The following is a 56,649-nucleotide window of genomic DNA, read 5'->3' as shown; positions in this document are numbered from 1 at the left end:
TCGCCACCTCGGGTGGTCACCGCGTCGGAGACCGCACCAGGGTGACGTTCGACGCCCTGGTCCACCACGCAGTGGAGCTGGCCGGCGTCCAGGGACGCCGGCCCCGCGTCCTGTACGTCGGGACGGCGATCGGCGACGCCGAGCACTTCACCACGCGGATGAGCGAGGCGGCCCGGGTGGCGGGATTCGATCTCACGCCGCTCCACCTCTTCCCGATGCCGAACCTCGAGGACATCGAGGGAACGGTGCTCGCGCAGGACGTCGTGTGGGTGATGGGCGGTTCGGCGGCCAACCTGCTCGCCGTGTGGCGGGTCCACGGGCTCGACGCGGTCTTCCGCCGGGCATGGGAGGCCGGGGTCGTGCTCAGCGGGGTGAGCGCCGGCTCGCTCTGCTGGTTCCGGGGCGGCACGACGGACTCCTTCGGGCCCGAACTCCGGCCGCTCACCGACGGACTCGGCTACCTTCCCTACGGCAACGGCGTCCACTACGACAGCGACCGGGGCCGCCGTCCTCTCGTGCACCGCCTGGTGGCCGACGGCACCCTGCCCGTCACCCACTGCACCGACGACGGCGTGGGCCTGGTCTACCGCGGCACCGAACTCGTCGAGGCCGTCACGGAGATACCGGGCAAGGGCGCGTACGTCGTCCGGCGCGAGGGGGACTCGGCGGTGGAGGAGCGGATCGAGCCCCGTCTGCTGCCGCCGCCGCGGGACTGACCGGGTTCGCCCTGGAGGGCACCCTGCGCGACGCGCTGCTGCACGAGGACGGCCGACACGACCTGCACCTGCACACGCCGGTCCGGGCCGACACGACCAGCACCTGCACCTGCTGGTCCGGGGGACCTGCCGGGCACCGGGTGAACGCGCCGCCCGCCTCCGGCCGTTCGCCTAGAAGTCCCCGGCAGCCCGCAGGTGCCGGACGGCGTACGAGCGCCACGGGCGCCAGCCGTCCGGGATGTCCGCCCCGGGCGGTGCCACGTCCGGGTCCCCGAGGGCCCGGGTGCGGATGACGGCGGCGACGCCCTCGTCCACACCGGGCAGCGCGAGCAGCGCCTCGTGGGCCTCGTCACGGTCGGCGCCCGGGTCGAGACGCAGGGCGCCGTCGGCGAGGGCGGCGGTCAGGGCGCCGAGAGGTCCGTCCGGCTCCGCCTCGGCGAGCACGGCGGCCTCGGGAAAGAGATGCGTGAGCGTGTCGCAGGGGGCGTCCAGCGCCTTCCCGTACCGCCGCACCAGCCGCTCGGCCTCCGCCTCCCCCACCAGCGCTCGCACCGCCAGCTCGTCCGGATCGGCGGTGCCCGGCGACCTGAGGCCCGGCCGCGCCGCGACCAGTGGACCCAGCCGCGCGTCGGCTCCCAGCCGCTCGTCGACGGCGTACGGATCCGCGTCGAGGTCGAACAGCCGCCGCAGTCGCTGTACGGCGGTGGTGAGGTCCCGGAGGTCGGTGAGATGCAGCCGGGCGTCGAGCCAGCCACCGGGGTGCGCGGCACCGGCCGGGGCCACTGCTCCCGCGGCGGAGTCCGGTGCTCCCGCGGCAGGGCTCGGCCCGCCGGAACCGGGGCCGGTGCGGCTCGGCCCGCCGGAACCGGGGCGGCCCACGCCCGTGCCCGGCCGTTCGTCGACGGCCACGATTCCCGTGCCGTACGGCAGCCGCAGGGTACGCCGGTACGTACGGCGGCCACGGCTGCCGCCGACGGCCTCGACGCCCGGGACGGCCTCGGCGGCCAGCAGGTCGAAGACGGCGGTGGTCTGGTAGGGCCCCCGGTGGGCGAGCCGGAGCGGGACACCCGCGGTGGGGGTGGCCGCGCGCCGGGCTGCGGGGCCGGTGCGCGGCGCGGCGGCACGCAGCTCGCTCGGCGTCGACGCGTAGACCGCGCGGATCGTGTCGTTGAACTGGCGCACGCTGGCGAACCCGGCCGCGAACGCGATCTGCGTGATGGGGAGTTCGGTCGTCTGGAGCAGTATCCGCGCGGTGTGCGCCCGCTGGGCCCTGGCCAGCGCGACCGGACCCGCGCCGACCTCTGCCGTGAGCTGTCGCTGGACCTGGCGGGCGCTGTACCCGAGACGCGTGGCGAGGCCTCCGACGCCCTCACGGTCCACGACGCCGTCACCGATCATGCGCATGGCCCGGCCGACGACGTCGGCCCGCACGTTCCAGGCCGCGGAGCCCGGCACGGCGTCCGGACGGCATCTGCGGCAGGCCCGGAAGCCCGAACGCTGCGCGGCTGCGGCCGTCGCGTAGAACCGCACGTTCTGCCGCTTCGGTGTCACCGCGGGGCAGCTCGGCCTGCAGTAGATCCCCGTCGTCCGCACGGCGAAGAAGAACTCTCCGTCGAACCGGGCGTCCCGGCTCCGCACGGCCTCGTACCTGGTCTCCTCGTCGATCACCCTTCCAGTGTGGCGCGCACCGCACCACGGGTCTGGCGGAAATCGGACATGACGCTGCGATCCGGCGAACCCTTTCCTCGCGCCCCCGCCCCGGCGGAGGCGGAGCGGAAGGTCCGGTCCGGGACTGACCGGACGAGGCGGAGCAGACGGGGACGGGGCGCAGACCGGACGAGCCCTCGCGGCACGGACGCGCGCAGGCGCGACAGGTCCGGACGGCCGGACGAGTCCGAGCGACCGGCGTGGAGCCGATCGGCCGGCGTGGAGCCGATCGGCCGGCGTGGAGCCGATCGGCCGGCGTGGAGCCGATCGGCCGGCGTGGAGCCGATCGGCCCGAACCGAGCCAGTCGGCCGGAGCCGAGTCAGGCGCCGGGACGGAGGGCGCCGGAGAAGGAAGGTGCGGGAGAGAAGGAAGGTGCGGGGCACCCGTGCCCTCCCCCTCCCCTGCCCCCCTCCCGGCTACCAGCGTCCGCGCTTGGCCTCCATCGCGGCGCGCCCCTCCGCTCCCTTGCGCTTCCAGTCCCGGCGGATCTCGGCGCGCACGCGGGCGTCCGTCTTCGCGACGATCCGCTGGTTCTCGCGGAGCAGCTTGCGGTAGCTCTCGAGACGTCGCTCCGGCAGGTCACCGGAGTCGACGGCCGCCAGAACCGCGCAGCCGGGCTCGGCGACATGGGCGCAGTCCTGGAAACGGCAGTCGGCGGCGAATTCCTCGATCTCGGCGAACACCTGCCCGACGCCGCTCTCGGCGTCCCAGAGCCCGACCCCGCGCAGCCCCGGGGTGTCGATGAGGACACCGCCGCCCGGCAGCGCGAGGAGGTTGCGGGTCGTCGTGGTGTGCCGCCCCTTGCCGTCCATGTCGCGGGTGGCCCGAACGTCCATGACGTCCTCGCCCAGCAACGCGTTGGCCAGGGTCGACTTGCCCGCTCCGGACTGCCCGAGCAGGACCGCCGTACCTCCGGCCAGCACCGCTTCGAGGATGTCGAGCCCCGCCCCGGTCGAGGAGCTGACGGCCAGCACGGGAACCCCCGGCGCGGTGGTCTCCACGTCCTGGACGAGGTGCCCGAGGGTCGCCGCCTCCGGCACCAGATCGGCCTTGGTGAGAACGACCACGGGCTGGGCGCCGGACTCCCAGGCCAGCGCGAGGAAGCGTTCGACGCGTCCGAGGTCGAGTTCCACGGCGAGGGACACGGCGATGACCGCGTGGTCGACGTTGGCCGCGAGGATCTGCCCCTCGGACCGCTTGGAGGAGGTGGAGCGCACGAAGGCCGTACGGCGCGGCAGATACGCCCGTACGTAGCGCGGGTTGCCGGACGGTTCGACGGCGACCCAGTCGCCGGTGCACACGACCCGCATCGGATCGTGCGGTGTCACGAAGGCGGTGTCGGCGCGGACGAGCCCGTCGGCGGTGACCACGTCGCACTGGCCGCGGTCGACCCGGATCACCCGTCCGGCGACGAGCCCTTCGGAGTCGTAGGGAGCGAACTCGTCCGCCCAGGCGTCGTCCCAGCCGTACGGAGCGAGCGGGGAGAGACCCAGAGAAGCGGACGGAGTCGGGAAGGTGGAGCTGGAAGTCAAGGGAGACCCTTCACAAGGGCGGCCCCGGCGACGCGCACTGCGGCGCGAAGGAAGAGGAAGGTCAGCCGGCGGCCACGGAGGTGGACTTGATGAACTTCTGGATGCGGGCAGCGCCCTTCACAGAGACAGCCATCGGTCACACCTCCTGAACTCGCTCGAAGACAACACGTGAACTCTATCCGGGGCTCCCACGGGCCCGTCAATCGAATTAAGGGATCGACGGGCCGACGCGTCAGTGAGCGGTCGTGCAGCGTCCGCCGTTGACGGTGAAGGCTTCGGGGGCCGCGTTTCCGTCCTGCCAGGTGCCGTTGAAACCGACGGCGAAGGAACCCCCCGCGGCGACCGACTTGTTGTAGTCGGCGGCGGTCACGGTCACCCGGGAGCCGTGCTGGGCGTAGGTGCCGTCCCACATCTGCGTGACCCGCTGGCCGTCGTCGAAGGTCCAGGCGATCTGCCAGGAGTCGAGGGCTTCGGCGGACGTGACCGTGACGGTGGCCTGGAAGCCGTCCGGCCACTCGCTGACGATGTCGTACGTCACCTCACAGGACGCGGCGCTCTTCGTGGGGTCGGCGGACTTCGTGGAATCCGGGGTCCTGTCGGCGGCGCGGGCCGAGGACGAGGACGTGCCCTGGGGCTCGGGATCGGATTTCGAGCCCACCTCGGCGCTCGGGGCCCCGGGCTCGGGCGAGACGAGCGAGCCCGCGCCGCGCTTGGTCGCCGACGGGGACGCCACAGCCGGATCGGCCACCGGCTGACGGTCGGCCGAGCCACCTCGCGCGGAGGCGCCACCGTCGTCTCCGGCGCCGAAGGGCATCAGGGAGACGGTGAGCGCGAGGCCGGAGACGATGACGGCGGCGACCAGCAGTCCGGTGCGGCCGATCCGGGGCGCGGCGGCCTTGGCCTCGGCCATACCGGTGTCCACGGCCGCGTCCGTGCGCCCGCCCGCCAGCCCCGCTTCGGCGGCGCGGCGCCTGCGTTCCAGGTAGGCGAGGCCGCCCCAGCCGATCACCCCGCCCGCGAGCGCCGCGGGGAGCCCGCCGCCGTGCAGCCGCAGGCAGCCGGCCGCCTCCGCGCACTCCACACAGCGGGCGAGGTGCTGCGACAGGTCCTCGGGCGTCTCGGCGCCGGACGAGCGGGTGACCGCGTCGAGGAGCCGGGCGTAGCTGCGGCAGTTGGTGTCCATCGGGGTGTCGAGATGGTTGCGATGGCACCGGTCCCTGAACAGCGCCCGCACCTGGCCGAGTTCCTCCGCGGCCGCCACCGGGTCGAGACCGAGCCGCCGGGCCACCGCGGGCAGCGGGAGCGCCTCCACCTCGACCAGCCACAGCAGGGCCGCGTCGGCTTCCTGGAGATCCCTCAGCCCGCGCAGCGCGATCGGGCGGTGCAGGGGAGGTCCGGTGTAGCGGGTGGCCTTCTCGGAGTTGAGCCACAGCCTGAGGTCGGGGTCCAGCCGGTGGCCCTGGCCGTGGGCCTCCCAGGCGGCGGCGGTGGTCCGAACCGAGTTCAGCAGCAAGGGGATCCGGGGCAGCCGGGGGGTTCTGCGGCCGGTATTCTTCGAGCGGACTCCGACCGCGCGCGCCTCATGGATGCCATGGGTGAACGCCTCGGTGGCCAGCTGGGTGGCCGCGGCGGAGCCGGATGTGCACAGATCGGCGTACGACAGGACCGCGTCCCAGCATTCCGAGAACAACGCGGCCTCGGCGGCATCCTGGGGGGTCGGCAGGTCTGGCATGGGGGGCTCCTGCATCCACTGCTTCCATGTGCAACGTCACACAACGCCCAACTCGCCTTGTTTCACTGGGGAGTTGGAGACCGTCTCAACAACGGGCCAGAGCCTTTCACGGTTTCGACACAACTGACAAGCGGCGTATTCACATCGGGTGGTCGTGCGATCACGCGGCGAACCTGTCCGGCTTCCGGCGCCCCGAGTGTCGTACGGACCGCGGGCCGGGACGGATCGTTCGCTTCAACTTTCACAAGACCCACCACTCCCCCCGGCCGACACGGAACGGACGCGGTACGGAAGCAGTACGGAACGGGCACGGCGCAACGCGGCGCACGGCCCGGACGTACGGATGACGTCCGGGCCGTGCGGGTGGCCAGGGGCGCGGGTCACACCTGGGAGACCGGCTCCTGCGCGGGAAGGCTGTCCATGAAGGAGCTGACGGAGAAGACCGCGCGACCCGGACCCGGTTCTCCGTATCCGGGCGGCGACTTGAGCCCGAAGTCGTCCATCGTGGCGCGGTAGGCCTCGAGCAGGCGGATGTGATACTCCAGCGGCGCACCCTGCGGGTTGGCCTTGCCGAGCGGCGTCGTCGGTTCCGGGCACCAGGTGGTGAAGCGGGGTGTGATGCCGTGGGACATGAAGAAGCGCAGACCCTCGGTCGTCGACGCGATGGCCTCGTCGACGGTGGTGAAGCCGAAAGGCTCGGCCATCTCCACGCCCGCGACGAAGTTGGGGATCACATTGCGCGCACCGAAGATCTCGGCGGAGTCGAGGATGCGCCTGTGCCACTCGTCCCGGCCGACGTAACGCTCCTTGCCGGGGCAGTACAGCTCGAACAGACGGCGGTCCCACACCTCGTAGTTGGGGTGGTAGATCTGCACGCCGTAGTCCTTGAACCGCTGCACGTCGTCGCGCGGCAGTGCCTGGGCCACCACCTTGCCGATCCACCGCCCGGGGAACCGCTCCTCGATGGCCTTGGCGTAGTGCCCGTAGAAGTCGGCCTCGTCGCGCCCGGCGACCGTCTTGGTGATCGCGCCACCGGTGAGCGTGTAGGCCGTCGACGCCTTCGCGGTGTCGTAACGGTCGATGATCTCCAGCGCTTCGAGGACCTCCTCGACGTCCTTCACGCCGGTGTACGGACGGCCGGCGGCCTTGTGCTGGCGCCAGTTGTGGTTGATGTCGCAGTACTGGCACTCCTCCTTGGCGCCGAAGTACTGGCACACGCGGAAGACGGTGAGGTAGATGAGGTACCCCCACTGGATCGTCGGGGCCACCTCCATCACGGACTTCCCGTTCGAGAGGGTGTGCCGGTAGTACTCCGGCATCGGAGGCACCCCGACGTCGGCGATCCGCTTCCCGTCGAGGTACAGCCCGAGGACGCCCTCCTCGTCGGCGGCGACGCGGTACGGCGAGGCGGGATTGACGCGCACGGACACGACGGTGCGCCGCAGGTCGTACGGGCCGCCCGTGAGGATGATCTCCTCGGGCGGGCGCCGGAGCGCGGCCTCGCCCAGCTCGGGCAGGGTGCCGTGGTCGAAGGAGAAGATGAAGTACGACTTCGGTTTGACCTCACCGCCCTCGTTGTCGCTGAGGGCGGACGCGTCGAAGGCCATGCCCCCGCGGAGCAGGTCCTCCTTGAAGACGGCTTCCCGCGGCACGTGCGGGAACCGCTCCATCAGATCCTCGACCAGCGCGGTGCGGCTGCCCATCCCGTTCTCCTCGCTCCCGACCTGCTTCGTCTGTCGTGTTCGACTCCTCACGGTATGCCCCCGCCCGGACATCAGCCGTGCCGGGTCCCCTCGCGCCGCGCGATGTGCGCGGGAGCGGGCTGCCCGGGCGGCAGCAGCGGGTCCGGCTCGGGCGCCCCCCAGACCGAGGTCAGCGGCAGCGTGCCGGCCCACAGACCGAGTGCGGCGTCCGGCCCGTCCCCGTCGTCCGGGGCGCCGGTACGGATCTTCACGGAGGCCACTTCGAGGGAGAGCGCGAGCAGGGTCGTCGCGGCCAGTTCCCTGCGGCTGGGCCGGCGCGCGTAGTCCCACTGTCCGGGCGTGGCGTGCTCGGTGAGCCGCCGCAGCGCCTCGGTCTTCTCCTCGGGGTCGGTGACCTTGCGGGGCACCCCGTGGATCATCGCGCTCCGGTAGTTCACCCCATGCTCGAACACCGACCGCGCCAGGACGAGCCCGTCGACGTGCGTCACGGTCACACACACGGGGGTGTCGCCCGCCAGGCTCCTGCCGGCCACGGACCCGTGGACGTACAGATCCCGCTCGCTCCGGCCGTACACCGTCGGCACCACCATCGGCCGTCCCTCGACGATCACCCCGAGATGGCAGATGAAGCCCGCGTCGAGGATGGCGTCGAGGTCGGCGCGGTCGAGGCTGCCCTGCTCGCGCAGCCGGCGGTGGCGGGTGAGGTCGGTGTCGGGGAGAGGTCCATAGGCCATGGTCGCGAGAATACCGATATCGCAGGCGAATGGGCCATTGATTGACCAGATCGGCATATCAATGACAGCACAGCAACGAAATCCGTATCACCCGGGCCATTCGGGCCGTTCGGCGACCTCCGCGTCGAGCGCCCTTACGTCACCGCGCGCGGCCCTGGAGACACCAGGTGCCCCGATGTCCCCGAGACCCCCGTACCGACCATCCGCGCCGACCGTCCGTGCCGCCGATCCGCCCCGCCGGCCCGCGCCTCGAGTCGGCCCTCCCCGGTCAGCACACCCGATCCGCGAAGAACTCGTTTGCTCCGTCCGGGCGCCGCTGCGAGAGTCGTGACCATGCCTGCCTTCACCGCGTACGACGGGACCGAGCTGAACTTCGACACCTGCGGGGACGGCTCGCCGGTGGTGTGCCTGCCGGGCGGACCGATGCAGGACTGCGGGTATCTCGGGAATCTGGGCGGCCTGTCCGAGCACCGGCGGCTGATCATGGCGGACCCGCGCGGAACCGGTGGCTCCGCGACCCCCGAGGACCCCGCCTCGTACCGCTGCGACCGGCTGGTCGACGACGTGGAGGCCCTGCGCGAGCACCTCGGCCTGGACCGGATGGACCTGCTCGCGCACTCCGCCGGGACGAATCTGGCGATGCTCTACGCGCAGCGCCATCCGGACCGCGTGGCGCGGCTCGCGCTGATCACACCGAGCGTCTACGCCGCCGGGATCGAGATCGCCCCTGAGGTCAGGAGGGCGACGGCGCTGCTGCGTCACCACGAGCCGTGGTTCCCGGGGGCGTTCGCGGCTCTGGAGGCGATCGTCGCCGGGAACGGGGACGCCGACGCGTTCCGGGCCATCGCCCCTTTCTGGTACGGGCGTTGGGACGAGGCCGCGCGGGCGCACCGGGCCGCGGAGGACGCGCACAAGAACCACGAGGCCGCGGCTCTTCACATCGACGGCGCGTTCGCCCCGGACGCCACCCGGGCGGCGCTCGGCCGCCTGGCGTCCCCCGTGCTGGTGCTCGCCGGGGAGGTCGACCTGAACTCCCCGCCTCCCGCGATGGCCGAACTCGCCGGCCTGTTCCCGCACGCCGAGCTGGTCGTTCAGCCCGGGGCCGGGCACTTCCCGTGGCTCGACGACGCGGAACGGTTCGTGACGACCACGGCGGCGTTCCTCGCCCGGCCTGCCGTCCAGGGGTCTCTCGCCGACACCGGGCGCCCCACCGTGTGAGGCGCCCTCCGAACACCCCGCTCAGGCGGCCCGCGCCAGTCCCTCCAGGTCGATCCGGTGCGCCGGTTCCCTTCCCGACAGCAGGCGTTCGACCTCGTCCAGCACGGTCAGTCCGAGCCGGGCGACCTCGTTGCCCTGGGAACCGGCCAGATGGGGTGTGATGAACGCGTTCGGGAGGTCGTACAGCGGGGAGTCGACGGGGAGCGGCTCGGGGTCCGTGACGTCGAGGATCGCGCTGATCCGCTCGGCGCGCAGCTCCTCGACGAGGGCGTCGTGGTCGACCAGTGTGCCGCGTGCGGTGTTGATGAGGACCGATCCGGCGGGCATCAGGGCGAGTTCGCGGCGGCCGATCAGATGCCGGGTCTCGGGGGTCTGCGGGGCGTGGACGGTGACGATGTCGCTGCCGCCGAGCAGGGCGTCGAGCGGCAGCAGGGGGACTCCGAGGGCGGCGGCCCCGGCCTCGTCGACGTAGGGGTCGGCGAGGCTCACCCTCAGGTCGAAGGGCCGGAGCAGTTCGATGACGCGCCTGCCGATGCGGGAGGCGCCCACGACACCGACGCGGCGGCCGAGGTTGCCGATGCCGGGCAGGATGTCGCCGCGGGGAAAGCTCCGTTCGGTGCGCAGGCGGTCCCGGTACGCGAAGACGTCCTTGCCGGCGAGCAGGATCATGGCGAGCGTGTACTCGGCGACGGGCAGCGCGTTCGCGGCGGCGGCCGACGACACGACGATCCCGCGCTCCCACACCTCCGGGGTGGCGAAACCCTTCACGGAACCGGCGGCGTGCAGCACGGCTCGCAGTTGCGGGGCCGCTTCGAGCGTGTCGGCGTCGAGTGCGGGGCATCCCCAGCCGGTGATCAGGATCTCGGTGGCGGCGAGGCGGGCGCGTACCCGTGGATCGGTGAAGTCACGTGCCACCACGGAGAGATCGATGTCCACGAGCTCGCGCAGCCGGGCGAGTGCGTCCGGAGGGAAGATCCGCGTCACGTTCTCGGCGGTCATGGCGAACATCGCCACAGGACGCTCGGGCAAGGAGGTGGCCTTCCGGTTCGGCGACGCCAACGACAGCAACCGCTCTCTACGGTAGATCGCGGCACGTGAGAGGGTCAACGGACAGGTCTGCCCGCCGGGCGGACCGGCAAGGTACGTTCCACGGGTGGTCATCGCACCGGCCACGGACGGCGACTTCCCGGGAGGGACGACAGGGATGACTCGGACCCTCACCAACTGGGCCGGCAACATCACGTACGCGGCCAAGGAGCTGCACCGGCCCTCCTCGCTCGCCGCGCTCCGGGCGCTGGTCGCGGAGAGCTCCCGCGTGCGCGTGCTGGGCAGCGGGCACTCGTTCAACGAGATCGCCGAACCGGGCGCGGACGGTGTCCTGCTGTCGCTGACCGCGCTGCCGCCCGCGGTGGACGTCGACACCGCGGCCCGTACGGTACGGGTCTCGGGCGGCGTCCGTTACGCCGAACTCGCCCGCCGGGTGCACGAGCACGGGTTCGCGCTGCACAACATGGCCTCGCTCCCGCACATCTCCGTGGCGGGCTCGGTGGCCACCGGCACCCACGGGTCCGGCGTCACCAACGGGTCGCTAGCCGCCGCAGTGCGCGAGGTCGAGCTGACCACCGCGGACGGTTCGTCCGTGACGATCGGCCGGGGAGACGAACGCTTCGACGGCGCCGTGACCTCGCTGGGCGCGCTCGGCGTGGTCACCGCGCTCACCCTCGACCTGGAACCGGACTTCGAGGTGAGCCAGCACGTGTTCACCGAACTTCCGCTGGAGGGGCTGGACTTCGAGGCGGTCGCGGCGTCGGCGTACAGCGTGAGCCTGTTCACCGACTGGGGCCGCCCCGGCTTCCGGCAGGTGTGGGTCAAGCGGCGCACCGACCGGCCGCGGACCGACTTCCCATGGGCGGCCCCCGCGACCGAGGCCATGCACCCGGTGCCGGGGATGCCCGCGCGCAACTGCACCGAACAGCTGGGCGTCCCGGGCCCCTGGCACGAGCGACTGCCGCATTTCCGGGCCGAGTTCACCCCCAGCAGCGGAGCGGAGTTGCAGTCCGAGTACCTGCTGGCGCGCTCGGACGCCCTGGCCGCGCTGCACGCCCTGGACGCGATCCGTGAGACGATCGCGCCGCTGCTGCAGATCTGCGAGGTACGGACAGTGGCCGCCGACCGTCAGTGGCTGAGTCCGGCGTACGGACGGGACACCGTGGCTCTGCACTTCACCTGGGTGGAGGACACGGAGGCCGTCCTGCCGGTGGTGCGGCGGGTCGAGCGGGCGCTGGAGCCGTTCGAGCCACGGCCGCACTGGGGCAAGGTGTTCACCGTGCCGCCCGCGGTGTTGCGCGGACGCTCGCCGCGGCTGGCCGAGTTCAGGGCGCTGGTCGACGAGCTCGACCCGGCGGGGACGTTCACCAACGCCTTCGTGGGGGACTTTCTCCACCCCCTTTCCTAACCCCTTGTCGAAAGTCCCTCCCAGGCCATAGCCTTGCGCCGCGCCGGGGCCGACGGGCCTCGTCATGGCACGGAGGGACCGGGGGCGGCGATCGGTGCCGTGCCGCCCCGGGGCGCACCCCCGGACCCCGGCCGGAAGATCTGGTCGGCCGACGTGCCCGGTACCCGGTGCGCGGAAGCGAGGGGAGCCCCATGAAGCGCGGCACATCACGCGACATCCGCACCGCGAACCGTTACGAGGTGCTGCGGCAGATCATCGCGGAATCGCCCACCTCGCGGCAGGAGCTGGCAACGGCGACCGGGCTCAGTCTGGCCACGGTCGCCACGCTCGTCGGTGAGCTGCTCGATCTGCGGATGCTGACCGAGGTCGGGTTCGAGGACTCCGCGGGTGGCCGCCCGCGGGGGCTGGTGGCCGTCAACGCGACGGGTGGCGCCCTCATCGGCGTCGACATCGCGGAGACGTACGTCCGCGTCGAGCTGTTCGACCTCGCCCTGAACGTGCTCGCCCGCGCCGACGAGGACATGCGCCCCGGCGAGAGCCGTCCGGAACAGGTCGTCGGGCATGTCGCGGCCGCCGTCGGCTCGGTGGTCGCGCAGGCCGGGGTGGAGGGCGCGCGCGTCCTGGGCGTGGGCGTCAGCGTCCCCGGGCAGGTCGACCGCGACAGGGGGGTCTCGGAGTACGCGCCCAACTGGGACTGGCACGACGTGCCGTTGCTCGATCTGCTCGCGGAGCACATCGCCTACCCCCTCTACCTCGACAACCCGCTGCGCGCCTGCGCCGTCGCCGAGCTGTGGTTCGGCGCGGCCCGCGGACGCGGTGACGCCGTCGTGGTCAATCTGGGCACGGGCGTGGGCGCCGGTCTCGCGCTCGGCGGCGGACTGCACCGCGGTGTCAGCAACAGCGCCGGCGAGTGGGGTCACACCACCCTCGTCCTGGACGGCCGGCTGTGCCACTGCGGCAACCACGGCTGCGTGGAGACATACGTCGGCGCTCCCGGAATCATGCTGAATCTCCGGGAGTTGAGCCCCGGCAGCACCCTGCTGCACCCGGAGGACCAGACGGCCACCATCGACGCCCTCGCGGCGGGTGTCGCCGCGGGGGATCCGGTGGCCCTCAAGGTCGTACGCGACACCGCCCGTTACCTCGGCGCCGGGATCTCCGACCTGGTGAACCTGCTCAACCCCGAAGTGGTCGTCCTGAGCAGCTGGGTCGCGGCCACGCTCGGGGAGCCGCTGCTGCGCGAGGTGCGCGAGGCCGTCGCCCGGCACGCGCTGCGGCGCCCCCTCGCGGCCACCGAGATCGTCCTGTCCCCCATTCCGACCGACCCGGTCTGCCTCGGTGCCGCGACGTTCGCCCTCGAGGGGGCACTCCAGTCGGTCGGCCAGCGGCCGGCCGCCAAGCGGGCCGCGCCCGCACGGAGCCGTACGGCACCGCCCGCCTGACGACGGAATCGGCGCCATCGTCGCGGTCTGCTCCAAGTAGTGCCATGTTGACGTGAGTTGAGGCCTCGCGGTTCACCCGGAGGCGGACCGCGGCTCCGTCGCGTCCGGTATCCCGAACCCCCGACAACGCTTCGCACCGACTTCGTCCAACCCCTTGCCGAAGCCTTAGCAGAAGGTTAACGTCCCGCACCGCACCGCGAATTCGAGCCGCAGCCGCACTCAGGACAAGGACGTCAACATGTCGGCAATGAGCAGCAACTGGGACCGTCGCTCCGTACTGCGGGCCGCCGCCGGCCTCGCCGCCCTCGGGCCACTGGCCGCCTGCGGCAGCAACAACGGGCGTTCCGGGGGCGGGAGTTCGGGCGAGGAACTGGTCCAGTACTTCCACGCCTACGGGGAGGCGGGCACCGAGCAGGCCATCAAGAAGTACGCGAAGGCCTACGACAAGGCCCAGGTGACCACGCAGTGGATCACCGGCAGCGACTTCGAGAGCAAGCTGTTCGCCTCGCTGCTCACCAAGAACGCGCCCGACCTCTTCGAGTTCCACCCGCAGATCCAGCTCGTCAAGAGCGGCCAGGTGGCGGACCTCAGCGACATCATCGAGCCGGTCAAGGACGACTTCAATCCGGCCGACATCGCCTCGCACACGGTCGACGGGAAGACGTACGGCGTCCGGATGATCGACGACCCGCAGTTCTTCTTCTACCGGCCCTCGCTGCTGGAGAAGGCCGGCGTCAAGGTGCCGACCACTCTCGACGAACTCATCGAGGCCGCCGCGAAGTTGACCACCGGAAAGGTCAAGGGACTCTTCATCGGCAACGACCTGCACGCGGTGATCAACCCGATGATCTGGTCGGCGGGCGCCGACACCCTCGACGACAAGAACCAGATCGCCTACCACACCGAGGGGGTCAAGGAGGGCCTGAAGAAGATGCGCAAGCTCTTCACCAGCGGCCACCTGCTCCTGGACGCCCCGGCCGACTACTGGGACCCGTCGGCGCTCAACCAGGGCCTGTGCGCCATCCAGTTCTGCGGGATGTGGGCGATGCCGCAGATGCAGCAGGCGCTCGGCGACGACATCGGGGTCTTCGCCTTCCCCAAGGTCACCGACGACGGCAAGCCGTCCGTCTACAACGGCGGCTGGTCGATGTTCGTCAACGCCAAGGGCAAGAACGTCGACCTGGCCAAGGAGTACGTCAAGTGGCTCTGGATCGAGCAGAAGAAGTACCAGGAGGACTGGTCGCTCTCGTACGGCTTCCACATACCGCCGCGCTCCTCGCTCGCCGCGTCCGCCACCAAGCTCAAGTCGGGCCTGCCCGCCGAGGGCGTCAAGCTCTTCAGTGAGTACGGGCACTTCGACAACATCGGCTGGACCCAGTCCATGATCACCGCTCTTGAGGACGTCTTCGCCAACTCCGTCCGCAAGGACGAGGACCCGGAGGCCGCGCTCGACAAGGCCGACGTGACCGTCAACCGCGAGCTCAAGAAGCTCTTCGGATAGACCGACGGACGGGCTGCGACATGTCGATCACCACCCCACGCGGAGTCTCGCGCCCCGCCCCGGCCAAGGCCACGACGGCCCGGCCGCGGCGGGGGCTGCGGGGCGGCAGCACCCTCAACTTCTGGCTCTTCACCGGCCCCTTCCTCCTCGGCCTGCTGATCTTCGTCTACGTGCCGATCGGCTGGAGCCTGTGGCTGAGCTTCTTCGAGGCCCGCTTCACGGTCACCCCGGACAAGTTCGTCGGCTTCGACAACTACCGGCAGATGCTGGAGAACGGCAACTTCACCGGGGCGCTCGTCACCTTCACCGTCTTCGCCGCGTTCATCGTGCCGCTGACCTGGGCGCTCTCCCTCGGCCTCGCGCTGCTGGTGAACCGGCTACGGTTCATGCGGGCGTTCTTCCGGTCGGTGTTCTTCCTGCCGACCGCGTGCAGCTATGTCGCCGCCTCGCTGATCTGGAAGATGTCCATCTTCAGCGGCGTCCGCTTCGGTCTGATGAACACCGTCCTCGGCTGGTTCGGGATCGAGAACGTCGCCTGGCTGGCCAACCCCGATCCGCCCTGGTACTGGCTGGTCATCGTGACCGCCCGCCTGTGGCTCCAGGCCGGCTTCTACATGATCCTCTTCCTGGCCGCCCTGCAGAACATCCCGCCGGAGCTGTACGAGGCCGCCGCGATCGACGGTGCCAGGCCCGGCTGGCAGACCTTCCGCCACATCACCCTGCCGCAGCTGCGCGCCACCTCGACGGCCGTGATCCTGCTGCTCCTGGTGGCCGCCTACCAGGCCTTCGACGAGTTCTTCAACCTGCTGTCGAAGACCACTTGGGGCCGCCCGCCGCTCGTCGAGCTGTACTACACGGCGCTCGGCCAGGCCCAGGACTACGGCGCGGGCAGCGCGGGCGCGGTCATCCTCACCCTGCTGATCTGCATGGTGACACTGCTCCAGGGCACGTTCATGGGATTCGGACGCGGGGAGGAAGCCGAGTGACCGCCGTCATGGAAGGCCGGAAGGCCCACGCCGCGCCGCCGAGGAGACGCGGAGGGAACCGGCGCGGTGTCCTCGGCAGCACCGGCCTGTACATCGCCACAGGGGTCGCCGGACTGCTGTTCCTCGTCCCCTTCTACCTGCTCGTCCGCAACGCGCTGTCGACGGACGCCGAAATCACCGGCGAGAACTGGCAGTTCTTCCCCACCGACCTCAAGTGGGGCAACATCACGGAGCTGTTCGACGACCCCACCGTCCCCTTCGCCCGCTCCCTGTGGAACTCCGCCGTCGTCGGCGTGCTGCACACCCTCGGCACCCTGCTGGTCTGCTCGCTCGCCGGCTACGGGCTCGCGCGGATCCCGTACAAGCACGCCAACAAGGTCTTCTACGGGGTGCTGGTGACCCTGATGGTCCCCTCCGCCGTCACCTTCGTCCCGAGCTTCGTGCTGGTCTCGTCACTCGGCTGGGTGGACAGTCTTCGCGGTCTCATCATCCCGGGGCTTTTCAGCGGTTTCACGTGCTTCCTCTTCCGGCAGTACTTCTTGGGGTTCCCGAAGGAGCTGGAGGAGGCGGCGCGCATGGACGGGCTCGGCTACTGGGGCGCGTACTGGCGCATCGTCGTGCCCAACTCGCTGAACTTCTTCGCCGCGATCGCGACCATCACCTTCATCAGCGGCTGGAACGCCTTCCTCTGGCCGCTGGTCATCGGCCAGAACCCCGAGGCGTGGACGGTCCAGGTCGCGCTCTCCTCGTACATGACGAACCAGACCGTCAACTTCCATCTGATCTTCATGGCCACGGCCATTTCCATCCTGCCCCTGGTGTTCGTGTTCCTCTTCCTCCAGCGCTGGCTGGTCCAGGGCATCGCGCAGACCGGCATCAAGGGCTGACCTAGGAGACGCATGTCTTTCCGCACCTCCCCCGGAGCACCGGCCTCTCCCCCGTCCGCCACCGACTACGTCGAGGACGCCTCCCCCGGCAGCGGCGCCCTGCCGCCGCGCGCCTGGTACCCGGCCTCGGACGCCAGGTCCCTGTCGCTGAACGGCAGTTGGAGATTCCGGCTCTCGCCCACCGCCGACGCCCGGGACGACTCCTTCGCGGCCGAGGGGTACGAGGCCGGGGGCTGGGCCGAGGTCCGGGTCCCCGGCCACTGGGTGCTGCAGGGCCATGGCGCGCCGATCTACACCAATCACCTCTACCCGTTCCCGGTCGACCCGCCGCGCGTGCCCACCGAGAACCCGACCGGTGACCATCTGCGCCGCTTCGACCTCCCGCCGGACTGGCCGGCGGACGGCGGAACGGTCCTGCGCTTCGACGGTGTCGAGTCCTGTGCCCGGGTCTGGCTGAACGGCACCGACCTCGGCGAGTTCAAGGGCTCGCGGCTGCCGCACGAGTTCGCCGTGGGCCATCTGCTGAAGGCCGGCGGCAATGTGCTCGCGGTCCGGGTGCACCAGTGGTCGGCGGGCTCCTATCTGGAGGACCAGGACCAGTGGTGGCTGCCGGGCATCTTCCGTGACGTCACCCTGCTGCACCGCCCGGCGGGCAGCGCGCTCGACTTCTTCGCGCACGCCTCCTACGACCACCTCGAAGGCCTGGGAACCCTGCGCGTCGACTCCGACGTCGACGGGCGGGTCCTCGTCCCCGCCCTGGACATCGATGTCGAGACCGGTACGGCGGTCACGGTGCCGGTGCTGCCGTGGACGGCCGAGACGCCCCGGCTGTACGACGGCGAACTGGTCACGGAGGGCGAGCGCGTCCCGCTGCGCATCGGGTTCCGTACCGTCGCGCTCGAAGACGGTCTGATCAAGGTGAACGGCAGGGCGGTCCTCTTCAAGGGCGTCAACCGGCACGAGTGGCATCCGGAGAAGGGCCGCGCCCTCGACCCGGAAACCATGCTGGCCGACGTACTGCTGATGAAACGGCACAACATCAACGCCGTGCGCACCTCGCACTACCCGCCGCACCCCGCCTTCCTCGACCTGTGCGACGAGTACGGCCTGTGGGTCATCGACGAGTGCGACCTGGAGACCCACGGTTTCACCGAACAGGCCTGGCGCGACAACCCCGTCGACGACGCCCGCTGGACACCCGCGCTGCTCGACCGGGCGGCGCGCATGGTCGAGCGCGACAAGAACCACCCGTCCGTCGTCATCTGGTCCCTCGGCAACGAGGCCGGTACCGGGCGCGGTCTCACCGCCATGGCCGAGTGGATCCGGGACCGCGACGGCTCACGGCTCATCCACTACGAGGGCGACCTCGACTGCCGTGACACGGACGTCTATTCGCGCATGTACGCCCCGCACGCCGAGGTCGAGCGGATCGGCCGGCACCTGGACGGCGGTGGCCGCAAACGACGCCGACTCCCCTTCATCCTCTGCGAATACGGGCACGCCATGGGCAACGGCCCCGGCGGCATCGCGGACTACCAGCGCCTCTTCGCCTCCTACGACCGCGTCCAGGGCGGTTTCATCTGGGAGTGGATCGACCACGGCATCCGGGACGAGCGGTACGGGTTCGCGTACGGCGGTGACTTCGGCGAGGAACTGCACGACGGGAACTTCGTCTGCGACGGGCTTCTCTTCCCCGACCGGACACCGTCCCCCGGGCTCGTCGAGTACAAGAAGGTGATCGAGCCCGTCCGCATCGACGGCGGGGTCTCCCCCTCCGAGTCCCAAGGGGGCCGGGCACTGGGCTCGGACGGCACCGTGCGCGTCACCAACGGGTACGACTTCGCGGACCTCTCCGCCCTCGCCTTCGAGTGGTCGTACCAAGTGGATGGCGAGACCGTCGCGTCGGGCCCGCTCCCGGTGCCCGCACTGGCGGCGGGCGAGTCGGCCGACGTCAAGCTGCCGACGCCGCCGGCGGACCCACGGGGCTCCGAGACCTGGTGGACGGTCCGGGCGGTGCTGGCCGAGGAGACGGCGTGGGGGCCACCCGGCCATGTCGTCTCCTGGACCCAACTACCCGTCTCGGAGCCGGTGTCGCCACGCCTGACGCCGACCGGCGCTCCGGTGCCGGGCGAGCGGGTGATCACCCTCGGGCCGGGGACCTTCGACGCCCGCACCGGTGCGCTGCTGACGATCGGCGGGGTCGAGGTCACCGGCCCCCGGCTGGACGTGTGGCGCGCCCCGACCGACAACGACAACGGTGCGAGCTGGCAGCCGGACGCCCGGCACGGGACGCTCTGGCGCAAGCTGGGCCTGCACCGGATGCGGCATCGGCTGGACGGGGTGGAACCGGGCGACGATGCCCTGACCGTACGCACCCGGGTGGCACCGGCCGCCTGGGAGGTGGGCCTGCGCACCGTGTACCGGTGGACCTCCGACGGCACGCGGCTGCGGCTGACCGTGTCCGTGGCCCCGGAGGGCGACTGGACGCTGCCGTTGCCGCGGCTCGGCGTCCGGCTCGGGCTCGCGGGCTCCGCGGACCGGGTGACCTGGTTCGGCGGCGGCCCTGGCGAGGGCTATCCGGACACCAAGTCGGCTTCCCTGATCGGCCGTTGGGAGTCGACGGTCGACGAGCTGCAGACACCGTACGTGCGCCCGCAGGAGAACGGCGCCCGGGCCGACGTCCGCTGGGCGCGGATCGGGGGCCTGCGGATCGAGGGCGACCCGTCCTTCTGGTTCACCGCGCGCCGCTGGACGACCGAGCAGCTGGACGCCGCCGACCATCTGACCGATCTGCTCCCGGGTGACACGGTCTGGGTCAACCTCGACCACGGGCAGCAGGGCATCGGTTCGCAGTCGTGCGGTCCCGGCGCCCTTCCCCCGTACCAACTGAGGGCCGAACCGGCGGAGTTCTCGTTCGTCTTCTCGGAGATCCATGACTGACACCGTCATACCGACCGCTGCCGGACGGCTCTTCAGCCGCCCGGCAGCGGTCGCGTCCTGCGTCGCGTTCGTCCTCATCGGCATGATCCAGGCGCTGTACGGTCCCGCCGTGCCGGGCCTGCGCGCGGAGTTCGGCCTGTCCCCGTCCGCGGCCGGACTCGGCCTGAGCCTGCACTTCACCGGCGGGGTCGCGGGTGTCCTGGCCTTCAACGCCGTTCACGCCCGGATCAGCAACCGGGCGCTGCTGGGCGCCAGTTACGGACTGATGGCCGCGGGTTCCGCCGGGTTCGCGCTCGCTCCGAACTGGCCGCTCGCCCTCACCGCCGCCTTTCTCGGGGGCCTCGGCTTCGGCGGTGTCGACTACGGCCTCAACCAGTTGTTCTCCGTCGGCTTCGGCGACCGCTCGACGGCGATGCTGAACGTCCTGAACGCGCACTTCGGCATCGGCGCCGTTCTCGGGCCCGCGTTGATCGCGTGGGTGGGGCCCAAGGACTACGCGTACGCGTTCGGGGCGTGCGCGGTGCTCGCGGGCGGGCTGGTCCTGTGCACGGGCGGGGTCCGCGGCGGGGCGGCGGAGACCGCCTCTCCCTGCGACCGGGCGGCGCCCGCCTCCGGAGGCGGGCTGCTCTCCCGCGTCCTGATCGGCTTCCTCGTGCTCTACATCCTGAACGTCGCCGTCGAGGCCGGGGTCGGCGGCTGGGAGCCGACGCATCTCGAGACCGTCGGCTACAGCGCGACCGTCGCCGCGTCCGCCACCTCGGTGTACTGGCTGATGATGACGGCGGGCCGTTTCCTCGTCGTCCCGATCGCCCTGAGGTACGCGCCCGAGCGCATCCTCGCGGTCTGCGCGGCCGGCATGACGGCGTGCCTTCTGCTGGCGCTGATGCCGGGGGCGGCCCCGGTGGCGTACACCGGTGTCGGGCTGTTCATCGCGCCGGTGTTCCCGACGGGGCTGACCTGGCTCAACAGCGCGCTTCCGCAGGCGGGGAGAGCCGGCGCCTGGGTGATCGCGGCGTCGATGATCGGCGGCGTCGCCGCTCCCCCGCTGCTCGGCGTGGGGATCGAGGCGTCGGGCATTGACGCGGTGCCGTGGCTGTTGACGGTCCTGTCCGCCGGCTCGCTGGTGGCCACCGTCCAACTGATCCGGCTGACCCGGAGGTCCTCGCCGCGGATGCCGTGAACCACGTCGCCGGCCTCCGCGCCGCATGTCGGACTCAATGGTCCGCACAGCAGGGTGTCGGGTCAGGCACCTCGAAGGGAACCAGTGCTCCGCCCGCGGCGGGCATCGCCGCGAGGACCAGGCGACCGTCGCGCCACTCGGGACGTACGTGGTCACGCGTGATCAACTGCCGTCCCTGAGCGGCGCCTTCGGGCGAGCCGAGTACGGTGATCCGCTCCACCGCGGAGACTTCCAGAAGCCGCGCGACGGTCACGGTGCCGGTCAGGGCGTCGGCCCCCGGGTACAGGACGGCACGGCCACCCGTGCGCGCCGTGTGCTCGGCGACGGCGTGTGCGGCTCCGGCCGCGAGATCGTCGGGCCCGTGCCGCTCACCGCCGAAGGCAGCGCCCAGGACGACACCGCCACCGGCACCGGCACCAGCACCGGCACCGGCACCGGGGACGATGGCGGATTCGGTCCCCAGGAGCCGGCGCCAGGCCGCGCGGGCCGCACGTTCCGACGGCAGGGCGAAGGACAGCGCCGTGTGCGGACGCCGTCCGTCCCGTACGTGGTGCGTGCAGCCCGACACGTCTTCCTCCAGGTCGAGTTCGACAGCCAGCGCACGCAGCAGGTGGTCGGCCTCCCGCAGGGCTCCCGTGTGACCGGTGTCGACTCCGACGACGTACAGATCGCTCACGAGGGGAGAACCCACACCGGGTTGGAGTAGAACCACAGGTCCTTCCACGGGTCCGCGTCACCGACGACGTCCACGGCCGGACCCGCCGGGTCGACCGCCGCGCCCATCAGACCGACGGCTGAACGGTTGCCGTCGGTGCCCCGCAGACGGACGTACACCGGGCGGTCGACGGCACCGAGGTCGTAGGTGAGCCGGACCGTGCCGGCCGACTTGTTCACCTCGTAGGACCGGGTGACCCGCGCGGTGGGAGCCGTGATCGTGTCCCGGTCCGCGGCCGGGCCCGTCACATCGCCCTGGATGACGTCGACGCGCGCCAACTTCGGCAGGAAGCCCGCCCAGTTGGGGCCACCGGCCAGACCCAGGTCGACGGTGAGCGTGACCCGGGTGCCCTTGCGCACGTGCAGCGCGCCGCCGAGGGTGGCCCAGCGGCCGCCGCCCGCGACGCGCGCGTCGAGACCGCTGATGAGCTGCCCGTGGTCGACCCACACCCGACCGGCGCGGATGCCGTCCATCACGGCGGCGTACGAGAATCCGTCGGCGCCGACGTGCGTACGGCTGTACTGGCCGGGCCAGTAGTCGCCCTGCGTGAGGTCGATCCTGCCGCCGTAGACCGGGTCGGTGTGCCTGCCGTTGGCGGTGAAGTCGCTGTCCGGTCCGCCGCGTACGGCGGTGTCCGTGTAGACCTGGTGGGAGTCGGAGTTGGCGGTGATCCACCAGGGCTTGCCCTCGGCGAGCAGGCTGTCCCACAGTCCGCCGACGGTGGCGGTCATCCAGTCGAAGCCGCCCCAGGTGCGGTAGCTCTCCAGCGGGTACCCGGCGAAGGAGGCGGCGCTCGGGCTGTTGTCGTAGATGCCGCGGGCCCGGCCCATGCCGAGCGGTGTGGCCAGACCGGCGGCCTGGTGGCCCGGGGCACCTTCGAAGCCGACGGCGATCTGCCGGCCGGGCGCGGTGGCATCGCGCCAGCCGCGGATCTCGTGCGGCGAGTCCACACCGCGCCGCGCCGGGTGGTTGGCGAGCATCAGGGCGTCCTTCACCTTGCGCCGTTCCACCTGCTGCGCGAGGAAGTTGAGGCCCGCTACGGCCAGCGCCTCATTGGCGGGCGTCGAGTCGGACGCGCCCTTCACGCTGCCGTCGAGTCGGTCTCGAACTGCTTGAGGACCGCGACCTCGTTCCGGCCCGGATGGACGAAGACGGTGCCGTGCTCGGCGGCCGGGATGTTCCACTCGAGACCCTGGAACACGAGGGTGTCCTCGTAGGCGTCCCGGGCCTCCCGGATGTCCGGGTTGACCTTCTCCACACCGATCTTGGCGTGCGTCTCACTGCCGTGGTCGGTGATGACCATCCAGTCCAGGCCGTGTGCGGCGCCCTGCCGGACCTGGTCGCCGACGCGGTACTTGCCGTCGCTGCTGTACTGGGTGTGGATGTGGTGGTCGCCGGCCAGCCACAGGAAGCCGTTCTTTCTCCGGCCGCTCGTGGAGGCGTACGCGGGGGTGGCGGCCCCCTGCGCGAGGACGCCTCCGGCGGCGAGGCCCGCGCCGAGCAGCCCCGCGCGGCGCAGCAGCGAACGGCGCGACCGCTGCTCGGGAGTGAGCGCCTCGTCGGGCACGGAGGTGTCGAAGGCGGCGGGCAGCGGGGCGCCCGTGTCCTCGTGGCCGTGATGGTGGTGATGGTGATGCCCGTGCTCGTGTCCGTGCGTGTGCCCCATGACCGTCTCCTGAGTCCCGCCCCGCCCTCGCGGGCGCTTCATGAGGAGATTCGGCCCGGAGCATGAACGGCGTGCGGCGTGCTCGTGATCGCGGGGCGACCTGGATCGGTCAACTGACCTTGCCAGTAGGCATGTTGACCGCCCAGGTGTCCGTTGCGTCAGGACTTCCGTGGAGTTCGGGCTCTGTCGGGACTAGGGTTCCGCCTAGATTTCCTAGGAAACACTCCGTGGCGCAAAGGTGGTCCCCCATGGCTCGTGCCGGGCTCACGACCGAACGGGTCGTGCGGGCCGGGGCCGATCTCGCGGACGAGATCGGCTTCGAGAACGTCACCGTGTCGGCGCTGGCCCGGCAGTTCGGGGTGAAGGACGCGAGCATGTACGCGCACGTGAAGAATGTGCGGGAACTGCGCCAGCGCATCGCGCTGCTCGCGTCCGGCGAGATGATCGACCGGATCGCCGCCGCCGTTGCCGGGCGGGCCGGCAAGGACGCGCTCGTCGCGTTCGCCGACGCCTATCGCGCGTACGCGCTGGAGCGGCCCGGCCGCTACCGGGCCACCCACACGCAGCTCGACCCCGCCCTCGTCGCCGGGTCGCCGGCTTACCGCCGCACCGCCGAGGTCACGGGCGACGTCACCTATGGCATGCTCCGCGGCTATGGGCTGTCCGAGCCCGATCTCACCGACGCCGTACGTCTGTTGCGCAGCACCTTCCACGGCTACTGCAGCCTCGAGGCCATCGGCGGATTCGGCGCCCCCCGCGCCGTGGAGACGTCATGGCGGCACGCGCTGGACGCCCTGCACGTGGCCCTGGAGAACTGGCCCCGCGCCCAGGACGGGGACGACGAGTGACCGGGCCGGTCCCGTCGCGCTTCCCGGCGGCCGGCTCGGAGGCCGGGAGCACCCGGTTGACCACGCGGGCCTGCTCGCCCTGACGCTCACGGGAAGCCGGTCGGCCGACCCGCCTGCCGTCACGGTGCGTCGGACGGTCTCAGTGGTCTCGTCACCGGTTTGCTCAGATGCTGATAGATCACCGAGCTGCGGAAGTTGACGATCTCGCGCCGCTTGCTGAAGCGGTCCAGCAGGAAGGAGTGCAGCTGGTCGACGTCCGGGACGGCGACATGGACGAGGAAGTCCTCGCTGCCCGCGACGACGAAGACCGACAGGACCTCGGGGAGACCGGCCGCGTACTGTTTGAAGCCCTCGACGACCTCGCGGCTCAGCGGCCGTACCTGCACGGACAGCAGAGCCTGGACAGGACGGTTGAGGGCGCGCAGGTCGACGGCCGCGTGATAGCCGGTGATCACACCGCGGTTGCGCAGCGCCCGTACGCGCTCCAGACAGGTCGACGGGGCGATGCCGAGTTTGCGGGCCAGTTCCCGGTTGGTCTGCCGCGCATCGCGCTGAAGGTGTTCCACGATCGCCGAATCAAGTGCATCCATGACCGCCACCCTTCCCCGTTCGCCGAATTGAATTCGGCAGATCGTCCGACCATCGCACCCACTGCCTACCTTCGACACAGGATGCCGAACAGTGATCGGGGAGCCGTGCCGATGAACGTACGAACGCGACGGAATCCAGCGAGCATGCGGACGCGGCGGGACCTCATGGGCGTGCGAACACGGCGGGGTCCGGCCGACGCGCGGACGGGGCTGGGGCTGCGGACCGGGACGGCCCTGTGCATGGGGGCCGTCCTGGGCCCCGGGGTGCTCGCGCTGCCGTCGTCGGCCGCGGCGGCGGCCGGGCCCGCGTCGGTGCTCGCCTGGGCCGGGCTGATCGCACTGAGCCTGCCGGTCGCCCTCGTGTTCGCGGCCCTGGGCGCGCGCCACCCGGACGGGGGCGGTGTCTCGGCATTCGTCCGCCGGGCCTTCGGGGAGCGGGCCGCCGCACCCGTCGGCTGGTGGTTCTACTGGGCCGTCCCGCTCGGCGTACCCGCCGCGGCACTGATCGGCGGCGCGTACGTGGCCGCCGCGGCGGGCCTGGGCGGTGCCACCGCGACGGGGGGCGGCGCTCGTCCTGGCGGCCGCGGCCGGGGCGAACATGGCCGGCCTGCGGGCGTCGGGGCGCGCGCAGCGCCTCATGGCGGGGCTGCGCGTATCTGGCGGGCGGGGCGCGGCTGGGCGCGGCGCTCGCCCGGTCCGGGTCGCTCCCCCTGCCGGCGGACCTCGGCATCAGGGGAGGCCTGGCCCTTCTCGCCCCCTGCACGGCGGTCCTGCTGATCGCGGCGCGGGACGTGATCGGCGTGGAGGTGCTGCTCCGGGCGACTTCGGCGTGTCTGGCCGCGGTGACGCCGGCCGGAACGGCGGCTGCCGTCGTGCTGCTCCCCCGGCGCAGCGGCCTGCGCCGCTCCGCGATCGCCGGGTGCGCGCTGGTCGCTGTGGTCGTGGCCTGCTGCGGGGTCTACCTGGTGGTTCCGGTGGTGCTAGGCGTCGCCGCGCTGTGCGCTGAGCGCCTGCACCTCCGCGTAGTCCGGGGCGCCACCCGGCGGCGTTCGTCCGGCCCGGATGTCCAGGGCGGTGTCCAGGGCCGCGCCCAGCGCGCGCCGGTACAGCAGGGACCCGAGGCTGACCCGGCGTACGCCGAGGTCGCCGAGCTGGGGGAAGGTCGGGCCCAGGGGTGCGTAGAGGATGTTGAGCGGCACGTCGAACGTCTTCACCAGGTCGGCGATGCGGCCCGGGTCGCTCAGCCCGGGGACGAACACGCCGTCCGCTCCGGCCTGTGCATAGGCGTCGAGGCGGCGGCAGGTCTCGGCGTGGCCGCCGTCGCCGAGCCAGTACGTGTCGGTCCGCGCGTTCACGAAGAGCTCGGGCACCGCGGCCTTGACGGCCGCGATCTTCGCCGCGTGCAGGCCCACGGGCGCGAGTCCGTCCTCGATGTTGATGCCGGCCACCCCGGCGTCGGCCAGCTCGCGTGCCAGCCCGGCGACATCGTCCGGGTCCTGGCCGAACCCGTCCTCGGCGTCCACCGACAGCAGGAAGCGCCCGCCGCCGAGCTGCCGGGCGAGCCGGAGCGTCAGATCACGGGTCGCCGCAGCGCCGTCGGGCAGCCCGGCGGCAGCGGCGACGCCGAGGCTCGTCGTCCCGACGGCCTCGAAGCCCTGCCGGGCGAGAGCCAGCGCGGAGGCGTGGTCCCAGGCGTTGGGCAGAAGCAGCGGGGTGTCGGCGTGATGGAGCGCGGCGAACGGAGTGGCGACGGGAGTCATGACACCTTTCCCACAGAGTCGGCGTAGTACGTGGATCCCCGTAGATGCAGGGCGAGTTCACGGAACGACCACCCCTCACCCGGCGAGTGGTCGAGCTGGTCGTCGGTCAGCGCCCCGAGCCGGTTCGCCCAGATCCGGGCGAGCCGGTTCAGACGGCTGCGGGCCTCGTCCAGGTCGTCCTCGGTGAACGGGGCGAGATCCGCCTCCGTCGTGCTCGCCGACGCGTGCCAGTGGTCGGGCAACGGCTCTTCGCCCACCAGGCGTGCCTCCAACTCGGCGAGGTGGTCCACGAGATGGTCGGCGACCCGGCGGATCGCCTTGTGCGGGGTGTACACGCGATCGTCGACAGGTACCGGCCGACCGTCCCAGGCGGTCCAGCTCGCCGCCAGGTCCAGCACATGGCCGACCATGGCGGTGACGGCCTCGGCCGGGTCTTCTCTCTGGGTTTCGGTCATGCGGAAACGCTAACGGCGGAACGGTTCGGCGCGGGCCGAACCGTGCTGGGTCCCCTACGTCCCGTCCGCCGAGCGAGAGTTCGGGGCACGCGGCGGGACAGGTGTTCCCACCGAGCAGGAGCTCACCCGGTGGGAGCACCTGTTCCCTCATACCGTTCCCCGGCCTGGAGTTGAGGGAGTGCACCCTCGACCGGTTCACCCTGCCGAGGCCGGACTTGGTATGAATCCACAATCTCGCCCTACGAGGGATAGCCGCGGCCGGCTCATCGCGTCGTGATGATTGCCGAGAAGGGGAGGATCGATGAAGGCGTCGAGTCACGACGAGTTCCGGGAGTTCGTAGCGATGCGCTCCACCGCGCTGCTGCGGCTCGCGGTGCTGCTCACCGGCGGGGACCGGCATGCCGCGGAAGACCTGCTGCAGATCGCGCTGATGAAAGCCTATGGGCGCTGGGCGCAGATCGAGCAGCCCGAGGCGTACATCCGCCAGATCATGTACCGCCAGCAGGTCAACCGCTGGCGGCTGCGCAGACACAGCGCCGAGACGACGGTGCCCGTACTGCCCGAGTCCGGCGGGGAGGCCGGCGCCGAGTCGGACTCCGAGCTGCGGATCGCGCTGTGGGCGGCACTGGGCCGTCTGACGAAGCGGCAGAGAGCCGTGGTCGTCCTGCGCTACTTCGAGGACCTGCCGGAGGCCGAGGTCGCGGCGCTGCTGAGGTGCCCGGTCGGCACGGTGCGCAGTACGGCGCACCGGTCGCTCGCGAAGCTCCGGGCGCTCGTACCGGAGCTGGGGCCCGAAGGGCACGCGGAACAGATGCAGCCGCTCAGCTATACGTCGAAGGGGGTCCAGGGATGACGACGGAACAGGTGGAGGAGAAGGTCCGGGAGACACTGCGCGCGGTCGCGCTGGACCGGGTCCGGGCGCCCGGGGACCTGGTCGAGAAGGTGGTGCGGCGGCGCAGCCGGCGCCGCCTCTCGCAGGCCGCTGGGGCGGCGGTGGCCGTTGCCGCGATCACCGTCGGGGCCGCGCTCGGCTTCTTGGGCGGCGGTGCGGCAGGGCCGGACCGGCCCGTGCGGCCGGCGGCGTCGCCGGAGGGCTGGAAGCCGTGGCAGAGCGGCACCCCGGGCGTCAGCGAGCGGGGCTGCCTGGTGGACGGTTCCGCGCTGTACTGCAGCGGGTCCGAGTACGACGCCGCGAAGTTCGACGCCAACACCGGCGAGCGGCTGTGGACCGTCAAGGTCAATCGCGACGGCGACGGGATCGACCACCCGTTCGCCGTGCGCGACGGTGTGGTCTACGCCTACCGCAATCACACCGCGAAGAACCTGCCGGACGGGGACTACATGGGCGGTACCGATCTGATGGCGGTGGACGCCGACACCGGTGATGTGCTGTGGAAGGTCCGGATGCCGCAGGACGACCGCACCGACCAGGCCGCCATGCTCATCGACGGCGCGGTGCTGGCCAACACCCCGACGCTGCGCTCGATGTCGGCCCTCGATCCGCTGACAGGCAAGGAGAAGTGGCGCCACACCTGGGACAAGGGGATCGTGTGCCAACGGGCGGTGCTGGGCGGTGTGCCCTATCTCGCCTGCCTGCGGGACTCCGAGAAGCCGGACCACACCGACGTCCTCCGTCTCGATCCCGCCACGGGAAGCGCCACCAAGGTCATGACCCTTCCCGGCGGGCAGCAGCTCTTCGGGACCTCAAAGACCCGGTTGGTCCTGGGCGGAAAGCGGGATGCCGCCGGCGACATCCGGCTGACCAGCATCAGCAGCTCCGGGGAGCGGACCTCGCACTCCTATCGGATCAAGGGGGAGATGGCCAACGCGGATGTCGTCGGTGACCGTCTGATCTCCGTGTCCTGGAAGGGCAAGGCATCGGTCTACTCGCTGACCACGGGAAAGACCCTGTGGACCGCCCCGGTGGGCGTCAGGATGCCCGGCAAGGACACGTTGTCGGGCATCGCGTCTCCCGCGGTGTCGGCGGGGCAGGGGGTCGTGTACTTCTTCAGCCCGACCGGAGATCTGTCCGGCCTCGATCTGCGAACGGGTGAGCAGGTCTGGCGCGATCACGTCGACACCGGCAAGGGGAGGCCCGGCCCCGGGATCACGCCGCAGGTCCTGCTGTACGAGGATGTGCTGGTCGCCCGGAACGGCAGCGGGATCGTCTCCCTGCTGCCGCGGATCGGCGACTGATCCGAGGAGCCATGGGCCGGGCGGCACTTAGCCCGGCCCATGCCGGCGTCCTCCCGAGGTCGTGGCGTTCGGAGGCCGACTCACCTCGGTCCTCTGCCACCCGGGCTCCCGCCGATGGCCGGGTCCGACCGTGCCGCCCTGTGCAGCGCGTTGAGTGCCTCGATGAGCGCGGTGCTCAAACCCTGGCGGCCGGCAACGGAACTGTCGGACGGGTCTCGGGCGCACACCAGGATGGCCCAGAGACGCTCGTTGACCGTCATCGCCGCCTGCCACGCCGCGTCATCCCCCAGCAGCACAAGACCTTCGAACAGGATGGAGCGCCGGGCCTCCGCGGCGTCCATCGCCGACGGTGCCTCGGAACCGTCCTCGCCACGCTCGCGTGCTTCGACGGCCTGCCTGGCAGCCCGGTTCGCTTCCTTCACGCAGGAGACGTACTCGATGTAGGTGTCGAGCTTGCGCTCGTCCCACCGCGTGGCCATGCTCTGCCGGAACTTGACACGCTCCGCCAGGCTGGTGGCGAAGAACGACGTGACCGCACCCAGCAGGACTCCGACCAGCGTGATGATCTGACTTGCCATACGGATCAAGTCAGCGGTCAGGCCGCGCCGTTCGAGGCACTCGTTCCTGAGACCGGGAATCGGCTACAGCAGGCCCAGGTCTCCGAGTTCCTTGTGCAGGTCCGCGCGCGGGTTGTCGGTGCCTGGCCTCGCGGTGCGACGCGCCGTCGCGTCCGGGGCGCCGGGAGAGGGGGCGGCCGGGAGGGCCGGTGCGCGCCGGTCACGGAAGAGCCAGGCCCCGAGCAGGCCGCCGATCAGGCCTCCGAGGTGTCCGAGCCAGCTCACCCCCGGCGTCCCGGGTACGGCGACGGTGAGCATGTAGGCGAAGGAGGCCGCCATGACGACTCCGATCAGCGTGTCGATCAGATGCCGGTCGAAGATCCCGCGGACCACGACATAGCCGAAGTACCCGAAGATCAGTCCGCTGGCGCCCACCGTCTCCACGCTGCCGCGCTCGAAGAACCACACCACGAGCCCGCTGGTCACCGCCACGAGCAGACTCAGCCCGAGGAAGCGGACCACGCCTCGGTAGGCGGCGAGGAACCCGAAGACGAACAGCGGACCGGAGTTGCTCTCGATGTGCGCCCAACTCCAGTGCAGGAAGGGCGCGCTGAGGATGTCGGGCAAGGTGGCGAGGTCGCCGGACACGAGCCCGTAGTCCCGCGAGAGGGCGTAGTGGTCGGCGTAGTTGGCCAGTTGCACCAGCCAGACGATCACGAGAAACCCGAACATCACGAAGAACGCCTTCCGCGCCTCCGCGATCAACCGCTCGGCATCGACCGGGCCCCTGCCGGTCCGGTCCTGGTCCGACCCACCCATGGCACAACCCCTCCCCCAGCGGATCCGCTTCCGCCTCACCCCGAACTCTAGGGAATCCGGGCGGCGACGACCGCCCCCGGTCGTCACCTCCCGTCATCCTCGCCGGGTCCTTCCTCGCGCTCTCCTACCGCACCACCACCGACGGCCCCGAGGACGCGCCTTCCCCGCCGGCGGAACCCTCGAAGCGGAAGCTCGCCGTGTCTCCCGGCGCCCAGGTGACCGTCATGTCGTAGACGCCCGGCCCCTCTTCGTCGCTCGCCGCCACCCGCACGGACACCAGGTCCGCGAGCGGGTGGGGCTCCGGCTCGGCGGTGAGGCGGACAAGGGCGACGAAGAGAGAGGCGTCGTCCCCGGTGACGCCGTCCCCCGCTCCCGACAGACCGTGCACGGGCACGACTTCGGAACGCACGCCGTCCCGCGCGGCCCAGCCCGTGACCCGTACCGGCGTGCCGGGCGCCGCACCCGACACCAGATGGGCCCGCACCTCCACGGCACCGCGGGCGACCACGAGGGAGGCGGCCCGGATGCCCTCCGACACGGTGTGCCGGGACGCCGCCCAGCCCCCGCCGACACCCAGCGGCTCGATCCCCGTACGGCTCGCTTCGGCACCGACGATCACGCTGTTGTCGTACGACGGCGAGGGCTCCGTCACCGTCGAATAGGCGAGCCGCGTGTAGTACGGGTCGTAGCGGACGTCCTCGCTGCCATGGTTGTGAAGGCGCACCAGACCGTCCGAACGCGTCGACTGGAGAAGCCAGTTGGGCGGTCCGACCGAGGTCACGGCGTCGGCGCGTTCCGTCGGGCCCGGCTCCTCCGTGGCCGTCCAGACCTCGTGGTCCGGGGGCAGCAGCAGACCGACGAAGGCCTTGCCGGCCCAGTACGGAGAGGCGGGGCCGGAATACCTCTGCAGGAACGCCTCGTCGGGGCCGCGCCAGCCAAGGGTGAGCAGGCCCTTGTCGTCCACCGCGCCCCGGTCGAGGAAGTAGCGCAGGGCACCCGACGCGAGGCGGCGGGTCTCGCCCGGGGACAGAGGTGTACGGCCGGTGAGCGCGCCGAGCCAGAGGGGGGCGGTGGTCGCGAAACGGTAGGTGAGCGAGCGGCCTTGGAGCATCGGCGCACCGTCACCGCCGAACAGGCGGGCGTAGTCTCCGAGATGGGCCTCGAGGCGGCCGGCGTACAGATCGAGCAGCCGGGTGTCGTCCGCCAGCCACGCGTGCAGCACCGGGTAGAGGTGCATCGCCCAGCCGTTGTAGTAGTCGAACTTCCGCCCGTGACCGTCGGTGTACCAGCCCTCGCCGAGATACCACTGCTCGATGCGCTCCAGCCCGCGGTCGATGGCGGCGCGGGACGCCTCGGGTTCGTACCCGATCTCCTGAAGGAAGCCGCCGACCGTCACCGGGAACAACTCCCAGTTGCAGGGCCAGGGTTCGGCCGTCAGCGCGTCACCGAGCCATTCGGCGGCGCGCTGCTGCACGCCGTCGTCCAGGCGGTCCCAGAGCAGGGGCCGGGTCAGCCGCAGCGCGAGCGCGATCGACGCGGCCTCGACGAGCGGCTGGCTGCGGTCCTCGACTCGGGGCCAGACGCCCGCGGTTCCGGCGGCCAGCCCCTCCGCGTATCGCTCCAGGACCTTCTCGTCGCGGCGGAAGGCGGCCGGCAGCAGAGTGCGGGCGTAACCCTCCAGGCCGTCGGAGAGTCCCCCGGAGGCGCTCGTGTGCGTTCCGGGGAGGTGGTAGAGGGCTCCGTCGTCGGTGGCGTACGGAGCGACCGCGGCGAGCAGGGAATCGGCGACCGCCTCCCAATGGGCGCGCGTGCAGCCGGTGTACGGGCTCAGGGCGCGGTCCTCTGAGGGCTCGGAGGGCATCACATGGACTTCCTGTCTGGGCTGTCGGCGGGCATCACGTCCCGGAAGGCCGGGGTGGGTACCTGGGGCGTCCCGGTTCCGGTCGGAACGCCCCAGGGGCTCATCCCACCCGCACCAGAGCCTTCGGCACCAGATGCAGGGCGAGGAGTTCGTCGCGGACCAGGGCCGCGTACACCGTGGCGCCGTGCGCCGAGGTGTGGGTGTTGTCCCGCTTCTCGTTGGAGAGATAGATCGCCTTGGAGTCCTCGACGCCGAGTGATTCGACGAGGGCCTTGGTCTTCGCCGTGAGGTCGATGAGCGGCACGTCCTCGGCGGCGGCGACCGAGCGGATGACGGTCGGATGGTCCACCCCCAGGCCGTTCACCAGCAGCGCGGTGCCGTTGTCCAGGGTGCCGTCCGCGTTGAACCAGCGGCGGACGATCGGCGTGACGAGGACGGGCTCGCCGCCCCGGGCTCGCACACCCGCGACGAGCGTCTCGAGGTTCGTCCGGTACGTCGCTTCGTCGGTCGTCTTGTCGTTGTGGGCGAGCTGGATGAGCACCAGGTCGTGCTCGCGGACGAGCGGCTGGACGGTCGGGAAGAGCGCCGGGGTCGCGAGATAGGTGACCGTACTCTCCCCGGAATCGGCGTAGTTGGCGACGGAGAGGCCCCGGCGGAGGTATTGCGGCAGCTGCTGGCCCCAGCCGGAGTACGGGTCACCGGGCTGGTCGCAGACCGTCGAGTCGCCGACCAGGAAGATCTGCCGGGTGTGCGCGCGAGCGTCCGCCGGCCGTGCGGAGCCAAGTGCCCGAGGAACGGCCGGGGTCACCCGGATGTCGGTCGGCGCGGGTGCCGAACCTCCGAGGACGAGATCCAGGCCCGGGGTGCCCTCGGGGCCGGTCGGCTCGCCTTCGGGGGTGCGGACGTTCACGGTGAAACTGCGCACCACGCGCCGGCCCGCCCCGGTGGCGGTCTCGGGGAGCAGCGAGCGGCGGGTCTCTCCGCTGATCGACGTACTGGCCGCGGCATCACCGCCCAGCAGCACCGTGACGTCGTAAGTCCCCGGCGGGACGTCGAAGTGACAGGCGGCCGCCGTGCAGTTCTCGTCGCCCAGGACGGGCCGCCCCGCGCGGGCCTGGGCCGGAGTGGCCGGCAGCGCACCTGCGGCGGCCACCGCCAGCAGCGACACGGCGATGGTGAGACGTCTCATACGCGGCTCCTCCGACGGGACGACAGCACAACAGGACGACGGCGCAACAGGGCGACGGGACAGCGACGCGAGCTGGCCCGGCGGCAGGACGGTACCGCCATTAGCAAGCGCTTTCTAGTCCGCAGCCGAACTTCCCGCCGCCCTCGAGCGGCTCACGACCGTCCCCGCCGACGGGACGCCGTGGGACGACCCGCGGGCTCGTCGCCCAACTCGACGACGGGCCCGACCCGCAGACAGTCGTGCGCGTCGCGACCCAGGCGGTCCGACGCGCACGAAGCCTTCCGGCGTCGCTCACGTGCCGCGTGTCCACTGCTGGTTGGTGCCCGCGTTGCAGCTGTAGGTGATGAGCGCCGCGGAGTTGGCGGTGGACCCGCCGGACACGTCCAGGCACTCGCCGGACGCCCGGGCCTTCAGGAGCACATAGCCGCCGGAGGCCGTCACCGACCACTGCTGGGCGGTGGCGCCGGCGCAGTTCTCCTGTGTGACGCCGGTGGCGCCTTCGGTCAGACACAGGGAACTGCCCCGGCCCATCAGCTCGTAGTAGCCGCCGCCCAGGGACTTGAACCAGAACTTCTGGTTCGCCCCGCCGTTGCAGGTGTACTGGGCGAGCGCCACCCCCTGCCACAGCGACTGGTTGAGCACGTCGGCGCACTTGCTGGAGTGACGGGCCGTCAGGGTCTCGTAGGCGGCGCTCGTTCCGCCGATGGTCCCGGCGGTCGTGTCGACGGTGATCTCCGGGGACCAGGACAGGGACATCGTGGTCGTCGTCGGGAAGGCCACCGGCAGCCAGACGTACCGGGAGTCGTTGACGGTGCCGCCGAAGGAGTTGCCCCAGCGGTCGCCCAGATAGAGGTACGAGGTGCCCGAAGTCCCCTGCACGGGAAGGACGTACGCGGTCTGCGAGCCGTAGGCCGTGGAGTCACCGACGTTCGTCATCGCCGTCCAGGGGCCGGCCGGCGAGGTCGCGGTGGCGTACTGCTGCTGGTTGGCGCTCCAGCCGGTGGCGGCCGACGTCAGCATGAAGTAGACGCCGCCGCGCTTGAACAGGGCGGGCGCCTCGCGGTGTCCGCCGTGCCAGGGGTCGGCCACCAGGGCCGCGATGCCGGTGTAGTCGGCGGTGAGCCGGTAGATCTGGAGGTCGTAGTTCTCGCGGGCGGCGGAGACCATGTAGCCGGTGCCGTCGGTGTCGACGAAGGTCGTGATGTCGCGGGACATGTACTGGCCGAGCGGCTGGAAGCTGCCCCGGTAGGTGTAGGCGCCGTCCACCGTGTCCGACACGGCGACGGCGGCACGCGCCTCGCTGTAGTCGACGCCGTTCTCCTTGTGCATCCACATGACGAACGTGCCGGTGGACGCGTTGTACATGACCTTGGGCCGCTCGATGTAGGCCGTTCCCAGCTCGGCGGCGCTCGACTGGGTCAGGACGTGGTTGCGGAACTCCCAGTTCTTCAGGTCGGTGGAGCGGTAGGCGTCGACGTACCGGAAGGTGTTGTCGGCGTTGCGGTTCTCGCCGAACCAGTAGTAGTAGGTGCCGACTTTGAGGACACCCCCGCCGTGCGCGTGCACCGGGGCGCCCGAAGTGTCCGCGAACCGGGTGCCGTTGGTGATCGTCTGGGCAACTGCCCGGGCGGGCCCGGCGGCCAGGAGTCCGCCGGTGACGGCCAGACAGAGGGCGACGAGGAGGGCGTACGCACGTCTCAGGGCGTGACGCTCCGCGCGGTTCACCCGAAGGGGGCCGATGGTACGGCTGGTACGGCTCGTGCGGTGAGTGCTCGCGTGGCGAATGGGCTTCGTGCGGCGCGTGCGGCGCGTGCGGCGCGTGCTCACGCTGCTGATGGGACTTGTGCGGCTCATGCGGCTCATGCGGTGACCGTCCGTCCGGTATGCCGAACAATATCTGCGATTACGAACGTTGCCGCCGAAAAAGTAAGCGCGTGCTACGGAGAGGTCAACGGGGCGGACGGGACCGGTCCTGCGGGGTGGGGCCCGCGGGTCGGCCGGGCCGGTGTCCCGAGGCGAGACGGCTCGCTTCGGCGTAGGCCCGGACGAGGGGGCGCCGGTCGTCCGCGCGCCAGGCGAGCGCCGGCCTGCTCCAGGCCGCCGGTCGCGGGTCGCCGACGGCCCTCCGGGGTGGGAGAGCGGCCCTCCGAGAGAGGGCTGCCCCCCGGGGACGGCACTGCGGTCCCCGGGGTGGAACGCGCTCTGCGGGAAGGGCTCTACGGGATGGGTACGCGCTCGGCGAAGAGGAAGGGGGCTCTACGGAGTCGCGCGTCGGGCCGTGATCAGCTCGTGCATATAGCGCTTGGTGACGCTGCCTCCGTGCCGGTTCTCGATCAGCTCGGCGATGCAGTCGAGGAGGCCCCGGAGCGCGGGCGCGGGCAGGGCCCGGTGGTTGGAGTAGGTGCGCAGGACGTCGAGATAGGCCTCGGTCGTATAGGTGATCTCCTGGGGGAAGCACCGGATCCCGACCGGCCCGAGCCGGTCGGAGGCGTCGAGTTCGGTGATGTCGGAGGTCACCGTGGTCTCGTCGGACAGGCGCAGGTCGGGCGGGGTGTCGGGATCCCAGCGTTCGTAGCAGCGCTGGACCCGCGCGAAGAAGTCCGCGGAACCACCGGCCACGTGGTGGGTGGTGACCAGGGCGAGCGTGCCGCCCGGAGCGAGGGCGGCGGTCATCCTGGGCACGCGGACGGCGGGGTCGATCCAGTGGAAGGCGGTGGCGCAGACCGCCAGCTCGAAGCGGTGGCCGGGCGGGGGGCTCCACTCCTCGAAGGCGGCGACCTCGACGCGGGCGTCCGGGAACGGCCGCAGATTGCGCCGGGTCACCGCCGCCAGCGAAGGACCCAGTTCGACCGCGGTGATCCGCAGTCCCGCCCGGGCCAGGGGCACGGTCAGCTGTCCCGTTCCCGGGCCCACCTCCAGGACATGCCCGGCCGGGGACAGCCCGGCGCCGGTGATCAGGGCCTCGACCAGGGCGGGCGGGTAGCCGGGGCGGGCGCGGTCGTAGAGCTCGGCGTCCTCGTCGAACACGTCACGCAGCATCCCCCAAGGCTAGGGGCTGTCGCCGACGCCAGGAGGTCGTACGGCCACCCCGCCTCCATGGCGCAGTGCCCGGCACCCCGGCCGTGTCAGCCATGCGGGCCCCGGCGCCACCGGCGCCACCGGTGGGCGACCTCGTCCGCTCCGCGCCGGCGTTCCGCGATGCGGGAGACCTGCCGTTGACGTCCGTCCCACCCTCCGGGACGGCCGCCCAGCGGGTGGACCGGCCCCGGCGCGGCACCACGGATCGACTAGCGTCGTGCCATGACCAGCGACTCCACCCTCGCCCTCGCCGACGCGCTCTCCTCCGGTCCGGTCGTGCTCGACGGAGGGATGTCCAACCAGCTCGAATCGGCCGGGCACGACCTGAGTGACGCGCTGTGGTCGGCGCGGCTGCTCGCGGAGCGGCCCGAGGCGATCGTCGAGGCGCATCTCGCCTACTACGAGGCGGGCGCGGACGTGGCGATCACCTCCAGCTACCAGGCGACGTTCGAGGGCTTCGCCCGGCGCGGCATCCCGCACGACCGGGCGGCCGAACTGCTCGGCCTGAGCGTCGGGCTGGCGCGCGAGGCCGCCCGGCGCGCGCACGCGAAGGGCGTCGCGCGGCCGCTGTGGGTCGCCGCGTCGGTGGGCCCGTACGGGGCGATGCTCGCGGACGGCTCGGAGTACCGCGGTCGGTACGGGCTGAGCGTCGCGGAGCTGGAACGGTTCCACCGGCCGCGCCTGGAGGTGCTGGCCGCCGCCGCGCCCGACGCGCTGGCCCTGGAGACGGTCCCGGACACGGACGAGGCGCGGGCGCTGCTGCGGGGGGTGCGCGGGCTCGGCGTACCGGCGTGGCTGTCGTACAGCGTGGCCGGTGACCGTACGCGGGCCGGGCAACCCCTGGAGGAGGCCTTCGCCCTGGCCGCCGAGGCGGACGAGGTCATCGCGGTCGGGGTCAACTGCTGCGTCCCCGAGGACGTCGACGCGGCGGTCGCCACCGCCGCGCGCGTGACCGGAAAGCCGGTCGTGGTCTATCCGAACAGCGGCGAGGCCTGGGACGCCCGAGCCCGCGCCTGGACCGGCAGCTCCACGTTCACGGCCTCGCAGGTCGGCGGCTGGGAGCGGGCGGGGGCCCGGCTGATCGGCGGATGCTGCCGGGTGGGCCCGGAGGCGATCGCGGGGATCACGGCGGCCCTGCGGGCCGCGTAGTCCCCGCGTATCCCCCGGCTCCCGCCCGCCGTCGGGTCACGTCCGGCCGGCGCCGCCGGAACGGCGGAAGCGGCGTACGGCCGACAGCGGGGCCGCGATGCGTGCGGACGCCTCGACGGAGGGGTGTGACGCGGGCGCGCCCTCCACGGGTCCGGCCGGCCGGACAGCGGGATCGGCGGGTCCGGCCGCGGCCCTGGCCGATTCGTCCTCCCACAGGGCGAGCTCGCGGTCGCGCGGGCCCCGCACGGTGTGCGGGTCGCCTTCGCCGAAGATCCGGACCGGGTGCGAGGCGTCCCAGGCGGCCCACCCCGGGTCCCCGTCGACCGCGAACCGCACCCACGCACGGTGCATGGCGTCCGCCAGCTCCCGCGGGGCGCCCGGGCCCGCGAGCTTCGCCGACTCCGGTACGCCGACGGTGTCGAAGACGAAGCCCAGTTCCAGGGCGTGACAGGCACCGAGGCCGGGAACGTTGGACGGCCAGGCGAACTCGTAGACATGGGCGGGGGTCCGGTGCTCGCCGGGGACGTCCGCGTCGAGGGACGCGGTGGGCCGGCCGCTCCGCGCGTCGGCGAGGCGGTGCAGCGGGACCCGCAGGAGGTGGTCGGTGACCATCTGGCCGACGAGATCGGCGGTGCCCGCTTCCGGGTGGAGGGCTCGGTAGCCGCGGGGCACCTCGTGGCCGCAGTGGCAGCGGGCCATCGCACCAGCCAGGGCGACCGGGCCGAGCCGGTCGACGCGTTCCAGGAGGCCGCCCGGTACGAGCCACAGCCGGTACTCGTCGCGGGTCCAGCCGAGCAGGAGGCCGACGTCCGGCGCGGCGCCCTCGACGAGGGCCTCCAGCGGGTCGCGCGGCACGAGGTCGCCGTCGACGACGATGCCGAAGGCGGGACCGCCGAGCACCGGGCTGCTGAGTCTGCCCACGTCGGCCTGGGTCCGCAGGAGCAGGTCGCGGTCGACGGCGGCGAACGCCTCCGCCGTCGCGGGGACCTTCAGCCGGGTGGCCATCCTGCGCACCATCCGGCGCACCTTGTCGCGGTCGCTCGCCTCGGGCGGCCCGCTCTGCAGGACCGCCCGGTGGAACAGGCCCTGGGCGCGCGGACTCGCGAGCAGCGCGCCGATGCTGATGGCCCCGGCGGACTCGCCGAAGACGGTCACCCGGTCGGGGTCGCCGCCGAACCGGGCGACGGACTCCCGCACCCACTCCAGCGCGGCGAGCTGGTCGCGCAGCCCGGGGTTGGCGGGCGCGTCCGGGAAGAGGCCGTAACCCTCCACGCCCAGGCGGTAGTTGGCGGACACGAAGACCACGCCGTCGCGCGCGAAGGCGCGCCCGTCGTACACGGGAACGGCCGAGGAACCACGGGTCAGGGCTCCACCGTGGATCCACACCATGACGGGGAGCCGGGCGCCGGGGTCCGGCTCCGGAGTCCACACGTTCAGATTGAGGCAGTCGTCACCGGGTACGACGGGGTCGGCGAGGAGCCGGGCGAACGCTTCGGAGTAGGGCGGCTTCGGCGGCGTCGGTCCGAACGCGCCGACGTCCCGCACCCCGTCCCAGGGCTCGGGCGGTACGGGCGGGCGGAAGCGGCGGGCGCCGAAGGGCGGGGCAGCGTACGGGATCCCCCGGAAGACCGCGATCCCGTTCTCGTACCGGCCGCGCACCGCTCCGTACGGGGTGGCGACCACCGGGTCCTTCGTCTCCGCCACCGGATCCACCGCGTCCACCGCCATCCGGGACCAGCTCCTCATCGTCGCGAGTCGTAAGGATCAGAGCACCACATCACTTCCCGGTATTCCTGCGGAGGTCCCCATTCGGCCGAAATGGCTGTACGGCTACGGCTGTGCGGCGGAGGCCGGCGCGACCGGGTCCGAACCGGCCGCGGGCCCCCGCGCCGCCCAGAGGATGCCGCCGAGCAGATGCCGGCGGAAGTCCGGGTCCTCGTACGCCCGCGCGGTGTGGCCGAGCGCGGTGTAGAAGACCCGGCCCGCGCCCTGTTCCCGGCACCACACCAGAGGGTGGTCGTCGCCCATTCCGCCGCCCTCGTAGGAGGTTTCGTCGGCGGAGGCGAGCACGCGGGCCGAACCGCGCGGGCTGGAGCGGAAGTCGTACCACTCGTCCGTGAACTCCCAGACGGGCGGCAGGTGCCGGGTGGCGGGATGTCCGTGGTCCTCGACGAGGACCCGGCCCGGCTGGAGGTCCGGGTGCCGGTCGAAGCGGGCGCCGAGCAGTTCGCCGTAGCGGGGCCACTCGTACTCGGTGCAGGCGGCGGCGTGCACCCCGACGAACCCGCCACCGCCCTCGACGTACGCCGCGAGCCGGTCACGGCCCGGTGGCGTCAGCACCTCGCCGCTCGTCGAGAGGAAGACGATCGCCGCGTAGGGGTCGAGCGGTGCCTCGAAGGCCGCGGGGTCCTCGGTGGCGTCGGCCGCGAAGCCGTGCGCGTCACCGAGGCCGCGCACGGCGGCGAGGGCGGCCGGAATGGAGTCGTGCCGGTAGCCGGTGGTGCGGGTGAAGACAAGAACGCGGAAGACCATGACAGGAGCCTAGGGCGACCGTCCGCGGTGGTGTCCGTTTCGTTCAAGCCGGTCGTCCGCGGCCCGCCTACGGTGGCCGTATGACTCCACGATTCGATGTGATCGGGCTGGCCGTCTCCGACATGGCCGCCTCCCTCGCCTTCTACAGCCGGCTCGGGCTCTCCTTCCCCGAAGGTGCGGAGAACGAGCCGCACGTCGAGGCCGAGCTGCCCGGTGGGCTGCGCCTCGCGCTGGACACTGAGGAGACCATCCGGTCGTTCCACGCCGGGTGGCGGCCTCCGAGCGGCGGCGGCAGGGTGTCGCTCGCCTTCCTCTGCGACAGCCCCGCCGAGGTCGACTCCGTGTACGAGGAGCTCGTCGGCGCGGGCCACCACGGCGAGCTCAAACCATGGGACGCCTTCTGGGGCATGCGCTACGCCGTCGTGCACGACCCGGACGGCAACGGCGTCGACCTGTTCGCCCGTCTGCCCGGGGAACCGGCTCCGGCGCAGTAGTCCGGCTCGCTACCGGTGAGCGACCAGTTCACCGAGCGTCGCTCCCGCCAACTCCCGCACATCTCGCGCCAGATGGGCCTGGTCCGCGAACCCGGCGCGCAGCGCGGTCTCCGCGAAGGGCACGCCGTCCCGGGCGAGGGCGAGCGCCCGCTGCAGTCGCAGGACCCGGGCCAGGGTCTTGGGTCCGTAGCCGAAGGCGGCGAGCGAGCGGCGGTGCAACTGCCGTGCGCCCAGGCCCAGTCCGTCGGCCGTCTCGGCGACCGGGCGTCCCGCGTCCAGGGCGGCCACCACCTCCCGGAGCAGCGGATCGGGGGGCTCGGCTTCGGCCGCCCGGAGCAGCGCGACCTCTTCGAGCGCGTCCACGGGGTCGGTGGCCGCGTCGATCCGCGCGGTGAGGCGCCGCACCTCGGAGGCGGGCCACAGGTCGGTCAACTCCACGCGCCGGTCCCGGAGTTCGTTCGCGGGCACACCCAGGTAGGCGGGTGCCGTGCCGGGGAAGAAGCGGACGCCCGCCCAGCCGCCGGGCACTCCGTCCGGAATGTAGGGCCGTGTATCGGGACCGGCGACGAGCAACCGCCCCTCGGTCCACAGCAGATCCATGCAGCCGTCGGGAAGCACGGCACCGGGAGCGGCCCCGGACCCGTCCTCGTCCCCGACTCCGCGCCCTCCTCCGCGCCCGTCCCCGCGCCCGTCCCCGGAGGCGAGCACGGACACCGCTCCCGTCACCCGCGCGGACGCCGTCGTCGTGAGGCGCGGTCCCGCCGCGACTCCACCCCCCGGTGAGGGACCGGTCAGGACGCGGCTCCAGACCACCGCGCCCGGCAACCGGGACGCCCGTTCCGCGTACATGTACGCCAGGCTACGCCGGGCGGGCCCGGTGCTCCTGCGGGCTGACGCCGTAGACCCGCTTGAAGGCGCTGGACAGGGCGAAGGCGCTGCCGTAGCCGACGTGGCGGGCGATCGTCTCGAGGGTGTCGCCGGACTCGCGGAGCCGGTCGGCGGCGAGGGCGAGGCGCCGGCCGGTCAGATACGTCATCGGGGGTTCCCCGACGAGTTCGCCGAAGCGCCTGGCCAGGGCGGCGCGCGAGACGCCGGCCTTGGCGGCGAGCCCGGCGACCGTCCAGGGGTGGGCCGGGTCGTCCTGGAGGAGCCGGAGCACGCGGCCCACGACCGGGTCCGCGAGGGCCTGGTACCAGGCGGGCGCCGCGGCCTCGGGGCGGGAGAACCAGGCCCGCAGGGCGGTGATCATCAGCAGGTCGAGGAGCCGGTCCAGGACGACCTCCTGGCCGGGCTCGTCGCGCACCATCTCCTCGGCGAGGATCGGTGTCAGCGGGCACTCCCACACGTCGGAGGGGAGCGCTAGCAGCGGCGGCAGGGCGTCGAGCAGCCGGCCGTTGACCTCGCCCCGCATCATGTACGTCCCGATCAGCAGCACCGTGGAGCCGTCGAGCCGGTCGCCCCAGCTGCGGACTCCGAGGTCCCAGTGGCCCTTGAGCGAGCGCCCGTCCGGGTAGGTGCACTCGCCGCCCGGCAGGATCACGGCCTGCGGCGGGGTGCCGGGGTCGTCGGCGCAGAGGTAGGGGTCGGGGCCGCGCGCGATGGCGACGTCACCGGCGCGCAGCCGCAGCCGCTCGCCCCGGTCCGGTACGACCCAGGCGTCGCCGCGGACCACCAGCATGATCGTCAGGGGGGCGCGGTCCTCGATGCGTACGCACCACGGCGGGTCGAAACACGCACGGATCATGAAGGCGCCACGCGCGCGCGGACCCTCCAGCAGGCCTGCGAGGGGGTCCCCCCGCGTGAGCATGTCCGAGCCTGGGGGAGCGTCCATGGCGCCAGCGTAGACGGCGGCCCGAACGGCCGTGGACGCCCGCTTATGGGAATGAGCCGTTCACCGATGGTTCCTTGCCGGGGGCGGCAGTTGACTGGAACGCATGACAGACGACACGCGGAACATGACGGTGCTGGTGACAGGGGCCACGGGGCGGACCGGGAGCCGGGTCGCGCAGGCCGCGCGGGCGGCGGGGCTGACGGTCCGGGCCGGGTCGCGCGGCGAGGGCTTCGACTGGGAGGACGCCTCGACCTGGGCCGGGGCGCTGCGCGGCGCCGACGCGGCGTACCTGGTGTATCCCACGGACGTCGGCTCGCCGGCCGCCGCGGAGGCGGTCGGTGCCCTGGCCCGGGAGGCGGTGGGGCTGGGCGTACGGCGGCTGGTGCTGCTGTCGTCGCGGGGCGAGGACCGGGCCCGGCCGACCGAGGAGGCGCTCAGGACGTCCGGCGCGGACTGGACGATCGTACGAGCCGCGTGGTTCGCGCAGAACTTCAGCGAGGGCCCGCTGGTCGAGGGGCTGCGCCATGGGGAGCTGGTCTTCCCGGCCGGTGAGGTGCGGGAGCCGTTCATCGACGTCCGGGACATCGCGGACGTCGTGGTGGCCGCGCTGACCGGGGGCGACCGGTACACCGGTCGGGAGCTCGCGATCACCGGGCCCCGGCTGCTGACCTTCCGGGAGGCCGTCGCGGAGATCTCGCGGGTCACGGGCGAGGAACTGGTGTACACCCCGGTCACGGCGCGGCAGTACGGCGACACGCTGGCCGGATTCGGGGTGCCGGCCGGGGAGGTCGCGTTCCTCGTCGACCTCTTCGAGAGCCTCCTCGACGGCCGCAACTCCCACCTCTCGGACGGCGTCCGAGAGATCCTCGGCCGTGCGCCGCGGGACTTCACGGACTTCGCGCGGGAGGCCGGGGCGGCCGGGGTGTGGAAGGCCTGACGAGGACGGGCACGGGCTCAGTCCCGCGGAGGGTGCTCCTCGCCGTTCTTCGGGGCGCGATGGGTGTGGTGGGTGTTCTTGGCGTGCGTGCGCAGGCGGGACGTCACGTCCTCCGGGGGCAGGAAGCGCGACCAGCGTTCCGGGAACTCGGAGGGCATGTCGGGGTCGTCCGGATCGGCGTCGTAGGAGCGGTGCGCGGCGGCGCGGGCCACGAACTCGGCGGCCTGGGCCTCGCGCAGCCGCTCGTTGGCGGCACGGGCCGCGGCGGTGGCGGCGGCCGGCCAGACCCGGTCGATGGCGGCGTTGACGGCCGCGCCGACCAGGACGGCGAAGGCGGAGACACCGATCCACAGCAGGACGGCGACGGGTGCGGCGAGCGAGCCGTAGATGGTGGGGCCCTCGACGGTGTTGGTCAGGTAGATGCGCAGCAGGAAGCTGCCGAGCACCCACATGGCGAGGGCGACCAGGGCACCCGGCACGTCCTCGACCCAGGGGGAACGGACGGGGACGGACACGTGGTACAGGGTCGTCAGGAAGACGACCGACAGCACGATGACGACCGGCCAGTACAGGACCTGGACGACGGTCGTGGACCACGGCACGACGTTCACCACGGCGTCCGGACCCGCCACCATCAGTGGCAGCGCGACCGAGCCGATCAGCAGCGCCACGATGAACAGCAGGAACGACATCACCCGCGTCTTCACGATGCCCCGGGTGCCGTCGAGGCCGTACATCACGGTGATGGTGTCGATGAAGACGTTCACCGCGCGCGAGCCCGACCACAGGGCGAACAGGAAGCCGAGGGAGATGATGTCGGGCCGGCCGCCCTTCATCACGTCGTGCAGGATCGGCTCGGCGATCTGGTGCACGCCCTTCTGCGTCAGCACCGTGCGGGACGCCTCCAGGATGTTGGACTCCAGGCTGACGATGGTGTCGGCGCCGGTCCAGTCGTCCACGTATCCGAGCAGCCCGATCATGCTCAGCAGCAGCGGCGGCACGGACAGGAGCGTGAAGAAGGCGGCCTCGGCCGCCAGTCCCAGGATCCGGTACTCCATGCACGAGTTGACAGTGTCCTTGATCAGCAGCCAGGCGGTCCTGCGCTTCGAAACGTTCCGGTAGAGCGCGCGAGCGCGGTGGAAGCGGCCCGAGCGAGGCCGTTCAGGTGTTTCTTTTGCCTGGTGCACGTCCTTACGGTAGCGGTATGGCAGCCAGCACCCACACCGTGACCAACCAGGTCCCGCCCCTGGTCGGATATGACGTATTCGCCGCCGACCGGGCCCTCGTCGAGGCGGTCGACCGACATCTCGATCCGGAACTTCTCGACGAGGCGCGCGAGGAGCTTTCGGCGCTCGGCCGGACCTCCGGTTCCGCCCAGGTGCAGGAGTGGGGTGCACTGGCCAACGAGAATCCGCCCAAGCTGCGCACCCACGACCGCTATGGCAACCGGATCGACGAGGTCGACTTCCACCCGTCCTGGCACCGCCTCCTCGGCAAGGGCGTGACGGCGGGGCTGACCGCGGCCTGGAGCCGCCCCGGCGGCCACCTCCGGCGCGCCGCGGGCTTCGTGGTCTGGACCCAGGCCGAGGCGGGCAACGGCTGCCCGCTGTCGATGACCCACGCGGCGGTGCCCGCGCTGCGCACCGACCCGGCGCTCGCCGCCGAGTGGGAGCCGCGGCTGACGTCCACCATCTACGACCAGGAGCTGCGGCCCGCCGCTCAGAAGGCCGGCGTGCTCTTCGGAATGGGCATGACCGAGAAGCAGGGCGGCAGCGACGTACGCGCCAATACGACCGAGGCCCGTCCGCTCGCCGAGGACGGTACGTACGCGCTGACCGGGCACAAGTGGTTCTGCTCGGCCCCGATGTCGGACGGTTTCCTCGTACTGGCGCAGGCCCCGGGCGGACTGACCTGCTTCCTGGTCCCGCGTGTCCTGGAGGACGGCACCCGGAACGTCTTCCGTATCCAGCGCCTCAAGGACAAGCTCGGCAACCGGTCCAACGCGTCGAGCGAGGTCGAGTTCGACGGCACCTGGGCGCGCCGGGTGGGCGACGAGGGGCGCGGGGTGCGGACCATCATCGAGATGGTCGCGGCGACCCGGCTGGACTGTGTGCTCGGTTCGGCCTCGCTGATGCGCCAGGCGGTCGCGCAGGCGATCCACCACTCCACCTACCGCGAGGCGTTCGGCGGCCGGCTTCTCGACAAGCCGCTGATGCGCAACGTCCTCGCCGATCTGGCGCTGGAGTCGGAGGCGGCGACCACGCTGGCGATGCGGCTGGCCGCGGCGTACGACGACGGGAGCGAGCAGGAGCGGGCGTTCCTGCGGCTAGCGGTGCCGGCCGCCAAGTACTGGGTGACCAAGCGGTGTACGCCGGTCGCGGTGGAGGCGCTGGAGTGTCTGGGCGGCAACGGCTACGTCGAGGAGTCGGGCATGCCGCGACTGCTGCGGGAGTCGCCGCTCAACTCCATCTGGGAGGGGGCGGGCAATGTGCAGGCGCTGGACGTCCTGCGCGCGCTGCAGCGGGAGCCCGGGGCCCTGGACGCGTATCTGCGGGAGGTGGGCCGGGCCCGCGGCGCCGACCACCGGCTGGACGGGGCCATCAAGAACCTGCTCGCCGAACTCGCCGACCTGGACGGCGTCGAGGGCCGTGCCCGCCGTCTCGTCGAGCGGATCGCACTGGTGCTCCAGGGGTCGCTGCTCGTCCGGTACGCGCCGCCGGAGGTCGCCGACGCGTTCTGCGCCTCACGGCTGGGCGGTGACTGGGGCTCCGCGTTCGGCACCCTGCCGCACAGTCTGGATCTGGCCACTGTGGTGGAGCGGGCCCGGCCGGTGTCCTGAAGGAGGCACTGACGCGGGGGTGGTGCTGCGCCGACACGGCACCACCCCCGCCCCCGGCCCCGTTCAGGAGCTCGGACGCCGCACGGGCGGCGTCGCTGTCAGTTTCGAGGAACCTTGTGACCGTTGGCGAGAGTTGCAGACCGTTGCATTCCTTTGTGCACCTTGTGCGAAGGCCCGGCGGACCCGGCCGAGAGCAGGCACGATGTGGGACGACGGCGGCGTCGCGGCTCGTACGCGGTCCTGGTTTCGGGAGTGCCCTGTGAAGACCACATCGTTCAACCCCGCCCGTTTCGCACCGCTGGACGCGCCCGAAACAGCCGGGCACCTCCAGGAGACCTGGGCCGCGTCGGTCAAGGGGGAACGTGGCCCGATCGACCCGCGTCCGGTGATCGGCCGGTCGTGGGCGAGAGTGAAGCGATTCGGTGTCGATCCCGAACAGGGAACGAACAGCGTCCTGCTGCAGACGGAGGAACTCGAGCACCGGCGGACATCCACCGCGCTCGCCGATGTGATGCCGATCCTCCGCGGCGGACTCGGAGCGGTCGCCGACGCCTCCCTGCAGATCATGGTGGTCACCGACCCCGAGGGCCGGGTGCTGTGGCGCCAGGGCAACCCGGGCGTGCTGCGCCGGGCCGACGCCATCTGCCTTGAGGAAGGCGCCGCCTGGAGCGAGGACACCACCGGCACCAACGCCATCGGCACGGCCCTGTCGGCGGGCGCCCCCGTCCAGGTGCACTCCGCCGAACACTTCGTGCGCACCCTGCACGACTGGACGTGCGCCGCCGCGCCCGTCCACGACCCGCGCGACGGGCGGCTGCTCGGGATCATCGACGTGAGCGGCCCGGACAGCACCTTTCATCCGGCCACGCTCGCTCTGGTCGACTCGGTGTCCAGACTGGCCGAAAGCGAACTGCGCGGCAGACATCTGACCGCCATCGAACGGCTGCGTGCCGTGGCCGCTCCCCTGCTGTGCCGACTGGACGGGCCGGCGCTCGTGGTGGACACCCATGGCTGGCTCGCCGCCGTCACCGGAATGCCGCCCGTCGACCGGGTCCCGCTGCCCGACCCCTTCGCCGCGGGCCCGGCCTGGCTGCCCTCCCTCGGGATGTGCGTCGCCGAACCGATGCCCGGCGGCTGGCTGCTGCGCGTCACCTCCGCCGACGACACCGGGAGCGCCGGCCGGGTGGTCCTCGACCTCGGCGATCCACGGCGGCCGCACGTCACCGTCTCGGGCACGGCGGGCAGTTGGGCCCAGGACCTGAGCCCGCGCCACGCGGAACTGCTCTACGTCCTCGCCGTGCACCGGCAGGGACGCAGCGCGGCCCAGCTCGCGGTCGACCTCTTCGGCGATCCGACCCGCACGGTCACGGTCCGCGCCGAACTGTCCCGCGTGCGCCGCCGGCTCATCGGGCTCCTCGACCACCGCCCGTACCGCTTCCGCGAGGAGGTCGAGGTCGACGTGCTGCTGCCGGACGACCCCCGGGACCTGCTGCCGCACTCGACGGCACCGGCGGTGCTCGGAACGCGGGCCGCGGGTGAGCCGGCACCGTCCTGAGCCCGAAGAGGGGTGAAGGAGCGTATTTCGTGAGCGTCTTCCGCCGTCTTTGTCCTGGCCGGGGGGTCTCTGCCGTAGCATCCCCTCACAGGCCACCCCACCCGTCTCTCCGTCAACGCCCTCGGCGGGGGAGGCAGTTGGCCTATTCGGGAGGACGCATGAAGCAGCGCGGCAGGCACCGTCGTCGGAGAAGGGGACAGGCGCTGCGCGCCACCCTGGCCGGAACCGCGCTCGCGCTCACCGCGGCCGCCACCCTGATCAGCACCTCGCAGGCCACCGGCAGCAACAATCCGGGCGGACTCACCGCGCTCCGCTCCAGCTCCGCGGCACAGCAGCTGCGCGTCCACGAGAACCTCACCTCCCGGGACACGCTCGACACGCTCAGCGGGAACATGGGCGGCAATGTGGGCGTCGACGGAGTCCTCGGCGACACCGACCACTCGATGCGGAACACCGCCGACTGCACCACCGGCGAGCGGGCCGCGCTGCCCGTCGAGCCGACGGCCACCCGCGCGTACTGCTGGGACGACGCCGACGCGCGGACCGGGCAGTGGCAGCCGCGTTCCGTGACCACGTCCGGTGACGCCGACGGCAGCGGCCGGTGGGGCACGCATCCGGTGATCCTGGCCGGCTGGACGCACCGCGACGGGCAGGCGGCCGCGCCGACCCGCGACGAAGGCCTGGCCAGGATCGCCTTCGTCGACGCGACCGACCCGGACGCCCTCACCTACCGCTGGGTCCTGCTGGTCGCCCCGCGCGCGGGCGGCGAGGACTTCACGCCGGTCCGCTCGGGCCTCGGCGGCATGGTCTGGTACCGGGACAAGCTGATCGTCACGGCGGCGCACGGCGAAGGTCTTCTCGTCTTCGACCTGCACCGGCTGCTGCGGGCCGACGTGGACAGCGGCGCGGTGGGCCGGGTGGGCGACGGCTACTCCGCCGCCGGCTACCGGTACGTGCTCCCCGCCATCGGCTCGTACGACCCGGAGGGCGGCGCCTGTACGCGCGGCCGGGACCGCGCGGTCCCCTGCTTCGGCTCGCTCTCCCTGGACCGTACGACCGCCCCGGACAGCCTCGTCGCGACGGAGGCCACGAGCAGCCGTTCGGAGCGCACCCGTGTCTGGCGGTACGCGTTCAGCACCGCCGCGTACCGCACGGGGCTGCTCGCGGACGCCCAGGGCCATGTGGACGCGGTCGAGGCCTACACGACCAAGGGCACCTCGGTGTCCGGTGTCCTCTCGCACCGGGCCGCCGGCACGGACGAGACCCGGTGGTACACCGTGCGGCCGTCCGACAGCCGCACCCGGCACGGCTCGCTGTGGCGGCAGACCGGACACGGCGCCGAGGCGGCCACCTGCACCGCGGACCAGTCGCACGCCTGCTGGGGCCTGGGCGCCGGATCGCTCTCCTACTGGCAGCGGACCGGCGAACTGTGGACACTCAGCGACACCACGGCCCAGCGGGTGCTCTACGCGGTCCCGCTGTCGTCGGTCGACGGCTCGCTGGACTAGGGCGGACACGCCCCAGGGGATGCCGTTCGGCCTCCGGACCTCTTTTGGAGGGGCGCCCGCCCCCGTGATTCCCTGGCGGTCATGAGCAACGTCATTGTGACCACCTGGTCCCTGGAGCAGACGGCCCCGACCGACCTGCTCCCCGCGAGCGCGCCCGGCGGGGACCTGCGGATCGTCCGCGCCGAGGTCCCCTCGCCCGAGTTCAGCCGCTTCCTCTACGCGTCGGTCGGTGGGGACATCCGCTGGACGGACCGGCTCGCGTGGACGTACGCGCAGTGGCAGGAAGCGCTCGACAGGCCGGGTGTGGAGACGTGGGTCGCGTACGACCGGGGGACGCCCGCGGGCTATGTCGAGCTCGAGCCTCAGGACGACGGAGCCGTCGAGGTCGTCTACTTCGGACTCATCCCCGCGTTCCGCGGGCGCCGCATCGGCGGTCACCTTCTCTCGTACGGCGTCGCGCGGGCCTGGGACCTGGCAGAGCGCCGGCCGGGGCAGGCCGAGACGAAGCGCGTCTGGCTGCACACGTGCAGCAAGGACGGGGAGCACGCGATGGACAACTATCTGCGCCGCGGCTTCAAGCTCTTCGACACCAAGGTCGAGGAGGAGGCGGAGGTGGCCACACCGGGCCCGTGGCCGGGGGCGCACACCGCCTGACCTGCTCCGAGCCGCGGCGGCCACGGCCGCCCGGCCCTCCCCAGGACACCGCGGAAGGCCCGGTCATGTGACCGGCGACACCCCTGTCTCGCCATTCGGGACATGGGTGTCCACATGATGGACGATGGTGGACTGCCCCGAGATCCCCGTGACACGCTTCCGTCATGTCTGGAACTGGAATTGCCTTGGTGAGTCGGCGGCACGTCGACCTCGGCCGCATGTCCAGCGCCATCTGTCCGGCGAGCTGACCAGCCCAGCAGCGCCGACTCTCTCCCCTTTTGTGACCCTTGCGCAGTGCTGCGCCCATTCTTCCGTATGCACCCGTATGCGCAGGTCAGAGCCGCAGTCAGACCTGTCCCGCAGTCCCGAAGGACGTATCAACCATGGCCGCCACCCCGCAGAATCCCGCCGCCGCGCCCCGCCGCAAGGTGAGCCGTCACCGCGGCGAGGGTCAGTGGGCCGTAGGTCACTTCACCCCGCTCAACGGCAACGAGCAGTTCAAGAAGGACGACGACGGTCTCAATGTGCGGACACGCATTGAGACGGTCTACTCCAAGCGGGGCTTCGACTCGATCGACCCCAACGACCTGCGCGGCCGGATGCGCTGGTGGGGCCTCTACACCCAGCGCAAGCCCGGGATCGACGGCGGCAAGACCGCGATCCTGGAGCCGGAGGAGCTGGACGACAAGTACTTCATGCTGCGCGTCCGCATCGACGGCGGCCGGCTGACCACCGAGCAGCTGCGCGTCATCGGCGAGATCTCGCAGGAGTTCGCGCGCGGCACCGCCGACCTCACCGACCGGCAGAACGTCCAGTACCACTGGATCCGCATCGAGGACGTCCCGGAGATCTGGGACCGCCTGGAGGCGGTGGGCCTGTCCACGACCGAGGCCTGCGGTGACACGCCCCGCGTCATCCTCGGCTCGCCCGTCGCCGGCATCGCCGAGGACGAGATCATCGACGGCACTCCGGCCATCGAGGAGATCCACCGCCGGGTCATCGGCAACAAGGACTTCTCGAACCTGCCCCGCAAGTTCAAGACCGCGATCTCCGGCTCGCCGCTGCTCGACGTGGCGCACGAGATCAACGACGTCGCCTTCGTCGGCGTGAACCACCCGGAGCACGGCCCCGGCTTCGACCTCTGGGTCGGCGGCGGGCTCTCCACCAACCCGAAGATCGGCCAGCGTCTCGGCGCCTGGGTCCCGCTCGACGAGGTCGCGGACGTCCACATCGGCGTCCTCTCGATCTTCCGCGACTACGGCTACCGGCGGCTGCGCACCCGCGCCCGCCTGAAGTTCCTGGTCGCCGACTGGGGCGTGGAGAAGTTCCGCCAGGTCCTGGAGGACGAGTACCTCGAGCGCAAGCTCGTGGACGGCCCCGCCCCCGACCAGCCGGTCGCCCGCTGGCGCGACCACGTCGGCGTGCACCGGCAGCAGGACGGCCGGTACTACGTCGGCTTCGCCCCGCGCGTCGGCCGCGTGGACGGCGCGACCCTGACGAAGATCGCCGAGCTGGCCGAGGCGCACGGCTCGGGCCGGCTGCGCACCACCGTCGAGCAGAAGATGATCGTGCTCGACGTGGACGAGACGCGGATCGACTCGCTCGTCGAGGGCCTGGAGGCTCTCGACCTGACCGTCAACCCCTCCACCTTCCGGCGCGGCACGATGGCCTGCACCGGCATCGAGTACTGCAAGCTCGCGATCGTCGAGACCAAGGCGCGCGGCGCCTCCCTCATCGACGAACTCGAGCGCCGCATCCCGGAGTTCGAAGAGCCTCTCACCATCAACATCAACGGCTGCCCGAACGCCTGCGCCCGTATCCAGGTCGCGGACATCGGTCTCAAGGGCCAGTTGGTCCTCGACGAGCGGGGCGAGCAGGTCGAGGGATACCAGGTGCACCTGGGCGGCGCGCTCGGCCTGGAGGCCGGGTTCGGCCGCAAGGTCCGTGGCCTGAAGGTCACTTCGGACGAACTGCCCGACTACATCGAGCGCGTCCTCAAGCGTTTCCAGGCGGAGCGCGAGGACGGCGAGCGCTTCGCCACCTGGGCCTCGCGCGCCTCCGAGGAGGCCCTGTCGTGAGTGAGCGTGCCGCACCGTTCTACTGCCCCTACTGCGGGGACGAGGATCTGCGACCCAGCGAGGAGGGACACGGCGCGTGGGAATGCGCGGCGTGCAACCGAGCCTTCCAGCTGAAGTTCCTCGGGCTGCTGTCCCGAGGCCTTCGGCAGGAAGAGCGTGGAGGGGCGGAGATATGACGACCATTCAGGAAGAGCGTACGGGCGAGGACTTGAGGAGCCTGGCCGAGCAGGCCGGGCGTGACCTGGAGGACGCCTCCGCCCTGGAGATCCTCCGATGGGCCGTGGACACCTTCGGCAAGAGGTTCTGTGTCACCTCCTCCATGGAGGACGCCGTCGTCGCCCATCTCGCCTCCCGTTCGGCGTCCGGCGACAGCCGCGTCGACGTGGTCTTCCTCGACACCGGCTACCACTTCCCGGAGACGATCGGCACCCGTGACGCCGTCGAGGCCGTGATGGACGTCGAGGTCATCACGCTCACCCCGCGCCGGACGGTCGCCGAGCAGGACGCCGAGTACGGCCCGAAGCTGCACGACCGCGACCCCGACCTGTGCTGCGCCCTGCGCAAGGTCAAGCCCCTCGAAGAGGGCCTGACCGCGTACGACGCCTGGGCGACCGGGCTGCGCCGCGACGAGTCCCCGACCCGGGCGAACACCCCGGTGGTCGGCTGGGACGAGAAGCGGCAGAAGGTCAAGATCTCGCCCATCGCCCGCTGGACGCAGGACGACGTCGACGCGTACGTCGCCGAGCACGGCGTCCTCACCAACCCGCTGCTGATGGACGGTTACGCCTCGGTCGGCTGCGCGCCCTGCACCCGGCGGGTGCTGGAGGGCGAGGACGCGCGCGCCGGCCGCTGGGCGGGCCGCTCGAAGACGGAGTGCGGGCTGCACGGATGACGCCAACGACGACGGCAACCACGACGACCACGCCCGCCGTGGACCCCACGATCTCTCAGGAGCAGCAAGTGACGACCGGAGCCACCGTCTGGCTCACGGGTCTGCCGAGCGCCGGCAAGACCACCATCGCGTACGAGCTGGCCGGCCGGCTGCGCGGGGAGGGCCACCGTGTCGAGGTGCTCGACGGCGACGAGATCCGCGAGTTCCTCTCCTCGGGGCTCGGCTTCTCGCGGGCGGACCGCGACACGAACGTGCGGCGGATCGGCTTCCTCGCCGAACTCCTCTCGCGCAACGGCGTCAAGGCGCTCGTCCCGGTGATCGCGCCCTACGCGGACAGCCGCGAGGCCGTGCGGGGGCGCCACCAGGCAGGAGGCACCCCCTATCTGGAGGTGCACGTGGCGACCCCGGTGGAGGTCTGCTCCGTACGCGATGTGAAGGGGCTGTACGCCAAGCAGGCCGCGGGCGAGATCTCGGGGCTGACCGGCGTCGACGACCCGTACGAGGCGCCCGAGTCGCCCGATCTGCGGATCGAGTCGCACACCCAGACCGTGCAGGAGTCCGCTGCCGCGCTGCATGCGCTGCTCACCGAGAGGGGTCTCGCATGACGACCGTCGCCAGTGTCTCCGAGGAGACGGAGCGCAGCCCGTACGCGCTGTCGCACCTGGACGCTCTGGAGTCCGAGGCCGTGCACATCTTCCGTGAGGTCGCGGGCGAGTTCGAACGGCCGGTGATCCTCTTCTCCGGTGGCAAGGACTCCATCGTCATGCTGCACCTGGCGCTGAAGGCGTTCGCGCCCGCCGCGATCCCCTTCACACTGCTGCACGTCGACACCGGACACAACTTCCCCGAGGTCCTCGGCTACCGCGACCGGACCGTGGAACAGCACGGCCTGCGTCTGCACGTCGCCTCGGTCCAGGACTACATCGACCGCGGAGTGCTGCGCGAGCGCCCCGACGGCATCCGTAACCCGCTCCAGACCCTCCCGCTCACCGAGAAGATCCAGTCGGAGCGCTTCGACGCCGTCTTCGGCGGCGGGCGCCGCGACGAGGAGAAGGCCCGCGCCAAGGAGCGGGTGTTCTCGCTGCGGGACGAGTTCTCGCAGTGGGATCCGCGCCGCCAGCGCCCCGAGCTGTGGCAGCTCTACAACGGCCGCCACGCGCCGGGCGAGCACGTCCGCGTCTTCCCGCTCTCCAACTGGACCGAGCTGGACGTCTGGCAGTACATCGCCCGCGAGGGCATCGAACTCCCCGACATCTACTTCGCGCACGAGCGTGAGGTCTTCCGGCGGGGCGGCATGTGGCTGACCGCCGGCGAATGGGGCGGACCGCGCGCGAGTGAGACTGTAGAGAAACGACAGGTGCGCTACCGGACAGTGGGCGACATGTCCTGCACCGGTGCGGTCGACTCCGAGGCGACCACCCTGGACGCCGTCATCGCCGAGATCGCCGCCTCCCGTCTGACCGAGCGTGGCGCCACCCGCGCCGACGACAAGGTGTCCGAGGCCGCGATGGAAGACCGCAAGCGCGAGGGGTACTTCTAGACATGACCAGCACCACCGAACCCACCGAGCCCCTGTCGGTCGAGCAGTTGTCGGCGACGACCCTGCTGCGTTTCGCCACCGCGGGCTCCGTCGACGACGGCAAGTCCACGCTCGTCGGACGGCTGCTGCACGACTCCAAGTCGATCCTCACGGACCAGCTGGAGGCCGTCGAGCGCGTCTCGGCGAGCCGCGGGCAGGAGACCCCGGACCTCGCGCTGCTCACCGACGGTCTGCGCGCCGAGCGCGAGCAGGGCATCACCATCGACGTCGCCTACCGCTACTTCGCCACCGCGCGCCGCCGGTTCATCCTCGCCGACACCCCGGGGCACGTGCAGTACACCCGCAACATGGTGACCGGTGCCTCCACCGCCGATCTGGCCGTCGTGCTCGTGGACGCCCGCAACGGCGTGATCGAGCAGACCCGTCGGCACGCCGCCGTCGCCGCTCTGCTGCGCGTCCCGCACGTCGTCCTCGCCGTGAACAAGATGGACCTCGTCGAGTACAAGGAGTCCGTCTTCGCGGCGATCGCCGAGGAGTTCACGGCGTACGCCTCCGAGCTGGGCGTCCCCGAGATCACCGCGATCCCGATCTCGGCGCTCGCCGGTGACAACGTGGTGGACGCCTCCGCGAACATGGACTGGTACGGCGGCCCGACGGTCCTGGAGCACCTGGAGACCGTGCCGGTCAGCCACGATCTCGCGCACTGCCACGCGCGGCTGCCCGTGCAGTACGTGATCCGCCCGCAGACCGCCGAGCACCCGGACTACCGGGGGTACGCCGGTCAGATCGCGGCCGGTTCCTTCCGCGTCGGCGAGAGCGTCACCGTGCTGCCGTCCGGGCGCACCTCGAAGGTCGCCGGGATCGACCTGCTGGGCAAGCCGGTCGACATCGCGTGGACCCCGCAGTCGGTGACCCTCCTGCTGGAGGACGACGTCGACATCTCGCGCGGTGACCTGCTCGTGCCGAGCAAGGACGCGCCCCCGACAACGCAGGACGTCGAGGCGACCGTCTGCCATGTGGCGGACGAGCCGCTCACCGTCGGCCACCGGGTGCTGCTCAAGCACGGCACCCGCACGGTCAAGGCGATCGTCAAGGACATCCCGTCCCGGCTGACCCTGGACGACCTCTCGCTGCACCCGCACCCGGGCCGGCTGGTCGCCAACGACATCGGCCGTGTCAAGATCCGCACCGCCGAGCCGCTCCCGCTCGACGCGTACGCCGACTCCCGGCGCACCGGCGCGTTCATCCTGATCGACCCGGCCGACGGCACCACGCTGACCGCGGGCATGGTCGGCGAATCCTTCGCCGCGCCGCAGCCGGTCAAGGACGAGTCCGACGACGACGGTTGGGACTTCTGACATGAACCCCATCGACATCTACTCCACGTTCGCGAAGGAGGGCGGCCGCGTCGGCAGCGGCGCCCTCGGCAGCGGGCAGGGCGGAGTCGCGCGATGTGCGCGATGACGTACGCGCACTGCCTGCGCGCCCTGTCCCCCCACCCGACGTCCCGGATGAGACGAAGACCTGCCGACCTTCCCGGCCACGACTGAGATCGTGACCGCCGGGCCAACGAGAGGAACACCTCCCGTGCCTGCCATCCGCTCCAACCGCTCCGCTCTGGTGCGCCGCGGCATCGCCGTCGCCACCGCTCTCCCCCTGCTCGCCCTCGCCGCCTGCAGCTACGGCTCCGACGCGAAGGACGACACCAAGGCGAAGGTCGCCGCCGGTTCGAAGAAGATCGACGGTCTCGACTCCGTGAAGATCGGCTACTTCGGCAACCTCACGCACGCCACCGCGCTGGTCGGCAATCAGAAGGGCTTCTTCCAGAAGGAGCTCGGCGCCACCGAGGCGAAGTACCAGATCTTCAACGCCGGCCCCTCCGAGATCGAGGCGCTCAACTCGGGCTCCATCGACATCGGCTGGATCGGCCCCTCGCCGTCGATCAACGGCTTCACGAAGTCCGAGGGCAAGAGCCTGCGCATCATCGGCGGTTCGGCCTCGGGCGGCGTCAAGCTCGTGGTCAACCCCAAGAAGATCAAGTCCCTGAAGGACGTCAAGGGCAAGAAGATCGCGACGCCGCAGCTCGGCAACACGCAGGACGTCGCGTTCCTCAACTGGGCCGCGGAGCAGGGCTGGAAGGTCGACGCCCAGAGCGGCAAGGGCGATGTGTCG

At 71.7% G+C, this 56,649-nt stretch carries 49 protein-coding genes and 1 pseudogene (2 of these 50 running past the window's edge); 28 read left to right on the top strand and 22 right to left on the bottom strand.

Annotated features, from left to right (window positions below; all coding sequences use genetic code 11):
- On the top strand, nt 1-716 hold the 3' portion of the coding sequence (locus ACWD68_RS20140; protein WP_451807771.1) for a Type 1 glutamine amidotransferase-like domain-containing protein. 25 nt of this gene lie to the left of the window's left edge; the window shows 716 of its 741 coding nt (coding positions 26-741); its start codon lies off the left edge, out of view; the stop codon is at nt 714-716.
- A gap of 171 nt (nt 717-887) precedes the next feature.
- Here ACWD68_RS20140 and ACWD68_RS20135 read toward each other — a convergent pair whose 3' ends face one another.
- The 5 genes from ACWD68_RS20135 to ACWD68_RS20115 form a co-directional block, all read right to left on the bottom strand.
- Nucleotides 888-2,381 carry a DNA-3-methyladenine glycosylase 2 family protein gene (locus ACWD68_RS20135; RefSeq protein ID WP_451807787.1) on the bottom strand — a complete coding sequence of 498 codons (1,494 nt, stop codon included), beginning with the start codon at nt 2,379-2,381 and terminating at the stop codon, nt 888-890.
- Between the two features lie 459 nt (nt 2,382-2,840).
- Nucleotides 2,841-3,956, bottom strand: a complete 1,116-nt coding sequence (gene rsgA / locus ACWD68_RS20130; RefSeq protein WP_451807770.1) for a ribosome small subunit-dependent GTPase A — start codon at nt 3,954-3,956, stop codon at nt 2,841-2,843.
- Nucleotides 3,957-4,188: 232 nt separating this feature from the next.
- A complete protein-coding gene (locus ACWD68_RS20125) occupies nt 4,189-5,688 on the bottom strand; it encodes a cellulose binding domain-containing protein (protein ID WP_451807769.1) in 1,500 nt (499 codons plus the stop codon).
- Between the two features lie 380 nt (nt 5,689-6,068).
- A complete protein-coding gene (locus tag ACWD68_RS20120) occupies nt 6,069-7,391 on the bottom strand; it encodes a radical SAM protein (protein WP_451807768.1) in 1,323 nt (440 codons plus the stop codon).
- Nucleotides 7,392-7,462: 71 nt separating this feature from the next.
- Nucleotides 7,463-8,125, bottom strand: coding sequence for a pyridoxamine 5'-phosphate oxidase family protein (locus tag ACWD68_RS20115; RefSeq protein ID WP_451807767.1), 663 nt, complete (start codon nt 8,123-8,125; stop codon nt 7,463-7,465).
- 333 nt (nt 8,126-8,458) lie between these two features.
- Here ACWD68_RS20115 and ACWD68_RS20110 point away from each other — a divergent pair, with 333 nt between their 5' ends.
- Entirely contained in the window at nt 8,459-9,343 is an 885-nt protein-coding gene (locus tag ACWD68_RS20110; RefSeq protein ID WP_451807766.1) for an alpha/beta fold hydrolase, read from the top strand.
- A gap of 21 nt (nt 9,344-9,364) precedes the next feature.
- Here ACWD68_RS20110 and ACWD68_RS20105 read toward each other — a convergent pair whose 3' ends face one another.
- Complete coding sequence (locus tag ACWD68_RS20105; RefSeq protein ID WP_451807765.1) at nt 9,365-10,372, bottom strand: hydroxyacid dehydrogenase; 1,008 nt, start codon at nt 10,370-10,372, stop codon at nt 9,365-9,367.
- A gap of 175 nt (nt 10,373-10,547) precedes the next feature.
- Here ACWD68_RS20105 and ACWD68_RS20100 point away from each other — a divergent pair, with 175 nt between their 5' ends.
- The 7 genes from ACWD68_RS20100 to ACWD68_RS20070 all read left to right on the top strand — a co-directional run bounded on the left by ACWD68_RS20100 (nt 10,548) and on the right by ACWD68_RS20070 (nt 20,734).
- Nucleotides 10,548-11,798 carry an FAD-binding protein gene (locus tag ACWD68_RS20100; RefSeq protein WP_451807764.1) on the top strand — a complete coding sequence of 417 codons (1,251 nt, stop codon included), beginning with the start codon at nt 10,548-10,550 and terminating at the stop codon, nt 11,796-11,798.
- Nucleotides 11,799-11,989: 191 nt separating this feature from the next.
- A complete protein-coding gene (locus ACWD68_RS20095; protein ID WP_451807763.1) occupies nt 11,990-13,240 on the top strand; it encodes an ROK family transcriptional regulator in 1,251 nt (416 codons plus the stop codon).
- 238 nt (nt 13,241-13,478) lie between these two features.
- Nucleotides 13,479-14,741: an ABC transporter substrate-binding protein gene (locus tag ACWD68_RS20090; protein WP_451807762.1), complete on the top strand. Its 1,263-nt coding sequence runs from the start codon at nt 13,479-13,481 to the stop codon at nt 14,739-14,741.
- 20 nt (nt 14,742-14,761) lie between these two features.
- Nucleotides 14,762-15,727, top strand: coding sequence for a carbohydrate ABC transporter permease (locus ACWD68_RS20085; RefSeq protein ID WP_451807761.1), 966 nt, complete (start codon nt 14,762-14,764; stop codon nt 15,725-15,727).
- An 8-nt stretch (nt 15,728-15,735) separates the two neighbouring features.
- The gene (locus ACWD68_RS20080; protein WP_451807786.1) at nt 15,736-16,614 is read left to right on the top strand and encodes a carbohydrate ABC transporter permease; all 879 of its coding nucleotides are present in this window, start codon (nt 15,736-15,738) and stop codon (nt 16,612-16,614) included.
- Between the two features lie 12 nt (nt 16,615-16,626).
- Nucleotides 16,627-19,554 carry a glycoside hydrolase family 2 TIM barrel-domain containing protein gene (locus ACWD68_RS20075; protein WP_451807760.1) on the top strand — a complete coding sequence of 976 codons (2,928 nt, stop codon included), beginning with the start codon at nt 16,627-16,629 and terminating at the stop codon, nt 19,552-19,554.
- Nucleotides 19,547-20,734: an MFS transporter gene (locus ACWD68_RS20070; protein ID WP_451807759.1), complete on the top strand. Its 1,188-nt coding sequence runs from the start codon at nt 19,547-19,549 to the stop codon at nt 20,732-20,734. The genes ACWD68_RS20075 and ACWD68_RS20070 overlap by 8 nt, the downstream gene beginning before the upstream one ends.
- A gap of 34 nt (nt 20,735-20,768) precedes the next feature.
- On the opposite strand, the gene ACWD68_RS20065 is transcribed toward ACWD68_RS20070, so the two are convergent.
- Together ACWD68_RS20065 and ACWD68_RS20060 are read right to left on the bottom strand one after the other, a co-directional pair.
- A complete protein-coding gene (locus tag ACWD68_RS20065) occupies nt 20,769-21,410 on the bottom strand; it encodes a hypothetical protein (protein WP_451807758.1) in 642 nt (213 codons plus the stop codon).
- Nucleotides 21,407-23,115 (bottom strand): annotated as a pseudogene (locus ACWD68_RS20060) (PHP domain-containing protein). Before ACWD68_RS20060 ends, ACWD68_RS20065 begins: the two are co-directional and overlap by 4 nt.
- Nucleotides 23,116-23,363: 248 nt before the next feature.
- Here ACWD68_RS20060 and ACWD68_RS20055 point away from each other — a divergent pair.
- Nucleotides 23,364-23,963: a TetR/AcrR family transcriptional regulator gene (locus tag ACWD68_RS20055; RefSeq protein ID WP_451807757.1), complete on the top strand. Its 600-nt coding sequence runs from the start codon at nt 23,364-23,366 to the stop codon at nt 23,961-23,963.
- A 119-nt stretch (nt 23,964-24,082) separates the two neighbouring features.
- Here ACWD68_RS20055 and ACWD68_RS20050 read toward each other — a convergent pair whose 3' ends face one another.
- Nucleotides 24,083-24,553, bottom strand: coding sequence for an Lrp/AsnC family transcriptional regulator (locus ACWD68_RS20050; RefSeq protein WP_451807756.1), 471 nt, complete (start codon nt 24,551-24,553; stop codon nt 24,083-24,085).
- 171 nt (nt 24,554-24,724) lie between these two features.
- Here ACWD68_RS20050 and ACWD68_RS20045 point away from each other — a divergent pair, with 171 nt between their 5' ends.
- Nucleotides 24,725-25,330 (top strand): amino acid permease, encoded by a 606-nt coding sequence (locus ACWD68_RS20045; RefSeq protein ID WP_451807755.1) that lies wholly within the window; start codon nt 24,725-24,727, stop codon nt 25,328-25,330.
- A gap of 203 nt (nt 25,331-25,533) precedes the next feature.
- Here ACWD68_RS20045 and ACWD68_RS20040 read toward each other — a convergent pair whose 3' ends face one another.
- Both ACWD68_RS20040 and ACWD68_RS20035 read right to left on the bottom strand, forming a co-directional pair.
- Nucleotides 25,534-26,313, bottom strand: a complete 780-nt coding sequence (locus ACWD68_RS20040) for an isocitrate lyase/PEP mutase family protein (protein WP_451807754.1) — start codon at nt 26,311-26,313, stop codon at nt 25,534-25,536.
- Nucleotides 26,310-26,768: a hypothetical protein gene (locus ACWD68_RS20035; protein ID WP_451807753.1), complete on the bottom strand. Its 459-nt coding sequence runs from the start codon at nt 26,766-26,768 to the stop codon at nt 26,310-26,312. Before ACWD68_RS20035 ends, ACWD68_RS20040 begins: the two co-directional genes overlap by 4 nt.
- Nucleotides 26,769-27,069: 301 nt before the next feature.
- Between ACWD68_RS20035 and ACWD68_RS20030 the strand changes: the two genes are divergently transcribed.
- Nucleotides 27,070-27,621, top strand: a complete 552-nt coding sequence (locus tag ACWD68_RS20030; protein WP_451807752.1) for a SigE family RNA polymerase sigma factor — start codon at nt 27,070-27,072, stop codon at nt 27,619-27,621.
- Nucleotides 27,618-28,964, top strand: coding sequence for an outer membrane protein assembly factor BamB family protein (locus tag ACWD68_RS20025; RefSeq protein WP_451807751.1), 1,347 nt, complete (start codon nt 27,618-27,620; stop codon nt 28,962-28,964). Before ACWD68_RS20030 ends, ACWD68_RS20025 begins: the two co-directional genes overlap by 4 nt.
- A gap of 80 nt (nt 28,965-29,044) precedes the next feature.
- Here ACWD68_RS20025 and ACWD68_RS20020 read toward each other — a convergent pair whose 3' ends face one another.
- The 6 genes from ACWD68_RS20020 to ACWD68_RS19995 all read right to left on the bottom strand — a co-directional run bounded on the left by ACWD68_RS20020 (nt 29,045) and on the right by ACWD68_RS19995 (nt 36,429).
- The gene (locus ACWD68_RS20020; RefSeq protein WP_451807750.1) at nt 29,045-29,542 is read right to left on the bottom strand and encodes a hypothetical protein; all 498 of its coding nucleotides are present in this window, start codon (nt 29,540-29,542) and stop codon (nt 29,045-29,047) included.
- Nucleotides 29,543-29,605: 63 nt separating this feature from the next.
- Nucleotides 29,606-30,340: a rhomboid family intramembrane serine protease gene (locus tag ACWD68_RS20015; RefSeq protein ID WP_451807749.1), complete on the bottom strand. Its 735-nt coding sequence runs from the start codon at nt 30,338-30,340 to the stop codon at nt 29,606-29,608.
- Nucleotides 30,341-30,464: 124 nt separating this feature from the next.
- A complete protein-coding gene (locus ACWD68_RS20010) occupies nt 30,465-32,201 on the bottom strand; it encodes a DUF2264 domain-containing protein (RefSeq protein WP_451807748.1) in 1,737 nt (578 codons plus the stop codon).
- 100 nt (nt 32,202-32,301) lie between these two features.
- A complete protein-coding gene (locus ACWD68_RS20005) occupies nt 32,302-33,390 on the bottom strand; it encodes a rhamnogalacturonan acetylesterase (protein WP_451807747.1) in 1,089 nt (362 codons plus the stop codon).
- A 291-nt stretch (nt 33,391-33,681) separates the two neighbouring features.
- Nucleotides 33,682-35,091 carry an RICIN domain-containing protein gene (locus ACWD68_RS20000; RefSeq protein ID WP_451807785.1) on the bottom strand — a complete coding sequence of 470 codons (1,410 nt, stop codon included), beginning with the start codon at nt 35,089-35,091 and terminating at the stop codon, nt 33,682-33,684.
- A 555-nt stretch (nt 35,092-35,646) separates the two neighbouring features.
- Nucleotides 35,647-36,429: a class I SAM-dependent methyltransferase gene (locus ACWD68_RS19995; RefSeq protein WP_451807746.1), complete on the bottom strand. Its 783-nt coding sequence runs from the start codon at nt 36,427-36,429 to the stop codon at nt 35,647-35,649.
- Nucleotides 36,430-36,690: 261 nt separating this feature from the next.
- Here ACWD68_RS19995 and mmuM point away from each other — a divergent pair, with 261 nt between their 5' ends.
- Nucleotides 36,691-37,617, top strand: coding sequence for a homocysteine S-methyltransferase (gene mmuM / locus ACWD68_RS19990; RefSeq protein WP_451807745.1), 927 nt, complete (start codon nt 36,691-36,693; stop codon nt 37,615-37,617).
- A 36-nt stretch (nt 37,618-37,653) separates the two neighbouring features.
- Here mmuM and ACWD68_RS19985 read toward each other — a convergent pair whose 3' ends face one another.
- Together ACWD68_RS19985 and ACWD68_RS19980 are read right to left on the bottom strand one after the other, a co-directional pair.
- Nucleotides 37,654-39,345, bottom strand: coding sequence for a carboxylesterase/lipase family protein (locus ACWD68_RS19985; protein WP_451807784.1), 1,692 nt, complete (start codon nt 39,343-39,345; stop codon nt 37,654-37,656).
- A 102-nt stretch (nt 39,346-39,447) separates the two neighbouring features.
- Complete coding sequence (locus ACWD68_RS19980; protein WP_451807744.1) at nt 39,448-40,149, bottom strand: ThuA domain-containing protein; 702 nt, start codon at nt 40,147-40,149, stop codon at nt 39,448-39,450.
- An 80-nt stretch (nt 40,150-40,229) separates the two neighbouring features.
- Between ACWD68_RS19980 and ACWD68_RS19975 the strand changes: the two genes are divergently transcribed.
- Complete coding sequence (locus ACWD68_RS19975; protein ID WP_451807743.1) at nt 40,230-40,643, top strand: VOC family protein; 414 nt, start codon at nt 40,230-40,232, stop codon at nt 40,641-40,643.
- 9 nt (nt 40,644-40,652) lie between these two features.
- Here ACWD68_RS19975 and ACWD68_RS19970 read toward each other — a convergent pair whose 3' ends face one another.
- Both ACWD68_RS19970 and ACWD68_RS19965 read right to left on the bottom strand, forming a co-directional pair.
- Nucleotides 40,653-41,492: a helix-turn-helix domain-containing protein gene (locus ACWD68_RS19970; protein ID WP_451807742.1), complete on the bottom strand. Its 840-nt coding sequence runs from the start codon at nt 41,490-41,492 to the stop codon at nt 40,653-40,655.
- Between the two features lie 10 nt (nt 41,493-41,502).
- Nucleotides 41,503-42,450 (bottom strand): cupin domain-containing protein, encoded by a 948-nt coding sequence (locus ACWD68_RS19965; protein WP_451807783.1) that lies wholly within the window; start codon nt 42,448-42,450, stop codon nt 41,503-41,505.
- Nucleotides 42,451-42,577: 127 nt separating this feature from the next.
- Between ACWD68_RS19965 and ACWD68_RS19960 the strand changes: the two genes are divergently transcribed.
- Nucleotides 42,578-43,411, top strand: coding sequence for an NmrA family NAD(P)-binding protein (locus ACWD68_RS19960; RefSeq protein WP_451807741.1), 834 nt, complete (start codon nt 42,578-42,580; stop codon nt 43,409-43,411).
- A gap of 17 nt (nt 43,412-43,428) precedes the next feature.
- Here the strand turns inward: ACWD68_RS19960 and ACWD68_RS19955 are convergent, their stop codons facing one another.
- Nucleotides 43,429-44,598: a YihY/virulence factor BrkB family protein gene (locus ACWD68_RS19955; RefSeq protein ID WP_451807740.1), complete on the bottom strand. Its 1,170-nt coding sequence runs from the start codon at nt 44,596-44,598 to the stop codon at nt 43,429-43,431.
- A 17-nt stretch (nt 44,599-44,615) separates the two neighbouring features.
- On the opposite strand from ACWD68_RS19955, the gene ACWD68_RS19950 reads away from it, so the two are divergent.
- From ACWD68_RS19950 to ACWD68_RS19895, 12 genes are all read left to right on the top strand, one after another.
- Nucleotides 44,616-46,250 carry an acyl-CoA dehydrogenase family protein gene (locus tag ACWD68_RS19950; RefSeq protein ID WP_451807739.1) on the top strand — a complete coding sequence of 545 codons (1,635 nt, stop codon included), beginning with the start codon at nt 44,616-44,618 and terminating at the stop codon, nt 46,248-46,250.
- A gap of 259 nt (nt 46,251-46,509) precedes the next feature.
- The gene (locus ACWD68_RS19945) at nt 46,510-47,805 is read left to right on the top strand and encodes a GAF domain-containing protein (RefSeq protein WP_451807738.1); all 1,296 of its coding nucleotides are present in this window, start codon (nt 46,510-46,512) and stop codon (nt 47,803-47,805) included.
- Nucleotides 47,806-47,963: 158 nt separating this feature from the next.
- A complete protein-coding gene (locus tag ACWD68_RS19940; RefSeq protein WP_451807737.1) occupies nt 47,964-49,313 on the top strand; it encodes a hypothetical protein in 1,350 nt (449 codons plus the stop codon).
- 81 nt (nt 49,314-49,394) lie between these two features.
- Nucleotides 49,395-49,967 (top strand): GNAT family N-acetyltransferase, encoded by a 573-nt coding sequence (locus tag ACWD68_RS19935; RefSeq protein ID WP_451807736.1) that lies wholly within the window; start codon nt 49,395-49,397, stop codon nt 49,965-49,967.
- Nucleotides 49,968-50,131: 164 nt separating this feature from the next.
- Nucleotides 50,132-50,215, top strand: coding sequence for a putative leader peptide (locus ACWD68_RS19930; protein WP_309486338.1), 84 nt, complete (start codon nt 50,132-50,134; stop codon nt 50,213-50,215).
- 135 nt (nt 50,216-50,350) lie between these two features.
- On the top strand, nt 50,351-52,045 hold the full coding sequence (locus tag ACWD68_RS19925; protein WP_451807735.1) for a nitrite/sulfite reductase: 1,695 nt from the start codon (nt 50,351-50,353) through the stop codon (nt 52,043-52,045).
- Nucleotides 52,042-52,221 (top strand): hypothetical protein, encoded by a 180-nt coding sequence (locus ACWD68_RS19920; protein WP_351536777.1) that lies wholly within the window; start codon nt 52,042-52,044, stop codon nt 52,219-52,221. The genes ACWD68_RS19925 and ACWD68_RS19920 overlap by 4 nt, the downstream gene beginning before the upstream one ends.
- Nucleotides 52,218-52,937, top strand: a complete 720-nt coding sequence (locus tag ACWD68_RS19915) for a phosphoadenylyl-sulfate reductase (protein ID WP_451807734.1) — start codon at nt 52,218-52,220, stop codon at nt 52,935-52,937. Before ACWD68_RS19920 ends, ACWD68_RS19915 begins: the two co-directional genes overlap by 4 nt.
- 68 nt (nt 52,938-53,005) lie before the next feature.
- The gene (cysC, locus tag ACWD68_RS19910) at nt 53,006-53,542 is read left to right on the top strand and encodes an adenylyl-sulfate kinase (RefSeq protein WP_451807733.1); all 537 of its coding nucleotides are present in this window, start codon (nt 53,006-53,008) and stop codon (nt 53,540-53,542) included.
- Nucleotides 53,539-54,477 (top strand): sulfate adenylyltransferase subunit CysD, encoded by a 939-nt coding sequence (cysD, locus tag ACWD68_RS19905; protein WP_451807732.1) that lies wholly within the window; start codon nt 53,539-53,541, stop codon nt 54,475-54,477. The genes cysC and cysD overlap by 4 nt, the downstream gene beginning before the upstream one ends.
- 2 nt (nt 54,478-54,479) lie before the next feature.
- On the top strand, nt 54,480-55,835 hold the full coding sequence (locus ACWD68_RS19900; protein WP_451807731.1) for a sulfate adenylyltransferase subunit 1: 1,356 nt from the start codon (nt 54,480-54,482) through the stop codon (nt 55,833-55,835).
- Nucleotides 55,836-56,073: 238 nt separating this feature from the next.
- On the top strand, nt 56,074-56,649 hold the 5' portion of the coding sequence (locus tag ACWD68_RS19895) for an aliphatic sulfonate ABC transporter substrate-binding protein (RefSeq protein WP_451807782.1). It continues 534 nt past the right edge of the window; the window shows 576 of its 1,110 coding nt (coding positions 1-576); the start codon lies at nt 56,074-56,076; its stop codon lies beyond the right edge, outside the window.

This window comes from Streptomyces sp. NPDC005141 (assembly GCF_053599975.1).
Note: the sequence above shows the minus strand (reverse complement) of the source record. Positions and strands in the feature narration are given on the sequence as shown.

What these genes read in the sequence shown, in the direction of transcription:
- ACWD68_RS20125 (WP_451807769.1), bottom strand. Translation starts at nt 5,688, where the DNA reads ATGCCAGACCTGCCGACCCCCCAGGATGCCGCCGAGGCCGCGTTGTTC.
- ACWD68_RS20120 (WP_451807768.1), bottom strand. Translation starts at nt 7,391, where the DNA reads ATGGGCAGCCGCACCGCGCTGGTCGAGGATCTGATGGAGCGGTTCCCG.
- ACWD68_RS20115 (WP_451807767.1), bottom strand. Translation starts at nt 8,125, where the DNA reads ATGGCCTATGGACCTCTCCCCGACACCGACCTCACCCGCCACCGCCGG.
- ACWD68_RS20110 (WP_451807766.1), top strand. Translation starts at nt 8,459, where the DNA reads ATGCCTGCCTTCACCGCGTACGACGGGACCGAGCTGAACTTCGACACC.
- ACWD68_RS20100 (WP_451807764.1), top strand. Translation starts at nt 10,548, where the DNA reads ATGACTCGGACCCTCACCAACTGGGCCGGCAACATCACGTACGCGGCC.
- ACWD68_RS20095 (WP_451807763.1), top strand. Translation starts at nt 11,990, where the DNA reads ATGAAGCGCGGCACATCACGCGACATCCGCACCGCGAACCGTTACGAG.
- ACWD68_RS20090 (WP_451807762.1), top strand. Translation starts at nt 13,479, where the DNA reads ATGTCGGCAATGAGCAGCAACTGGGACCGTCGCTCCGTACTGCGGGCC.
- ACWD68_RS20085 (WP_451807761.1), top strand. Translation starts at nt 14,762, where the DNA reads ATGTCGATCACCACCCCACGCGGAGTCTCGCGCCCCGCCCCGGCCAAG.
- ACWD68_RS20080 (WP_451807786.1), top strand. Translation starts at nt 15,736, where the DNA reads ATGGAAGGCCGGAAGGCCCACGCCGCGCCGCCGAGGAGACGCGGAGGG.
- ACWD68_RS20075 (WP_451807760.1), top strand. Translation starts at nt 16,627, where the DNA reads ATGTCTTTCCGCACCTCCCCCGGAGCACCGGCCTCTCCCCCGTCCGCC.
- ACWD68_RS20070 (WP_451807759.1), top strand. Translation starts at nt 19,547, where the DNA reads ATGACTGACACCGTCATACCGACCGCTGCCGGACGGCTCTTCAGCCGC.
- ACWD68_RS20055 (WP_451807757.1), top strand. Translation starts at nt 23,364, where the DNA reads ATGGCTCGTGCCGGGCTCACGACCGAACGGGTCGTGCGGGCCGGGGCC.
- ACWD68_RS20050 (WP_451807756.1), bottom strand. Translation starts at nt 24,553, where the DNA reads ATGGATGCACTTGATTCGGCGATCGTGGAACACCTTCAGCGCGATGCG.
- ACWD68_RS20040 (WP_451807754.1), bottom strand. Translation starts at nt 26,313, where the DNA reads ATGACTCCCGTCGCCACTCCGTTCGCCGCGCTCCATCACGCCGACACC.
- ACWD68_RS20035 (WP_451807753.1), bottom strand. Translation starts at nt 26,768, where the DNA reads ATGACCGAAACCCAGAGAGAAGACCCGGCCGAGGCCGTCACCGCCATG.
- ACWD68_RS20030 (WP_451807752.1), top strand. Translation starts at nt 27,070, where the DNA reads ATGAAGGCGTCGAGTCACGACGAGTTCCGGGAGTTCGTAGCGATGCGC.
- ACWD68_RS20025 (WP_451807751.1), top strand. Translation starts at nt 27,618, where the DNA reads ATGACGACGGAACAGGTGGAGGAGAAGGTCCGGGAGACACTGCGCGCG.
- ACWD68_RS20020 (WP_451807750.1), bottom strand. Translation starts at nt 29,542, where the DNA reads ATGGCAAGTCAGATCATCACGCTGGTCGGAGTCCTGCTGGGTGCGGTC.
- ACWD68_RS20015 (WP_451807749.1), bottom strand. Translation starts at nt 30,340, where the DNA reads ATGGGTGGGTCGGACCAGGACCGGACCGGCAGGGGCCCGGTCGATGCC.
- ACWD68_RS20010 (WP_451807748.1), bottom strand. Translation starts at nt 32,201, where the DNA reads ATGCCCTCCGAGCCCTCAGAGGACCGCGCCCTGAGCCCGTACACCGGC.
- ACWD68_RS20005 (WP_451807747.1), bottom strand. Translation starts at nt 33,390, where the DNA reads ATGAGACGTCTCACCATCGCCGTGTCGCTGCTGGCGGTGGCCGCCGCA.
- ACWD68_RS19995 (WP_451807746.1), bottom strand. Translation starts at nt 36,429, where the DNA reads ATGCTGCGTGACGTGTTCGACGAGGACGCCGAGCTCTACGACCGCGCC.
- mmuM (WP_451807745.1), top strand. Translation starts at nt 36,691, where the DNA reads ATGACCAGCGACTCCACCCTCGCCCTCGCCGACGCGCTCTCCTCCGGT.
- ACWD68_RS19985 (WP_451807784.1), bottom strand. Translation starts at nt 39,345, where the DNA reads ATGGCGGTGGACGCGGTGGATCCGGTGGCGGAGACGAAGGACCCGGTG.
- ACWD68_RS19980 (WP_451807744.1), bottom strand. Translation starts at nt 40,149, where the DNA reads ATGGTCTTCCGCGTTCTTGTCTTCACCCGCACCACCGGCTACCGGCAC.
- ACWD68_RS19975 (WP_451807743.1), top strand. Translation starts at nt 40,230, where the DNA reads ATGACTCCACGATTCGATGTGATCGGGCTGGCCGTCTCCGACATGGCC.
- ACWD68_RS19970 (WP_451807742.1), bottom strand. Translation starts at nt 41,492, where the DNA reads ATGTACGCGGAACGGGCGTCCCGGTTGCCGGGCGCGGTGGTCTGGAGC.
- ACWD68_RS19965 (WP_451807783.1), bottom strand. Translation starts at nt 42,450, where the DNA reads ATGCTCACGCGGGGGGACCCCCTCGCAGGCCTGCTGGAGGGTCCGCGC.
- ACWD68_RS19960 (WP_451807741.1), top strand. Translation starts at nt 42,578, where the DNA reads ATGACAGACGACACGCGGAACATGACGGTGCTGGTGACAGGGGCCACG.
- ACWD68_RS19950 (WP_451807739.1), top strand. Translation starts at nt 44,616, where the DNA reads ATGGCAGCCAGCACCCACACCGTGACCAACCAGGTCCCGCCCCTGGTC.
- ACWD68_RS19940 (WP_451807737.1), top strand. Translation starts at nt 47,964, where the DNA reads ATGAAGCAGCGCGGCAGGCACCGTCGTCGGAGAAGGGGACAGGCGCTG.
- ACWD68_RS19935 (WP_451807736.1), top strand. Translation starts at nt 49,395, where the DNA reads ATGAGCAACGTCATTGTGACCACCTGGTCCCTGGAGCAGACGGCCCCG.
- ACWD68_RS19930 (WP_309486338.1), top strand. Translation starts at nt 50,132, where the DNA reads ATGTCTGGAACTGGAATTGCCTTGGTGAGTCGGCGGCACGTCGACCTC.
- ACWD68_RS19925 (WP_451807735.1), top strand. Translation starts at nt 50,351, where the DNA reads ATGGCCGCCACCCCGCAGAATCCCGCCGCCGCGCCCCGCCGCAAGGTG.
- ACWD68_RS19915 (WP_451807734.1), top strand. Translation starts at nt 52,218, where the DNA reads ATGACGACCATTCAGGAAGAGCGTACGGGCGAGGACTTGAGGAGCCTG.
- cysD (WP_451807732.1), top strand. Translation starts at nt 53,539, where the DNA reads ATGACGACCGTCGCCAGTGTCTCCGAGGAGACGGAGCGCAGCCCGTAC.
- ACWD68_RS19900 (WP_451807731.1), top strand. Translation starts at nt 54,480, where the DNA reads ATGACCAGCACCACCGAACCCACCGAGCCCCTGTCGGTCGAGCAGTTG.